The organism is Neobacillus niacini NBRC 15566, from assembly GCF_001591505.1.
Lineage (GTDB): Bacteria > Bacillota > Bacilli > Bacillales > Cytobacillaceae > Neobacillus > Neobacillus niacini.
In genome coordinates this window covers 1-57,671 of the sequence record NZ_BCVA01000018.1, presented here as the reverse complement: position 1 = coordinate 57,671, position 57,671 = coordinate 1, and the positions used below count along the sequence as shown (strand labels likewise).

At 38.8% G+C, this 57,671-nt stretch carries 46 protein-coding genes (1 of these 46 running past the window's edge); 9 read left to right on the top strand and 37 right to left on the bottom strand.

The genetic code is table 11. From position 1 onward, the window contains the following. The 5 genes from mtnK to BANA01_RS14740 all read right to left on the bottom strand — a co-directional run. Positions 1 to 959, bottom strand: the 5' portion of a protein-coding gene (gene mtnK, locus BANA01_RS14760) for an S-methyl-5-thioribose kinase (protein ID WP_063253637.1). Its footprint begins 274 nt before the window's first position; 959 of the gene's 1,233 nt are visible here — the first part of the coding sequence; its start codon is at positions 957 to 959; the stop codon falls past the left edge of the window. 15 nt (positions 960 to 974) lie between these two features. Then, complete coding sequence (locus BANA01_RS14755; RefSeq protein WP_235847153.1) at positions 975 to 1,979, bottom strand: ABC transporter permease; 1,005 nt, start codon at positions 1,977 to 1,979, stop codon at positions 975 to 977. 1 nt (position 1,980) lies between these two features. Continuing rightward, positions 1,981 to 3,483, bottom strand: a complete 1,503-nt coding sequence (locus BANA01_RS14750; RefSeq protein WP_063253635.1) for a sugar ABC transporter ATP-binding protein — start codon at positions 3,481 to 3,483, stop codon at positions 1,981 to 1,983. A gap of 167 nt (positions 3,484 to 3,650) precedes the next feature. After that, positions 3,651 to 4,643 (bottom strand): Gfo/Idh/MocA family protein, encoded by a 993-nt coding sequence (locus tag BANA01_RS14745; protein WP_063253634.1) that lies wholly within the window; start codon positions 4,641 to 4,643, stop codon positions 3,651 to 3,653. Positions 4,644 to 4,664: 21 nt separating this feature from the next. Further along, entirely contained in the window at positions 4,665 to 6,107 is a 1,443-nt protein-coding gene (locus tag BANA01_RS14740; RefSeq protein ID WP_063253633.1) for a PstS family phosphate ABC transporter substrate-binding protein, read from the bottom strand. Between the two features lie 307 nt (positions 6,108 to 6,414). On the opposite strand from BANA01_RS14740, the gene BANA01_RS14735 reads away from it, so the two are divergent. Next, entirely contained in the window at positions 6,415 to 7,422 is a 1,008-nt protein-coding gene (locus BANA01_RS14735; protein ID WP_063253632.1) for a GNAT family N-acetyltransferase, read from the top strand. 37 nt (positions 7,423 to 7,459) lie between these two features. Here the strand turns inward: BANA01_RS14735 and BANA01_RS30615 are convergent, their stop codons facing one another. Both BANA01_RS30615 and BANA01_RS14730 read right to left on the bottom strand, forming a co-directional pair. Continuing rightward, positions 7,460 to 7,594 carry a hypothetical protein gene (locus tag BANA01_RS30615; protein ID WP_268875090.1) on the bottom strand — a complete coding sequence of 45 codons (135 nt, stop codon included), beginning with the start codon at positions 7,592 to 7,594 and terminating at the stop codon, positions 7,460 to 7,462. 311 nt (positions 7,595 to 7,905) lie between these two features. Next, positions 7,906 to 8,085, bottom strand: a complete 180-nt coding sequence (locus BANA01_RS14730) for a hypothetical protein (RefSeq protein ID WP_063253631.1) — start codon at positions 8,083 to 8,085, stop codon at positions 7,906 to 7,908. Positions 8,086 to 8,235: 150 nt separating this feature from the next. On the opposite strand from BANA01_RS14730, the gene BANA01_RS14725 reads away from it, so the two are divergent. Together BANA01_RS14725 and BANA01_RS14720 are read left to right on the top strand one after the other, a co-directional pair. Continuing rightward, complete coding sequence (locus BANA01_RS14725; protein ID WP_063253642.1) at positions 8,236 to 9,120, top strand: SDR family oxidoreductase; 885 nt, start codon at positions 8,236 to 8,238, stop codon at positions 9,118 to 9,120. Positions 9,121 to 9,325: 205 nt separating this feature from the next. Next, positions 9,326 to 10,033 carry a DNA alkylation repair protein gene (locus tag BANA01_RS14720; RefSeq protein WP_063253630.1) on the top strand — a complete coding sequence of 236 codons (708 nt, stop codon included), beginning with the start codon at positions 9,326 to 9,328 and terminating at the stop codon, positions 10,031 to 10,033. Between the two features lie 66 nt (positions 10,034 to 10,099). On the opposite strand, the gene brnQ is transcribed toward BANA01_RS14720, so the two are convergent. After that, the gene (brnQ, locus tag BANA01_RS14715; protein WP_063253629.1) at positions 10,100 to 11,428 is read right to left on the bottom strand and encodes a branched-chain amino acid transport system II carrier protein; all 1,329 of its coding nucleotides are present in this window, start codon (positions 11,426 to 11,428) and stop codon (positions 10,100 to 10,102) included. Between the two features lie 237 nt (positions 11,429 to 11,665). Continuing rightward, entirely contained in the window at positions 11,666 to 12,898 is a 1,233-nt protein-coding gene (locus BANA01_RS14710) for a Zn-dependent hydrolase (RefSeq protein ID WP_063253628.1), read from the bottom strand. A 228-nt stretch (positions 12,899 to 13,126) separates the two neighbouring features. Between BANA01_RS14710 and BANA01_RS14705 the strand changes: the two genes are divergently transcribed. After that, positions 13,127 to 13,369, top strand: a complete 243-nt coding sequence (locus tag BANA01_RS14705; protein ID WP_034674802.1) for a hypothetical protein — start codon at positions 13,127 to 13,129, stop codon at positions 13,367 to 13,369. Positions 13,370 to 13,396: 27 nt separating this feature from the next. Next, positions 13,397 to 13,558, top strand: coding sequence for a DUF3934 domain-containing protein (locus tag BANA01_RS29150; protein ID WP_082799537.1), 162 nt, complete (start codon positions 13,397 to 13,399; stop codon positions 13,556 to 13,558). Between the two features lie 72 nt (positions 13,559 to 13,630). Here the strand turns inward: BANA01_RS29150 and BANA01_RS14700 are convergent, their stop codons facing one another. The 7 genes from BANA01_RS14700 to BANA01_RS14670 form a co-directional block, all read right to left on the bottom strand. Further along, positions 13,631 to 14,389, bottom strand: coding sequence for an NRDE family protein (locus tag BANA01_RS14700; RefSeq protein WP_034674800.1), 759 nt, complete (start codon positions 14,387 to 14,389; stop codon positions 13,631 to 13,633). A gap of 232 nt (positions 14,390 to 14,621) precedes the next feature. Next, complete coding sequence (gene mglC, locus BANA01_RS14695; protein WP_034674797.1) at positions 14,622 to 15,644, bottom strand: galactose/methyl galactoside ABC transporter permease MglC; 1,023 nt, start codon at positions 15,642 to 15,644, stop codon at positions 14,622 to 14,624. 13 nt (positions 15,645 to 15,657) lie between these two features. Continuing rightward, positions 15,658 to 17,160, bottom strand: a complete 1,503-nt coding sequence (gene mglA / locus BANA01_RS14690) for a galactose/methyl galactoside ABC transporter ATP-binding protein MglA (RefSeq protein WP_034674795.1) — start codon at positions 17,158 to 17,160, stop codon at positions 15,658 to 15,660. A gap of 216 nt (positions 17,161 to 17,376) precedes the next feature. Further along, positions 17,377 to 18,441 carry a galactose/glucose ABC transporter substrate-binding protein MglB gene (gene mglB / locus BANA01_RS14685; RefSeq protein WP_034674792.1) on the bottom strand — a complete coding sequence of 355 codons (1,065 nt, stop codon included), beginning with the start codon at positions 18,439 to 18,441 and terminating at the stop codon, positions 17,377 to 17,379. Positions 18,442 to 18,650: 209 nt separating this feature from the next. Beyond that, entirely contained in the window at positions 18,651 to 20,240 is a 1,590-nt protein-coding gene (locus tag BANA01_RS14680; protein WP_052106354.1) for a response regulator, read from the bottom strand. Beyond that, entirely contained in the window at positions 20,215 to 21,699 is a 1,485-nt protein-coding gene (locus tag BANA01_RS14675) for a sensor histidine kinase (protein WP_063253627.1), read from the bottom strand. The genes BANA01_RS14680 and BANA01_RS14675 overlap by 26 nt, the downstream gene beginning before the upstream one ends. Further along, positions 21,699 to 22,697 (bottom strand): sugar-binding protein, encoded by a 999-nt coding sequence (locus tag BANA01_RS14670; protein WP_052106294.1) that lies wholly within the window; start codon positions 22,695 to 22,697, stop codon positions 21,699 to 21,701. Before BANA01_RS14670 ends, BANA01_RS14675 begins: the two co-directional genes overlap by 1 nt. 384 nt (positions 22,698 to 23,081) lie before the next feature. Between BANA01_RS14670 and BANA01_RS14665 the strand changes: the two genes are divergently transcribed. Then, on the top strand, positions 23,082 to 24,149 hold the full coding sequence (locus BANA01_RS14665) for a DmpA family aminopeptidase (RefSeq protein ID WP_034673509.1): 1,068 nt from the start codon (positions 23,082 to 23,084) through the stop codon (positions 24,147 to 24,149). Positions 24,150 to 24,284: 135 nt separating this feature from the next. On the opposite strand, the gene BANA01_RS14660 is transcribed toward BANA01_RS14665, so the two are convergent. The 21 genes from BANA01_RS14660 to BANA01_RS14560 all read right to left on the bottom strand — a co-directional run bounded on the left by BANA01_RS14660 (position 24,285) and on the right by BANA01_RS14560 (position 54,912). Then, positions 24,285 to 25,274, bottom strand: coding sequence for a LacI family DNA-binding transcriptional regulator (locus BANA01_RS14660; protein WP_034673506.1), 990 nt, complete (start codon positions 25,272 to 25,274; stop codon positions 24,285 to 24,287). Between the two features lie 3 nt (positions 25,275 to 25,277). Then, the gene (locus BANA01_RS14655) at positions 25,278 to 26,336 is read right to left on the bottom strand and encodes an aldose epimerase family protein (protein WP_034673504.1); all 1,059 of its coding nucleotides are present in this window, start codon (positions 26,334 to 26,336) and stop codon (positions 25,278 to 25,280) included. Between the two features lie 68 nt (positions 26,337 to 26,404). After that, positions 26,405 to 27,886: a UDP-glucose--hexose-1-phosphate uridylyltransferase gene (gene galT / locus BANA01_RS14650; RefSeq protein ID WP_034673503.1), complete on the bottom strand. Its 1,482-nt coding sequence runs from the start codon at positions 27,884 to 27,886 to the stop codon at positions 26,405 to 26,407. Positions 27,887 to 27,891: 5 nt separating this feature from the next. Next, on the bottom strand, positions 27,892 to 28,881 hold the full coding sequence (galE, locus tag BANA01_RS14645; RefSeq protein WP_034673501.1) for a UDP-glucose 4-epimerase GalE: 990 nt from the start codon (positions 28,879 to 28,881) through the stop codon (positions 27,892 to 27,894). Then, on the bottom strand, positions 28,878 to 30,059 hold the full coding sequence (locus tag BANA01_RS14640) for a galactokinase (protein WP_034673499.1): 1,182 nt from the start codon (positions 30,057 to 30,059) through the stop codon (positions 28,878 to 28,880). The genes galE and BANA01_RS14640 overlap by 4 nt, the downstream gene beginning before the upstream one ends. 158 nt (positions 30,060 to 30,217) lie before the next feature. Further along, positions 30,218 to 33,244 (bottom strand): beta-galactosidase, LacZ type, encoded by a 3,027-nt coding sequence (gene lacZ / locus BANA01_RS14635; protein WP_034673496.1) that lies wholly within the window; start codon positions 33,242 to 33,244, stop codon positions 30,218 to 30,220. Between the two features lie 196 nt (positions 33,245 to 33,440). After that, positions 33,441 to 35,306, bottom strand: coding sequence for a DUF2264 domain-containing protein (locus BANA01_RS14630; RefSeq protein ID WP_034673494.1), 1,866 nt, complete (start codon positions 35,304 to 35,306; stop codon positions 33,441 to 33,443). Positions 35,307 to 35,322: 16 nt separating this feature from the next. After that, positions 35,323 to 36,447 (bottom strand): glycoside hydrolase family 88 protein, encoded by a 1,125-nt coding sequence (locus tag BANA01_RS14625; protein ID WP_034673492.1) that lies wholly within the window; start codon positions 36,445 to 36,447, stop codon positions 35,323 to 35,325. A 14-nt stretch (positions 36,448 to 36,461) separates the two neighbouring features. After that, positions 36,462 to 38,273 (bottom strand): heparinase II/III family protein, encoded by a 1,812-nt coding sequence (locus BANA01_RS14620; protein WP_052106293.1) that lies wholly within the window; start codon positions 38,271 to 38,273, stop codon positions 36,462 to 36,464. 14 nt (positions 38,274 to 38,287) lie between these two features. Then, positions 38,288 to 39,121 carry a carbohydrate ABC transporter permease gene (locus BANA01_RS14615; protein WP_034673489.1) on the bottom strand — a complete coding sequence of 278 codons (834 nt, stop codon included), beginning with the start codon at positions 39,119 to 39,121 and terminating at the stop codon, positions 38,288 to 38,290. A 12-nt stretch (positions 39,122 to 39,133) separates the two neighbouring features. Beyond that, entirely contained in the window at positions 39,134 to 40,072 is a 939-nt protein-coding gene (locus tag BANA01_RS14610) for a carbohydrate ABC transporter permease (RefSeq protein ID WP_034673486.1), read from the bottom strand. Between the two features lie 357 nt (positions 40,073 to 40,429). Continuing rightward, the gene (locus BANA01_RS14605; RefSeq protein ID WP_063253626.1) at positions 40,430 to 42,043 is read right to left on the bottom strand and encodes a response regulator transcription factor; all 1,614 of its coding nucleotides are present in this window, start codon (positions 42,041 to 42,043) and stop codon (positions 40,430 to 40,432) included. Beyond that, positions 42,021 to 43,853, bottom strand: coding sequence for a sensor histidine kinase (locus BANA01_RS14600; protein WP_063253625.1), 1,833 nt, complete (start codon positions 43,851 to 43,853; stop codon positions 42,021 to 42,023). Before BANA01_RS14600 ends, BANA01_RS14605 begins: the two co-directional genes overlap by 23 nt. 92 nt (positions 43,854 to 43,945) lie before the next feature. Next, complete coding sequence (locus tag BANA01_RS14595) at positions 43,946 to 45,298, bottom strand: ABC transporter substrate-binding protein (RefSeq protein ID WP_063253624.1); 1,353 nt, start codon at positions 45,296 to 45,298, stop codon at positions 43,946 to 43,948. Between the two features lie 102 nt (positions 45,299 to 45,400). Then, entirely contained in the window at positions 45,401 to 46,042 is a 642-nt protein-coding gene (locus tag BANA01_RS14590; RefSeq protein WP_063253623.1) for a YesL family protein, read from the bottom strand. A gap of 151 nt (positions 46,043 to 46,193) precedes the next feature. Beyond that, positions 46,194 to 47,606 (bottom strand): sigma-54 interaction domain-containing protein, encoded by a 1,413-nt coding sequence (locus tag BANA01_RS14585; protein WP_063253622.1) that lies wholly within the window; start codon positions 47,604 to 47,606, stop codon positions 46,194 to 46,196. Between the two features lie 105 nt (positions 47,607 to 47,711). After that, the gene (locus BANA01_RS14580; protein WP_063253621.1) at positions 47,712 to 48,488 is read right to left on the bottom strand and encodes a 3-hydroxybutyrate dehydrogenase; all 777 of its coding nucleotides are present in this window, start codon (positions 48,486 to 48,488) and stop codon (positions 47,712 to 47,714) included. Positions 48,489 to 48,539: 51 nt separating this feature from the next. Further along, positions 48,540 to 49,976, bottom strand: a complete 1,437-nt coding sequence (locus BANA01_RS14575; protein ID WP_063253620.1) for a GntP family permease — start codon at positions 49,974 to 49,976, stop codon at positions 48,540 to 48,542. 365 nt (positions 49,977 to 50,341) lie between these two features. Next, positions 50,342 to 51,967, bottom strand: coding sequence for an ATP-binding protein (locus BANA01_RS14570; protein WP_063253619.1), 1,626 nt, complete (start codon positions 51,965 to 51,967; stop codon positions 50,342 to 50,344). A gap of 154 nt (positions 51,968 to 52,121) precedes the next feature. After that, positions 52,122 to 54,230 (bottom strand): MMPL family transporter, encoded by a 2,109-nt coding sequence (locus tag BANA01_RS14565; RefSeq protein WP_063253618.1) that lies wholly within the window; start codon positions 54,228 to 54,230, stop codon positions 52,122 to 52,124. A gap of 109 nt (positions 54,231 to 54,339) precedes the next feature. Next, entirely contained in the window at positions 54,340 to 54,912 is a 573-nt protein-coding gene (locus tag BANA01_RS14560) for a TetR/AcrR family transcriptional regulator (protein ID WP_063253617.1), read from the bottom strand. Between the two features lie 149 nt (positions 54,913 to 55,061). Here BANA01_RS14560 and BANA01_RS14555 point away from each other — a divergent pair, with 149 nt between their 5' ends. From BANA01_RS14555 to BANA01_RS14545, 3 genes are read left to right on the top strand one after another with little or no spacing between them, the layout of a single operon-like run. After that, complete coding sequence (locus BANA01_RS14555; RefSeq protein ID WP_063253616.1) at positions 55,062 to 55,784, top strand: ABC transporter ATP-binding protein; 723 nt, start codon at positions 55,062 to 55,064, stop codon at positions 55,782 to 55,784. After that, a complete protein-coding gene (locus BANA01_RS14550; RefSeq protein WP_063253615.1) occupies positions 55,781 to 56,881 on the top strand; it encodes an ABC transporter permease in 1,101 nt (366 codons plus the stop codon). The genes BANA01_RS14555 and BANA01_RS14550 overlap by 4 nt, the downstream gene beginning before the upstream one ends. Before the next feature lie 22 nt (positions 56,882 to 56,903). Next, the gene (locus tag BANA01_RS14545; protein WP_063253614.1) at positions 56,904 to 57,551 is read left to right on the top strand and encodes a TetR/AcrR family transcriptional regulator; all 648 of its coding nucleotides are present in this window, start codon (positions 56,904 to 56,906) and stop codon (positions 57,549 to 57,551) included. Positions 57,552 to 57,671: the final 120 nt, after the last annotated feature.

Genomic DNA, 57,671 nt, shown 5'->3' with positions numbered 1-57,671 from the left:
GCCCGGTCTTTTGCATTTTCGTCCCAAGCTTTGTTGAATTTATCTGTAAATAAATTTACAACATCCTTAATCGTAGTGACAAGATGATTTAAATAATCATCTCTTGTTTCCTCGTCTTCAATCGTAAACTTCCCGTTTGCATAAGCAAAAATAAGATTGGCAATCACATTCCCAATATCATAGCCGGCAGGTCCATAAAACGCGAATTCAGGGTCAATGACCTTGGTAGAATCTTCTTTTATAAAAATAGATCCAGTATGGAGATCACCATGAAGCAGCGATTGAGCATTTGTCAAAAACTCAAATTTTAATTTCGCGCTTTCCAGTACTAATTTTTTATCATTCCAAATGTTCTCTTTTACAAATTCCATTGAACCCTCAAACACCTCATTACGAGGGCAGTTATAAAAAGGTTCTGTGTAAACCAAATCTTCTGTTATTTCACAAAGCTCTGGGTTAATGAATTGCTTCACGAGTTCCTTCTTTTCCTTATGTTCTACCACCACATCCGATGTGAGTAATAAAGTATTCACTAGAAAAGTAGAAATATGGTCAGCAAAAAGCGGAAACTTCTTATGCTTTAATAAAGCCGTTCTCATAATCTCATGATCGGATAAATCATCCATCACCGTGCAGTTCATAATTGGATCATATTTGTATACCTTTGGTACAAATCCTGGTGCTAGTTTGTATTGGAGTCCAAGTATTTCATATTCAATCCGGTTCCGGTCTGGTGAGAGTTTGAATTCATCCGAGATTCGTGCCACCGGTCCTGCTTGTTTAATAATGATAGATTGATTGTTTTTACCATCTACTATTTTAAAAACATAGTTTAAGTTACCATCGCCAATTTCTTTACAGGTCAATTCTGCTTCTTTTGGAAAAAGATTGATTGCTTTTGCATATTCAATCGCGTCTGCTTCCGTCATCGTGAAATATTCAACTGTAAAATCTTTCATACTGAACCCCTCCAATTATTTCTTTTTATAGTAAGTTAACGCAAGTGCGAGAGCCAGCACCGTTCCCTTCACAATATCCATTGCGTAATAAGGAACAGACATCATGACGAGACCATTTTGAAGAATTCCAATTAACACCGCTCCAACGAAGGTACCAAAGGCATTTGGTTTGCCGGCACCTAATACTGATGACCCAATAAACGCAGCAGCTACTGCGTCCATTAAATAAGGTGCACCGGAATTAATTTCCGCTGTCATAACTCGTGAAGCTAGGACAATTCCACCTATGGCCGCAAATGTTGCCGACATAAGATAGGCAGCTATTTTATATTTATTAACGGGAATACCAGATAATCTTGCTGCTTCTTTGTTTCCGCCAATCACGTACATATAACGTCCATGTTTCGTATAATTCAGGAAAATATGCACGAGCAGAACCGCCGCAATCATGATAATAATAATCCAAGGGACTTGCCCTATTTTTGAAAAGACTTCCGGAATTGTACCTGTAGAGAATGATCCATCCGGCATAATCATATTTTGGGAAACCGTAGCCCCTTTTGTATAAGTTAAAGCAATCCCTTGTATGATAAACATTGTTGCCAAAGTCATTAGCATATCAGGAATTCTAACTTTCACAATCATAAAAGAGTTAAACGCACCTACAACAAGTGCAGCCCCAATCGCTGCTAATAGTGCCACGAAGATGTTTTGCGAAAACCATACAAACATGGAAATGACGACTGCATTGGTTAATGAGACGGTTGAACCAACGGATAAATCAAAGCCGTCCACCGATAAGGATATGGTAATCCCGATTGCAATGATCGTGACGATCGATATGGACCTTAGAATATTAACAATGTTCCCGCCATCCAAAAAAGCAGGACTCGTAATCGAAAAAATGACAATTAGCGCTAAGATTGTTATTATCGTACCGTATTTGTATAAAAAATCAAATAATTCAAATCCCTTTTTTGAGGGCTTTTTTTGCTGAACTTCTGGGTTCGCAGTGCTCACTCTATTTACCCCCTGTTGAATAAAATAATAATTCTTCTTCATTTGTTGATTTGGTATCCAGCTCTTTAGCCACTTGTCCATCATAAACCACATATACACGGTCAGTAATTCCTAAAATTTCTGAGAATTCACACGATGCGTAAATGATCGATTTGCCGCGTTTCGCTAACTGTGAAATGAGTTCAAATATATCTTTTTTCGCACCAACATCAACACCCTTGGTTGGTTCGTCAAAAATATAAACTTCTGCATCGGCAATCAGCCATTTACCAATCGCTACTTTTTGTTGATTGCCGCCAGATAGATTTTGTACCCTCGTTTCTTGAGAAGGTGTTTTGATCCCCAGACTGCCAATCATCTGACTTGAAACTTCCTTTTCTCTCTTGAAGTCTAGGAAGCTCAAAACTTTTGCAAACTTTCCTAAGCTTGCAGCAGTAAGATTGGCCGCGACACTCTCCTGTACCAGAATACCTTCCTTTCTTCTCTCCTCTGGTACCAGTGCCAAACCTTTTTTAACCGCTTGACTGGGATCCTTTATTTTCGCCGTTGTACCTTTTATTTTTATTTCACCTGCAGTAACTTTCGAAGCACCGAATAATGCCTTACAAAGCTCCGATTTTCCTGCACCTACCAATCCGGCAATTCCAACAATTTCCCCTGCATTCACATGCATAGTAAAATCCTTAATCATCCCTGTATCATAAAGTCCGTTTACCTCTAAGATATGATCTCCGATTTCCCCATGGTATTTTGGGAATTGTTCTTCTAGTTTTTCCCCGAGCATATACTCTACAACTCTGTTTTGGGAGGTTTCAGCAATCTTCTCTTTACAAACGAATTCACCATTTTTCATTACCGTGATATCGGCGCAAACCTCAAATAACTCTGGAAGACGATGTGAAATAAAAATAATTCCGACATTTCTGCTTTTTAAATCTCTGACAATCCTGAACAGTTCCTTGGTTTCTGAGTGACTTAATGGTGCTGTCGGCTCATCCAAAATGAGAAATTTACATTGCTTAACCAATGATCGTGCGATAATGACCATTTGCTTTTCAGCTAACGTTAGTTCACTTACTAATGTCTTTGATGAAATCTTTACATGAATGCTTTCTAATATGTCCGTTGCCTTTTCGTGTATATGCTTCCAGCTAACGAATTGTTTTTTTCCCATATCATTTACGGTTTCATTTAGCATGATGTTTTCGCCAACCGACAAATACGGGATTAATGCTGTGTCGACTTCTTGATAAACAATTTGAATACCAAGCTCTTGCGCCTCCTTAGGCGAGCGAATAGTAACCTTTTTTCCATCCAAATATATTTCACCAGTATAATGATGATAGGCACCTGAGAGAACCTTCATTAACGTTGATTTACCAGCCCCATTCGCACCGATAAGAGCATGAGTACTACCTGTCTCTGTCGAAAAGGATACGTCATTTAACGCTTTTACACCCGGAAATTCAATCGAAATATTTTTCATTTCTAATAATGTTGTCATGCTCAGTCCCCCCCTTTCGTTAAATCTTTCGAAAATTCAGCCTCTCCCTATCATACTATTTCTCGCTAAAGTGGTAAAACTCTATGTTTATATTGGAAATTAATACTAGAAACAAAACAAAATCAGCATATTCCCTGGAACTGCTAAGGGATTCTGCTGATTTTTTATTATACTAATTTAATAATTTTTCCTGAATGGATAGATTCATAACATGCCTCAATGACACGCATATTTTGGATGGCATTTTCCCCTGTATAAGAAGGTACACCATCCTCCAAAATCACCTGTGAGATATGCTCAACTTCTTCTCGGTAGATATCAGCAACGATTCTTTCTTCCCTTGTTCCAGTTTCGGTTTGAACGATAATAAGTCCTTCTCCCTCATGATTATCTGGACGGAAAGCTCTCGGAACTTTTATTTGACCGGCAGTTCCAATCACCTCATACTCTGCCCTAAATGCCATATCAAAGCTGCAATCAAAATGAGCATGAACACCATTTTCCATCTGCATATAGCCGAAAGCGGATGTATCTACTCGATAATCTGGATCCATATTGGCATGAACGTGGACTTCTACCGGCTCAGCACCTGTGATATTCCGAATGGCATGAATGGCGTAACAGCCAACATCATAAAGACTTCCTCCACCCTTTTCCGGATCCGTTTTGATATTTCCTTCCCATTGGGCAAGTGAAAAGGAAAAGCTGGCCCGCATGAATTTCACTTCACCAATCTCTCCGCTTTTGATGATTTCTCTCACCCGTTCATGCTGGGGATGAAATTGGTACATAAAAGCTTCCATAAATTTAACATTTTTCTCCCGGCAGTACTCCACCATTTCTTTTGTTTCGTCAGCCGTTAAGGAAGCTGGTTTTTCACATAAAACGTGCTTTCCGTGATTGGCCGCTTCAAGCGTCCACTTTTTATGTAGATGGTTTGGCAGCGGGATATAGACTGCATCTATCTCTGGATCTTGAAGCATATCTTCATAACTGGTGTATGACTTTTCGATATTAAATTGAGCAGCTATTTCTTCCGCTTTACCACTGCCTGAGGCAATTCCTGCAACAACAGCATTTTGCGCTCGTTCAAACGCCGGGATTAATGATTTTTGCGCTATTTTTGCCGTACTTAAAATTCCCCATCTTACCTTTTTCATCGTTTATTCCACCCTCAACCTTCAGTTTTTAATATAACCAATTTTATCGATGATCTCTTGACCTTGCGCACCTTGCATCCACTCCAAAAAGGGGCCAATGGTCGGCTTGGTGTTATTCTTTAATGTTATCGCATAAAGGTTTGCAGTGAAAGGATATTTTCCGCTTGCGATATTCTCAGGTGTTGGCTCGACTCCATCTATTGCAAGTAGTTTAATATTTGCATGGTCTCTCATGCCCGTAGCAAAAAAGCGGAAAGAGAATCCGATTGAATTATCGTAATTCCGGTAATCAGCAACCTGTTCGATAATCCCTCCCATTCCTTCTGGAACATCTTCCTTCAAAGGTTCCATGATTGGCGTATCACTCATAATCTTTTCGAGCAGCGTTTGACTTCCGGAATTTTCAGGTCTTTGAAAAGCAATGATCCGCTCGTTCTTTCCACCAAGTTCTAACCAACTTTTTATTTTTCCGGAATAAATGCTTTGGATCTCGGAGACATCTAAACTATCAACTTTATTTTTCGGATTGACAAAAAAGACAAATGCCTCCTTGCCAATGGGCGTCATGACTAATTCCTTCCCTTGCCTTTTAGCCATTTCCTGCTGCTCTTTTGATGGTTCTGCACCAAAGTATATGTCCACCACACCAGACAATAGCCTCTCATAGGCATAAATGGTATTTGTGAAGGAGACAATCTCTGATACGTTCGTGACATTACTGATGTTTTCGTAGACATTGTTAGCAAATGCGGAATAGACAGGAAATGCTGCTTCTGCACCATCTAATACAGGCATATCGCTAGGCTTTTTAATCTTAAAAGTAGATGGAGATTCTAGTTTAGGCAGGATATTTCCTGGATTTGTCACTTCATAAGGAGTTAAATCGGTAGAAGAATAGCCTCCGCCATACTCAAAACCATAGGACGGCAAAACTGTTTTACTCCTTTGCCACTGAACAGCCGACCCCGTACCCATCGCCACGACGAAAACTGTTAATAGAGTCAATGTCTGCTTCTTATTAAAAGCGGGGCGAGCCCTCTTTACCAAAAATGATGTGAAAATAGAAAATACAAATGCTAATTCATAGGCTAAAGGTGCCCATAGAAATAATCTTCCCTCGCCCATTAGTATTGTCATAAAAAAAATTGGTGCCATAGCTATATGAAAAATACCATAAACTAACCATGAATCTGCTCCATAAAACCCACTGTTTATAAGCATGAAAATGGCCCAGAGTACTGCAGTATAAGCTAGCGGAAACAAGAATAGAAGGCTCCGCCCTTTTTTATCATCTGTTTTGTGCAGTGTTCTACTTGCGATACCGCCAGCAGTAAGTCCACCGATGACCACTGTTAGAATAGTAGTCAACAAGAAGTTATTTGCTTGAATAAAAATGGTGATAAATGAAAGAACGAGTGGAACTACACCAAAATACAAAATCAGTGGAAGTATATTTTTTTTCATGGAATGCCCCCTCCTAAAAATCTCTTGTATGTATTTAGTGTAATTTTACACTTTATTCTATTATTTTACAACACTTCCGTTAAATGGAAACTGCGTAGTCAGATTGAACAGGGACAGAGGGGGTTCCCTTGCGCTTGTCCGAATGAGGACGTACAAAAAAGGGTCCCATTCAACTCTTCGAATGGGTAAAATAAATATTTTATTTTTATCAGAGGGACTGCCATATCCAGCTTTTGTAAAAAAGGAGGATTTATTTAAGAAAGATAGAATACTAAATTTCTAATCCTAAATTTGGAGGAAGAGCTGAGTGGTATCTAATAATCATATATCTACAAAAATTAAGCTTCGTGATCTTCAGTTACCGGAAGACTATAAACATATAGCCCAACTGTTTAACTCCATTCAACCTGGTTCTGCAACTGTTGAAGCTCTTGAGGAAGAGGATCGCCATATTCCTCAAACATCTACACTCACATTAAACGAGAATGGCCTGCTATCAGGTTTTGGGAGAATAAGAGTGTTAGCAGAAAACACAGCTGGTCAGGTCATAGGCTTTGGTTCCTCATGGAGGGCTCCATGGAGTGATCCAGGTGAACTTGCGAGTACTTTTTGCGTTCATCCAGACTATCAAAGACAAGGCGTCGGAGGATTGATTCTTTCTCATCTCGAAGATTGGGCTGCCAGTCATAAAGCTTCCGTCTTACTTTCTGAAGTAAAGGATTGGATTCCAGGCTCCCTTCCCTTTGCACAAAAGCATGGTTTTTTACTGGATGCTCATATTTTTGAGTTAAGGTTAGACGTGAATACACTAGACGTATCCAAACTTTCAGACACTGTACATAAATTACAAAACTCCGGTATTACCTTTATTACCTTAGCTGATATAGCGGGTGAGGTGTCAGAACAGAAATTGTATGACTTATATGTAGAAACATCAAAAGACAACCCAGGGCAATCCGGAAACCTTCCTGCCTTTCCAGAGTGGCGGAAGGATGCACTCCCAGAAAATTATTCGAAAGAAAAATGGGTATTTATTGCTCTCGACGGTGATCGATTTATTGGCGTTTCCACTCTATTTAGTACGGAAGAAACGGGAGTTATGTATACGGATTATACTGGGGTGAGCCAACACTTTCGCGGACGTGGAATTGCCAAAGCGCTTAAACTTCTGTCCATTCAAGAAGCCATAAGTGAAGGAGCTCATACGATGACAACGGAAACGGAAGCGGGAAATGAGGCCATGCAAAAGCTTAATAGAGGTTTAGGCTATGTACCTGGTAAAGGTCATTACCGTATTTGCAAACCATTATTATAGGAGGATATTTATCGCAAAAAAAAAACGATTCTCAACATTATTTTTGAGAGTCGTCTCTAAACAAACTTACCATGTACTCTAAATCATTTTTAGTCCATTGTTTTTGAGCAAATGCTGCCACAGCAATGTATTTTCCATAAGTATCCATGAAACTTTCGATTGCTTTTTTCATATTATTACCACCTTTGTAAGATTTATATCTTCATTATCGTACATAAGGGTCATCTAAAACAAAGCGATAGAAAACGGAAATATTTGCCATAAAAGCGACAACAAATTATATGTAAGCGTGTTTCATGCAGCTTTTTCTTATCTTTTCACTGTTTTTCATTTTTTGCATTTTGGATAATTTCTCCGTACAGCTGACAGTAATTCAGGGAAGAAGAGCTATCTATTTTACAAGAAATAGCACTACTTGATTAAGCAGTGCTATTTCATATGCGTTTGGTGATAATTTACGTTTTATAATTGGTAAAGGGATTTTTAAATGACAGGGTAAAAAGGTTCATACCTAGGATTCGTATAATACGGCGGCCTTGGACCTATTTTCGGCATTCTCCAAGGATTTGGATTGGAGTTATAGAAGATTTCCTCTTTTTCAATCGAGTGATTGATTAACAACAGCTTTACTTCGGTGTTTAACCTATAATAGTACAAGCTCATTTCCTCCTCAGAGTTTTTCCTACACTTTATTCAATTCTCTCAGTATGGTGAAAGACCATGCACAAGTTTCGCCCAATTGTCATACAGTAAAGCCAAAATGGTTTTTCTAGGAGGTTTACCGTGTCACCACAAGATAATCAAAAATATCCTATGTATCCCCATTACGGCAAGATAACCCGGTACGAAGATATTCCTCTTACTGTTCCGGAACAGCGTCAGCTTCGCCAGCCAGGAGTAGAAAAATTAATGGTTCCAAGACCGATTATTGAAAATCCAAATGAGAAAGGCAGCGGAAAACTTGTAGGGAAAGCTGCACTTATAACTGGCGGCGACAGCGGAATCGGTGCAGCCGTAGCAATTGCTTTTGCCAAAGAAGGCGCAGATGTTGCCATTTCTTATTTGGATGAGCATGAAGATGCCAATCGAACAAAGACGCGTGTCGAAGAACTTGGACAACGGTGTCTTTTGCTGCCTGGCGATGTAAGAGAAAAACGGCAATGTATGGATATCGTGGAACAAACGGTCCAAACCTTCGGACACCTTGAAATTCTCTGCAACCATGTCGGGATTCAGTTTCAACAATTAAGCTTACTGGACATTACCGATGAGCAGTTTGATGAAACCTTTAAAGTTAATGTTTACTCCCACTTTTACACAACCAGAGCTGCGCTTCCCCACTTAAAGGCAGGGAGTTCCATTATTAACACAGCCTCAGTAGTCGCATATTACGGGAATGATCAATTGATTGATTACTCTGCAACAAAAGCTGCTAACGTTGGTTTCACCCGGGCATTGGCTAACAACTTAGTTGATAAGGGTATTAGAGTAAATGCTGTGGCACCCGGCAGGGTATGGACTCCGCTCATTCCATCCAGCTTCTCTGCAGACCAAGTTCCGCTTGCGGATAACCCGATGCAGCGTCAAGGTCAGCCCTTTGAACTCGCCCCTGCCTATGTTTATCTAGCGTCAGATGATTCTCGCTTTATGACCGGTCAAACCATTCATGTTAACGGCGGACAAATTATGTCATCATAACGCCAAATGTAATAGTTCATGACTCGTAGAATCACCATTTCATGTAATCTACGCTTTCTTGGTAGAGTGTTTTAGCTGCTATGCAGCTTTTTTTATTATAACCTTTAGGATGCCTGAATCCATTTCGTGAATTTATGAAGTTGGAATTGCTATAACGAGGGTTTACAATGTAATGAGTAGGATTTTTATAAAGGAAGTGAAAATAATGGATTTCACTACGGTTATGCAGGAACTAGAAACACTCGGTAAAGAACGAATCAAAAAAACGTACATAAGTAATGGTGCACATGAGCCGCTTTTTGGTGTCGCTACCGGCGCAATGAAGCCTCTTGCGAAAAAGATTAAGAAAAATCAGCCTTTAGCTGAGGAGCTTTACGCCACTGGGAACTATGACGCCATGTATTTTGCCGGTATTATTGCGGACCCGCTGGCAATGACTGAGCAGGATTTTGAGCGTTGGATAGATGGGGCGTATTTTTATATGCTTTCGGACTATGTAGTTGCCGTAACGTTGTCTGAGACCACTATTGCCCAAGCTGTTGCCGATAAATGGATCACAAGCGGTGAAGAACTTAAAATGTCAGCAGGATGGAGCTGTTACTGCTGGCTTTTGGGTAATCGCCCTGACACCGAATTTAGCTCCAATAAACTAGCTGGTATGCTTGATCAGGTAGAAAAAACGATTCACGATTCTCCTGATCGAACGAAATCCGCTATGAATAATTTTATGTACACCGTTGGAATTTCCTATTTGCCGCTCCATGAAAAGGCGGTTGAAACCGCTAAGGCTGTTGGTCCAGTCGAAATCAGGCGGGACAAGAAAAAAAGCAGCACTCTGCTTGCGTCTGAGAACATTCAAAAGGAATTAGATAGAGGCAGGTTAGGTTTCAAACGCAAGTATGTTAGGTGTTAGGAAACTCTAAACACGAAAAAAGGATAGTAGAGCAGTTTCTTATCATGCTCATCTATCCTTTTTGTCTTATTTGGATGAAGCTGCCCAATTAAACAGCTTTGCATATTGAAAAAACAACCCTAACAGACCGCCCACGATACTTGGGAAAAGCCATCCTAATCCATTTGTGTATAGCGGAATGAAGTTAAGAGCTGTCGTAATGGATGCTACTTCAATACCAGCAGTTGTTAAGCCATCATAGATACTAACAATACCTGCTCCAATGATCGCCCCTATATAAACAGCCCTCCACACCGGTATATAGGAATGTAATAAAGATAATAAAATCAGAACAATCGCAATCGGATAAATACTAATGAGGAGTGGGATGGAAAAAGCAATTAATTGACTTAATCCTAGATTCGCCATTGTAAAACTAAATAAACAAAGAATGGTTACAACCACAGGATAGGAAAGTCTAGGAAATCGTTGACTTAGATACTCACCACATGCTGCAACCAGACCTACAGAAGTAGTTAAACAGGCTCCGGTAATAACCAGTGCAAGAATGATGGACCCGAATGGTCCAAATAAAAGGGAAGTGACAGATGAAAGAATTTCTCCGCCATTTTCCTGCATTCCAATCCCCTCAACGCTTGTCGCACCAATAAAAGATAATGAAATATAGACAAATGATAACCCAATTCCTGCAATAATCCCAGATTTAATCGTATAAGAACGAATAACAGATGCTGTTTTAATTCCCATTTCCTGCACGCGGTTAATGACAACAACGCCAAAAACTAGAGCAGCAATTGCGTCCATCGTTAAATACCCTTCGACAAAGCCGCCAAAAAACGCTCCGTCTCTGTATTTTCCTGCCGCCTCACCCACAGAACCAATAGGAGAAGCAAATCCTCTGATTGAGATTACTACGATTAATAGCAACAGTACTGGAGTAAGAACCTTTCCTACACGATCTACTAACTTTGCAGGATTCAGTGCAAGCCAATAGGTGATAAGGAAAAATACAAATGTTGAAACAAATAACCCCATGCTGCTCTCGTTTGGCAGGAATGGAGCAACACCGATCTCATATGTTACCGTTCCGGTACGCGGTATTCCAAAAAGTGGTCCAATCGTTAAATAAATAATAACCGGAAAGACCTTAGCGAATGTGGGATGTACTCGATTGGATAAGTCATTTAAATCCCCGCCTGATCTTGCGATGGTGAAGACAGCCAATAGCGGCAGGCCAACACCCGTAACTAAAAAGCCAATAATAGCTGATAAAAGGGATTCACCTGCTTGCTGACCTAGTAATGGCGGAAAAATAATATTTCCAGCGCCTAAAAATAAGGCGAACATAAAAAAGCCCAAGGCGATGATTTCTTTTAATGGTAATTTCCTTTCCATGTGAAGCTCCAATCTATCGAATAATTTTGTACAGTTGATGATTTCAGAAAAATAAAGAGTTAATGAGTTAGGGGGTATCGTATTAACTATATTAATATACAAAATATCAGGATAAACTGCAAAGAATTTTTAAAATAGTTGTTCAATTTCTTATTGGAAGTTCTTCCATAAAAAAACCAGTATTCAAATTAAGGTAAATAAGAGCAGACACCTGGCAATTTCACCAGGTGTCTGCTCTTATTTCGATAATAACGCTAATACGGTATCTAAAAGTACATTAACCCCTTTTTCACAATCTTCCCATGAGGTAAGTTCTTCTTCACAATGACTTTTCCCATTAAAACTTGGAACAAAAAGCATGGCAGAGGGTACAAGGCTGGCAATAAATTGTGCATCGTGTCCTGCACCGCTGACCATTCTTATGTGGGTGTATCCCAGAGACTTTGTTGATTTTTCTAATTGAGTAACGACTTCTGTATCAAACCAAACTGTATCGCGCTCCCATAATTTCGTTGTTTTTACCTCGCAGCCTTCATTTAAGCCTCGTTTTGGGAGTTCTTCAACAAATTCTTTAAATGTTGTGACAATCTTAGGATTTTTGTGCCTTGCTTCTAAGGAAAATACAACCTTATTCGGAATGACGGTATGAATACTCGGATATACGTTTACCCTGCCGATGGTAAAAACTAATTCCTCATCTAATGTCCCTAATACGCTGCGAATATCATTAATAAGATTGTTAGCAGCAAACAAAGCATCTTTTCTCATACTCATCGGTGTAGTTCCGGCGTGGTCAGATTCACCTGTTATTTCAATATCATAGCACGCCATTCCAACCACGCATTCGACAACGCCAATGGACTGTGCTTCTTTTTCAAGAATAGGACCTTGTTCAATATGCAATTCTAAGAATGCAGTCCCCTCTTTTAACCGATTCTTTACATCCCCTTCATACCCGATCGATTTAAGTGCTTCGCCAAACGTAATTCCCGTGGAATCCTTCTTTTTTACCATCATATTCTTATCAAATTTGCCGGAAAGCACTCCAGACGCCATCATAGAAGGCTCAAATCTTGCACCCTCTTCATTCGTAAAATTAACAAGTGTAATCGGGATTTGCGGTTTGATATTATTTTCTACCAGTGTTCGGACAACTTCTAAACCAGCTAACACTCCTAGCACTCCGTCAAATCTGCCGCCTTTTTTAACCGAATCCAAGTGGGAGCCTATCAGTATGGGCGGCTTATTCTCTGTACCTTCGAGAGTGGCATACATACAGCCCATGTCATCAACCTTAACGGTTAAACCTAATTCCTCACAGCATGACCGAAAAAAATCTCTGGCCAACCGATCCTCATCTGATAGTGCCAGCCGGGTTACACCATTATTCTCAGTCTGGCCAAAGCGCGCAAATCGTTCAAGCTCATTCTTTAATCTTTCCCCATTAATTAAAAGCTTTTGCCGCTGCATGCATATCTCTCCTTTTAAATGATGGTTGGGTAGTCAGGGAGCCTTGTATTATATTTATGTGAATATTTCGTTAATATTAATTATCTAATGTCTGTTATGATACAAAATATCGACTAATTTCATTTCGTTTGTTACGTAGGAATTTCCTGCAGATAAATGTTTATATTTTTCGCTTTTGGTATAACCTATGTTCGAATATAGACTAGAAGTAAATATGGGGGTATGGTAATGTCAGAGTTAGAACCTTTAGAGTACCAAACAGGAGCACCTATACTGGATTACGATATTATTGATATTAAGAACACGGCCAATGGGTTTTTGGTCCTGCTCGATATTAATTTAGACAGCGGTTATTCATTATCAGGAACAACTCTGGAAATTACTCATGAGGATTTACAAGGTTATGATACAAATGAGATTGAAGAGGGTATTAAATATGCATTGGGTTTTTTTAATAAAGAAATCCAATAATCTTTTCAATTATGATGGAGTGGTAATATGCCAAAGGCAAAGGCAAAAAGTGGAGTAGGCAGAGGGACAGGAAAAAAGGGCTGGAATCGTTGGCAAGCGGGTGCGAAAAAAGCAAAAAGTGCGAAGCCTTATGTCAGCAAAGGAACTAAACGAGCGGCGTCTGAACAGGAATCAGATAAAACCGACTGATGTCGTTCAAGCATTTAATCAAACGTTTGATTAGTTTACCAACCGATTCAATCAAACGTTTGATTCGTTTTTTTATTCCCGTTCTATTGTGTAATGCTGATCAATTATTTCATGATTAGAAAATACACGCTCTACATAATGAATTTCTTTATCAGACATTAATAAGACCGTTGAACTCCTTGTCCCATAATTTTCACTCTTAATAAACATGGCTGATAGCATTCTCTCCCATTCTAATGATACGCCAGTTTGAGGAAGGTTTTCATCCGGAGCTGGGTCGGCCTTTTGGAGCAGCGTTAAAAGGTCTTCAACTAAATCCGTCTTTTGATTGTTGATGATTTCTGTTAAACCAGCTTTGCCCAGTTTCACTTTAGGCCAGTCAGTATTTAATAAATGGTTGCTGACACCGTATATCCCAGGCGATATCTTCTTTAATTCCTGACCGACATTAGAATAATAGTATAAATGATCCCCATTACCAGCCAGCAAATTGTACCCAGGGTACCTGTCGTGATTTCTAGCCAGACTCTTCATATACTCTATCATTTCTCCGTTGTACTTGAGTGCGCCTGATACAAGCTCCCCCCGTGAACGTTTACCCTCCGTCACTTCAGTTGGATTCCGATAATTTGTTAAGGCAGCAAACTGGCCGTTTTTTGTAACACCCATCCAAGTACCCATTTTTTCTAAATCCCGTCCAGCAAGGATTTCAGAGTCATCCTCCCAAAAGTGAGCAGGAACAGTAGGTCTTTGATAAAATTCATCTCGATTGGCAGCAACGATCAGCTTATATTCTGGATGTACTTTAGAAGCAAATAAAATTAAACACAAATGCTATTCACACCCATTCTAAAAGTGGTTCTTCCTGTTTATACCATTCTATAGTATTCCACGAAAGGAATGAAGCTAAAAAACCCTTGACCTGAAACGCGTTTCATAGAATAGGATGTTTTTGCAAGGCTTTGCAACGCTAAGTCGGCGTAACCACAATGGGCGTAACGGCAGCGTTGCATATTACTTAATGCTATAAAAAAGACATCCTTTAAAAGATGTCCTTCAATGATTATTTTTTCTTAGCATGTTTCCGCATATCAAAGGCGACGGCTACGATGATGATAGCTCCTTTTACGATGAATTGAATGTATGGACTAACACCTAGGAAGGCTAATCCGTAGTTTATAACTTGGAAAATTAGAACCCCAGTGATGACTCCAGGAACAGTTCCAATCCCGCCTGATAAGGATACTCCACCTACTACACAGGCTGCAATCGCGTCTAACTCGTACATATTACCAGTATTGTTGGTTGCACTGCCAACACGGCCAGCTTCTAATGTACCTGAGAATCCATATAATAAACCAGCAATCATGTAAATAATGATAATATTTTTTGCAACGTTAACGCCGGAAACCTTTGCAGCTTCAGCATTTCCACCAATTGCATACATATTTTTACCGAGTTGTGTTTTATTCCAAACAACCCAAATAATGATGGAAAATACAATTGCATATAAAATCAGGTATGGAAATTCATATTGACCTAGTTTGATTCCTTTTTGAGCAAATGTTGTAAAACCTTCACTTAATCCGCCGATTGGCTGTGCTCCATATGGAGGACGGTCAAAGTAGATTGAAGTGATTCCATAAACCCCAATCATCATACCTAAGGTTGCAATAAATGGCGGTACGTGAAACTTAGAAACGATAAATCCATTTAATGTTCCGAATAGCCCAGTTACTACCATTGCAATGATAATTGGAACAAATAAAGGTAATTCCGGTAAGTTAGGATACATTTTATAGGCATAATCACCTGCTTGAAGCAAGGAAGCTGAAACTACAGCCGCAAGTCCGACCATTCTTCCAGCAGATAGGTCTGTTCCTCCTAAAATTAAAATACCTGCGATTCCAAGAGCAATAATAATCCTTGAGGATGACTGACTTAAGATATTAATTAAGTTAGTCATAGACAAAAAATCAGGCGACGCAATCACAATCCCAATAACTAGTAAAATCAAAAATACATAGATAACATTATCGAACAGCCATTTTGTAACCGTTGATCTTTTAGTGGCCTGAGTATTCATTTTACATCTCCTCCTAATACAAAGCTGCTAATCGCATGATCTCTTCTTGAGATGTCGTCTTCGTGTCTACGATTCCAGCTGCTCTTCCATTACTCATAACTAAAATTCTGTCTGTTACCCCCAGAAGTTCAGGCATTTCGGATGAAATCATGATAATTCCTTTGCCTTCGGCAGCTAATTCATTAATTAACTGATAAATTTCAAACTTTGCTCCAACGTCTATTCCCCTTGTTGGTTCATCCAGCAATAATACTTCCGGTTTTGTGAGCAGCCAGCGGCCAATGATTACCTTCTGCTGGTTACCGCCCGAAAGACTTCCAATTGGGGTTTTTTGTGACGGTGTCTTGACCTTCATTGAATCAATCACCCATTTTGTATCATCATGAACTTTACTTTCTGATAGAAACAACCCTTTTCGATACTGAGGCAGGTTAGCAATAATGGAGTTGAAGCTAATGCTGAGTTGTGGATAAATGCCTGTTGTCCTTCTTTCTTCCGTCACTAGGGCAAAGCCATTTTTTATGGCATGCTGCGGCGAATGATTTTGAACAACTTTACCATTTAGTTCAATACTTCCTGATTTTAGTCCTCTGATTCCGAAAAGTGCTTCCATAACCTCTGTGCGTTTGGAACCGACCAAACCGGCAATTCCCAATATCTCCCCTTTTCTTAACTCAAAGTTGATAGTAGAAAATGATCCATCTGTTTCGGCAGTTAAATCCTTCACTTTCAGAGTTACTTCTCCTGGTTGATTAATCTTTTCTGGAAAACGCTGTGATAAGTCACGGCCAACCATTAGCTTAATGATTTCATCCGTCGTTAATTCTTTGGCACTTTTCGTTGCAATATACTGACCGTCACGCATGATAGTCACTTCGTCAGAGATTTTTAATATTTCTTCCATCTTGTGTGAAATATAGATAATCGCTACGTTTTCACTTTGCAATTTTTTAATAATCGTAAATAAATGATTCACTTCTTTTTCTGTAAGGGAGGAAGTTGGTTCATCCATTACAATCAGTTTTGAATGATAGGATACGGCTTTCGCAATTTCCACCATCTGCATTTCTGAGACAGATAGACTGCTTACTTTGCTGCGCGGGTCAATATTGATGTCCAAATTCTTAAAAATTGCCGAGGTTTCCTCATACATCTTCTTTTCATCAATAAAGATTCCTTTTTTCGGATACCTTCCCAGCCAAATATTATCCATTACATTTTGCTGGCGAACTTGGTTCAGTTCTTGGTGGACCATTGAAACTCCGTTTTCAAGAGCTTGCTTAGAATTCGCAAACGAAACTTCTTGCCCATCCAACAGGATTTTCCCTTCATCCATTGAATAAATACCGAATAAGCACTTCATTAAGGTTGATTTTCCAGCACCATTCTCACCCATTAAGGCATGTACTGACCCTGCCTTCACTTTCAGGGAAACGTTATTAAGCGCGATTACACCAGGAAATCTTTTTGTTAAGTTAATCATTTCAAGTAAATTGGCCGAACTTGCTGCTGACATACTTTACCTCCTTGCCTAACCATTTAACATGCGGTTTTATATAATGATTATAGTTTTCATTCCGTCCTGCTTCATTTGAGTGCTTAGAAACATTGCCCCGAACGAAGGAAAAGAAAATGGATCCTTTTCCTTCGTTCGAGGAGCGCCATAGAATCTATCCCCTAGGAAAAATTGAACTGCATTTTCCCCTGGACTTGGCGCTTCCCCCTCTTATGCCTATTTATAAGCGTCTTTTCCTACTTGGATATTGTTCTTTGTGATTTCTACATAAGGAACACGAACTGCTTTTTTATCGTCTAACTTCCACTCTGTTCCTTCTAATACATCCTTACCATTGGCTGCATTAGCTGCAAGTTGAACGGTTGCTGCACCCTGATTTTTCGCATCGTTTAGGACTGTTCCAACCATTTTCCCTTTTTCAATCATTTCAAGTGCTTCTGGGATTGCATCTACACCTACAACTGGCATAAACTTATCTCCTGAGAAGTAACCTGCTTTTTCAAGAGAAGCGATGGCACCTAACGCCATTCCGTCGTTATTAGCAATAACAAATTCAATATCTTCGTTGTATTTTGCAATCCAAGCATCCATTTTTTCAGTTGCTTTCATTGCATCCCACATACCTGTATCTAAAGCTAATTCATCTACTTCAATTCCTTTTTCCTTAACCGTATCAATAACAAACTTTGTACGAGCTTCTGCGTCAGGGTGTCCTGGCTCGCCTTTTAGGAGAACATATTGAAGCTTGCCATCACCATTTTTATCCCATTTATCTTTATTTGCTTCCCATGCCTTAGCGATTAACTCACCTTGAATTACACCTGATTCAGATGAAGTAGTTCCGACATAATAAGCTTTTTCATAGCCCGCTAATACACTTGCATCCGGCTCTTTGTTAAAGAAGATAACTGGAATATCCTTCACTTTTGCTTTATCAATGATGGTTTGTGCTGCCTTAGGATCCACAAGGTTAATTGCCAGAGATTTTGCTCCTTTGGCAATAAGCGTATCTACTTGTTCAACCTGCTTCGCTTGATCATTTTGAGAGTCATTCAGCATTAAATTTACTTTTCCATCTGCTGCCGTCTCCATTGCACGACGAACATAGGACATGAAGTTGTCATCGAATTTATAAATCGTTGCACCTACTGCTGGAAGGTCGCCATCCTTGCCTTTTCCAGAATCTGTTGAACTTTTTTCTGTACCGCCGCAGCCAGTTGCTAATAGAATGCTAGACGCAACTGTTAATGATAGAATTAACCCTTTTTTCTTATTAAACATGTCATCCTTCTCCTTTTGCTTTTTTTGTAAAGACTCTGGTAAACTTCGTTTACCTTTACCTTCTTGAAAGCCCTTACATATATGTTAGCACCTGGAGTTTTTGTTCAATAGCTGTAACCTATAGCACTAATTTGTGAATATCTAGACTATTTTGTTGCAAGTAAAAAAGACCGATTCAGTACGAGCCGGTCCTTCAAACGATAAAACTATTAACTTACTGTTTCCCTTCGAAATTCAGTTGGGGATAACCCTGTATGTTTTTTGAATACGCGGCTGAAATAATTCGGATCTTTGTAGCCGACTGAATAGCAAATTTCCTTTAAACTTTTTGAAGCGTCAACCATTTCTATTTTTGCCTGCTTAATCCTTATTTCGGTTAGGTAATCAATAAAAGTCATCCCAAATCGGTCTTTAAATAATTTGCTTAAATAATAGGGACTTAGGTCCACATAGTCTGCAACCTGTTCCAGCGTAATGGAATTCGCATAATGATTTTCAATATATTCCTTTGCCTTATGGAGCATTCCCTTGGCATGATTGGTTCTCCATACTTGAATATGTTGTACGATAGACAATAAATAAGATTTGCCTTTATCAAACATCTCTTTAATTACCTTTGATTCTTGGATTTCTAAAGATCCTTCATACCTTATCCCTAAATCATGAAGCATCCTCGAAATAAGAATAAACAATTCATTAAATGACTTTTTTACTACAGGAGCCTTTATTCCTTCATGATTCATAAGGTTTGCTGCAAACGAGTCAAAAATAAACATGGCTTTATTTAAATCTCCCTGGCGGAGGGCATCGAGGAGTTTTTTCTCAACTTCGAGAAGTTCCGAAGTTGTGGGTAACCCAATGTCCCCTTGTTTACCTCCAAATAAATATTTTCGATTTGGGGTTTTTAAAAGCTGATTTAATGCAGCTGCTGCTTCATGGTAGGATTTATTCAGTTCATGAACATTGCTGTATGGCAGACCGATTCCTATTCTTAACTCTGCAAGAAAGTGACTCTTTTGGAATTGGGCGAGTAAATGGTCAGTCACTGCTTGGGCATTTATTTTAAAATGTGTTTTTTCTGTTGTTTGTTTGCATAAAAACAATACCGGTACTTGGCTTTCCGTCATAGGTCCCAATAATACTTCTTGATTTTTATGATATGATTTTAAAACATCCTTAAGCCATAGATACCAGTTTTGCTTTTCTAGCGGCAGGAGTTCTCCCTTTTCCGACGGCGGCAACAGGGAAAGCAGCATAATATATCCTGAGGTGATCTCTACTCCTAACAGCTGACTCCATTCATCAAACGTAATATCATGAACGGGATTCAAAATGAGTGATGATACCCATTCTTTTTGGGCGATGGACACCGCACGTTCGAGGTTTTGCTTAAGGTACTGCTGTTCTTCCAACTGCTTCCGTTCCCCAATGATTTCAGAAGAAACCCGCTGTAAGCTTTCAAGAATGTCTTGTTTCCTGCTAGGTTTCAGGATATATTCTTTCACACCCTGCTGCATAACTTCCTTTGCATATTCAAACGTATTAAAGGCGGAAACCATGATAAATCGGATGTTTTGCTCGGTACGTTTAATTTCCTTGACAGCTTGCACCCCGTCAATTCCTGGCATTTTAATATCCATAAAGATAATATCAGGTTTATGTTCTCCAGCCATTTCAATTGCTTTTCTCCCGTTAGGGGCTTCGCCGATCACCGTTACGTTCTCAGAAGAGTTGTTTATTATTTTCGTCAATGCCCTCCGCTCTAGTATCTCATCATCCACAATTAGAATTTTCAACAAGCTCTTTTCCCCCTATTACCGTGTCTGGAATAGTCAGTCTAAACGTTGTGCCTTTTTTCAACTCTGATTGTATTTCAATAATGTCTTTCTGACCGTAAAAAAGCTGGAGCCTTCGAATCACATTCTTTACCCCTATACCAGTTGAATGACCTTGTTTTTTATCCGAGTCGTACTCCTCTTCTATTTCATTTCCACTCACATAATTTAGCAATTTATTTTGAGTGTTTTCATCCATACCGTCTCCGTTATCTACAATTTCCACATGAATTCTGTGATTACTTTTGTAGATATGAAGACGGATTTCTCCATTTTCCTCATACGATTCAACACCATGTATAAAAGCGTTTTCAATTATTGGCTGCAGTGTTAAACTTGGAATTTCCCGGTCTAAACAATCCTCTTCAATATCTGTGATGAATTGAATGCGGTCCCCAAACCTTGTTTGCTGTATAAAAAAGTATTCTTTAACAATGGCTACTTCATCTCGAAGGGTGGCAGCTTTATTTAAATCACCGCCTAAGTTGTATCGCAGTAAGGCAGCCACAGATTCAATCAATCTTGAGGTATGCTCCGCTTCCTCGAGGTAAGCCATCTTTGAAATCGTATTCAAAGTATTGAATAGAAAATGTGGATTAATCTGATTTTGAAGACTTCTTAACTCTAATTCTTTTAATAGTTTATCCAGTTCCGATTTCTGCTTAATTTCTTTTACATACTGCCTTAGGTTTGAACGCATTTGATTAAACGTCTCAGTTAATAACTTTAATTCATCCTTGGTGGAAATTTTAATATCCTGACCAGATAAATTACCCTTTGAAATTTGCTTGGCTGCTTGAGATAAAAGTGTAATTGGTTTTGTAATCCCGCCAGATATCCAAAGTGCAATTAAGGTACTGAGAAAAAAGGCGGCAGCAAAAAGGGAAAAGGATAATAGTTTATAATAATGATTTTGTCTTTCCATCTGATCATAAAAATTTTGATAGTCGGTAAGTTTATTATTTAAGAGAGCCAGTGTACTTTCCTGAAGGAAACCTGCTATTTTTAATACTTCATTAAGATGGTTTGAATATTCATTAATATCATCCTTATGGAAGGCTGCCACTGTGGCATCACATTCTTCAAGAAAACTCTCAATCATATGATGATAATTAATAACCGTTACATCATTAGAATTCATCTCTTTTTTAAAGAGTTTCTGGTCTCTAAGTAAACTAGACCTTTCTTTGTTATAGGCTTTTAAATAGGAATTTTCCTTATCTAGAAGATAACCCTGTAGGTTTTCTGTAATTAAATTAGTTCTTTGAGAGATTTCATTTAACAAAAGAAACCGTTCAAAACTATCATCATATTCATTGACAAGGTTTTCACTACTTTTATAAAAAAAGAACCCCACTGAAGTTAACAAAACAACCAGTACAATAAAATAAAGGAGCAGTTTTGATCGAATTCGAAACAACATTAGTATCCAGCCTCCTGCCCGCCTGGATGACTTACAGGCATATCCGCTGCTCTTAAAATACGAGTATTCGTATGGACGACTGGAGGAACACTCTTACCTTCAATGAGATTAATCATCATCTGTATACCTCGATATCCCATTTCATATGGTTCCTGAGCAACTGTTGCTTCAATAATGCCCTTCGATATGTAATCAAGTGTTTCAGGCAGAGTATCAAATCCAATGATATAAATGGTATCGTTTTTTTTATACTTATCAACTACTTGGGCTATTCCGATCCCATCTAGAGCACTTGTCCCATAGAAAGCATTGACCTCGGGATAATCCTTCAAGATTTGGTAGGCCTTTTCAGCAGCACGAACTCTACTAATTTCTGATTCTTCAACTGTAATAATCTTTATTCCCTGTTCGGACTTCACTGCGTCCTGAAAACCCTGTACGCGCAGCTGCTGGTGATTCGCATAAAAACTTCCTGTAATGATGGCAACGTTCGCTTGCCCCTTTGTATCTTCAATCAATGCTTTACCCGCTAGATACCCAGAATAGTAATTATCTGTTCCAATATACGCAATTCGGTTGCTATTGGCAGCGTCCGTATCGATAGTTATCACAGGAACTCTCTCTACAACCTTATTGATGAGCGGGGTAAATTGCTCGTCACTTAGACCTTGAGTCATAATTCCATCTACCTTAGCGGCCATTGACATTTCAATCGTTTTTAAATGTTCGTCGATATTAGCTTGCTTCGGACCGGCATACTCCAATAAAACACCATAATCCTTTGCAGCCTCCTGAGCCCCTTTTTCAACCAGCCGCCAATAATCATTGTCCAGCTCCTCAGGCACCAACACAAAATGATACTTATAATCCTCAATGTTCCTATCTTCTTCAGGCAAATCATGAGACATAACCTTAAAACCATAAAACACAGAAAATGCGCAGCCCACAAGAAAAAACAAAACCCCAAACGTATACGCCACAACCGTTAACCTGCTCATAGACAACCCCATTATCTTCACCAGTCTAGATAACTAAAATTATACGAAACATACCATTATTCGACAATGCCAAATGGTGCCTGTCACCATAAAAAGCATATTTTTACCATTTTTTAGTATTCTATGAAAGGAATAAAGCTAAAAATCCCCTTGATCCGAAACGTTTTCATAGATCCTTTGTTAATTTGTCCCAAAAAATATAGTCTGCAAATCTTCTATTCTCTAATGGTCCACAAGCAGGAAATCATCAACTCTTGGAGAATTCGGATATACCTTTCTAAAAAATAGGAATTTATGATAGTATTCAATTTTAACAGTAAAATAACTTGATTAACGCTTTGCCTTTTGGAAAAATGGTTTTATATTGCATAAGGGTGGTTGTGTATGAATGGTCAAAAGAGATTAAGAGATTACTTTGTTAACATAGGTCGATTAGAAACTGGAAAATATAATTCCATTACGGATGTTGAAGGTGTTACTGTCGGACATGTAACTCTGAGTAATAAAGAAATGCAGACGGGCGTAACGGCCATATTACCACACCAAGGAAATCTCTTTAAAGAAAAACTTATTGCTTCAAGCCATGTAATAAACGGTTTTGGAAAAACCATGGGAACGATACAAATAAATGAGTTAGGAACGCTGGAAACTCCAATCATTTTAACAAATACCTTAAGCATTGGAACAGCTGCAGATGCATTGATTGAATATATGTTAGAGCTGAATCCTGAGATTGGACTCACAACAGGTACGGTAAATCCAATCATATGTGAGTGCAATGATATGCTCTTAAATGATGTTAGGGCTAGGTTTGTAAAAAAGGAACATATTTTTCAAGCAATCTCAAATGCTTCACCCGTTTTTAAAGAAGGAACTGTGGGAGCAGGTACAGGAATGCTGTGCTATTCATTAAAGGGCGGCATTGGAACTTCCTCACGTATGATGCAAATGGAACATGGTACTTACACAATGGGAGTTCTAGTCCTATCCAACTTTGGAATCCTAAGTGATTTAATGATAAATGGTAAACCCATTGGAAAAGAATTAAGAGATGCTATCCTGACGTCTCGTCAAGAAGAGAAAGATAAGGGTTCGATTATTATTATTGCGGCAACAGATCTCCCTGTTTCTGAAAGGCAGCTAAATCGTATTATTAAACGGTCTGTAACAGGTTTATCACGAACTGGGTCCATCATAACAACAGGAAGTGGCGAGGTCGTAATTGGGTTTTCAACAGCAACGAAAATACCTCATGAAAAAACTTCACATTGCCTTTCATTCTCTATGATTCATGAAGAAGATATGGACTTAGCTTTTAGAGCTATCGGAGAAGCAACGGAGGAGGCAGTTTTAAATTCCTTGGTTACAGCAACACATGTAGTTGGAAGAGATGGAAATGAACGACCCGCTTTTAAGGATTTAATAGAAGAGTTTAACATTAGCTTAACCTAACAGGAACATTAGAAAAGCCGGTGACAGCTAACCTGCTCTGTTCACGGAATAACCTTTCCACGTAAAAATGCTAAAAAAGGCAGTGTAATTTCGGGCGAGAAATTCACTGCTTTTTTAGCTGTTTATTATACTGTTTTATAAGCTGCTGTCTCTTATAATGAGTTGCGTGGTGATGGTAATTTTTTTGGCTATTTTTCTGCCTTCGATTCTTTCTGCTAGGGCGTTGACGGCTGTTTCACCCATCAGTTCCGTATAGACTTTTACCGTGCTTAAGGATGGAAAGACATATTTGGATATACTGATATCGTTCACCCCAATTATGTTCACGCGATCAGGAACAGATATCCCTTGCTCCAATAATGCTCTAAGCGCCCCTACTGCAAGAGAATCATTCGCTGCAAAAAAAGCAGTCGGCAAGTTTTCGCCATGTTCTTGAATCGCCTTTTTCATCAGCGCATGACCGTCGGCAACGGTAAATTCCCCTACGTACATATAGGCTTCATTCAACAGCCCTTTTGCTGATAAATAGGATTTGAAGGTCTTCTCTCTCGGGTCTTCAATCGCCGATGTTTTATCTTTGAATACTTCTCTGCCGCCAATAAAACCAATATGCTTATGACCTTGCTCCAAATAATGATCGATGACCTTTTTTGTAGCCTTTTTAAAATCGATCACAATGGAATCAAACTGTTCTTCATCAGGAGAAGTGTCGACAAAAACAATGTGATTGGTTATAGCGACCATGTCTTTTATTTGTTGATCACTAAATTTTCCAATGGCGATAAGACCTTGAATGTCATCCTTTTTTATATCCTCATAATTGTCTTGAAAGTATTTTGATACTGAAAAGCCCATTTGCCTGGATTGATTTTCGACACCCAAACGAATCGACATATAATATAAATCTTCTAGTTCTTCCTTTTCTGTATACCACTGTACAAGTGCAATTTTTCCTGCTTCTAGTTTTTTAGGCGGTTTCTTTTTATAAGAAAGCTGCTCTGCAACCTCAAATATCCTCTTTTTGGTTTCATCACCAACCGATAGGGTACTATCATAATTCAATACTCTGGATACCGTTGCGATTGAAACTCCTGCTAATTCTGCAATATCCTTTATCGTAGCCATAAATCAAACTCCTATTGTATTAGAAAAAAAACGATATTTCGTTACAGCCTGGTATACTTCCTCTGGGTGTAAAACGATGGATGGAAAATCAGGCTTATTTATGGCGTCAGGAAGCCCTTGCGTTTCAAGGCATACACCCAAGTGGTTCCTCGCTCGAACACCAGATATAGAGTAAGGACCTTCTAAATGATTCCCCGTATAAAGAACAACACATGGTTGATCGGTCGTAACGAACAAGGTTCTTCCACTTTCTTTTTCACTTAACACCACTGTATTTTCTCCCTTTTTGGAAAAAACAAGCGGATGGTCGTAACCATTGCCAGCAAGCACATTTTGCGGGTGGGAAGATTTCATTCCTGACTGCAGCAAACGGCCATGCTTAAAATCAAAAGGCGTATTCGCAGAATGAATCATTTTTCCGGTAGGGATTAAATCTGAACCTAGCTCTAAGAAGTGCTCACTTTCCAATTGAAGAATATGCTCCGAAACATCTCTTTTTAGATTACCGCTTAAATTGAAATACGAATGGTTAGTTAAGTTAACAATTGTTTTTTGATCGGTGCGAGCCTCATAGCTGATACTCAACTCATTTTGGTTATTTAAAAGATAGGTAGCAGTCGTATCCAAAGTACCTGGATACCCTTCTTCACCATGTACACTACGATAAGAAAATTTCAAACCGACTGCATGATCAGTTTCAAACGGTTCTGTTTTCCAAATAACTGAATTAAAGCCCTTTTTACCGCCATGCAGGTGGTTAGGTTCCTCATTAGGTGTCAACTTGTATACATTTCCATCCAACTCAAACTCTGCATGATTAATTCTCCCAGCAACTCGACCAACAATAGATCCAAAATATGGAGATAAATCCACATAATCTTCAAATTGCTCGAACCCAAGCACTACGTTTTCAATCTTTCCATGGCGATCTGGAACCATTATTTTCGTTATGATACAACCATAATTCAAGCATGAAACGGACATTCCTGCATCATTAATCAGGGTATACTCCATCACGGACTCATCATTATAATGACCGAATAGACTTTCTATAACTTTCATTTTTACCACTCCATTACTTCATATCAAAAAATATGAGTACTTCCGCTTTTTTTCATGCTGTACGCTTTTTATGATAGTGCCAAGACAAAGCGGTTGAACCCGGCTTTTCCTTCTTCATTTCTTTTAAACACACCAGCATCTTCTAATACCTTTAAAAACTTTTTCCCTGTCTCTTCACTCACGAGTGCTTCTACATTTGACGATGTTACAACAGATTGATACCTCTCTTTTAAGCCTTTTGCCCACTCTAGATGATAATCAGCAACGGATTCCGTTTTTCCAAGAATGAATTTTTCAACTTCCGCAAGTTCAGCCTTTAAGCGTGCAGGTAAAACAGCCAGTCCCATTACTTCAATGAGCCCGATGTTTTCCTTCTTAATATGATGAACGTCTTGATGAGGATGAAAAATTCCAAGTGGATGTTCCTCACTTGTCCGGTTATTTCTAAGAACTAAGTCTAGTTCATAAAGACCTTGGTTTTTACGTGCAATAGGTGTGATCGTATTATGCGGTGTTTCACCAGTTTTTGCATGGATCCCAACTGATTCGTCACTGTAATGTCTCCATGCAGAAAGAATATGGTCTCCTGCTTCCACTAGTGATTCAATTTCAGCAGACCGCAATCGAATAACAGACATTGGCCATTTAACAACGGAACCTTGTACATTTGGGAATCTATCTAATTCGAATGTCCAATCATCCTCTGCCTTCGCCATCGCAAAGTCATAATGTCCGCCTTGATAATGATCATGTGAAAGTATTGAACCGCCAACAATCGGTAAGTCAGCATTGGATCCAACAAAATAATGAGGAAACTGCTGGACAAAGGTTAATAACCGTCTGAAGGCTGCTGAAGTAATTTTCATATCCCTATGTTCTTCTGACAGCACAATACAATGCTCATTATAGTAGACATAGGGAGAATATTGTAAAAGCCAATTCTCTTCTACCAAATTTAACCGAATCATCCGGTGATTCGAGCGTGCCGGGTGTCCGACTCGCCCCGCATATCCTTCATTTTCAACACAAAGTAAACATTTAGGATAATTTGTCTTTACCATTGCGCGTTCAAGCTCTATACTTCTAGGGTCTTTTTCAGGTTTTGATAAATTGATTGTAATATCCAGCTCACCATAATCCGTGTTAACCTTATACTCCATATTATTACGGATCCGCTTCATCTGTATATAATTACTATTTTTACTTAACTCATAGAAAAACTCTGTTGCTGCTTTTGGGCTTTGTTTGTATTTCTCGTAGAACATTTGATTAATCGTTGATGGCCGTGCCATAAAACAGTTCATGATTTTACTAGAAAAAATCTCTTTTTCATCAAAAATATCTTCAATAATACCTTGTTCACAGGCATAGTCTACAATTTGTTCTAGTAAATCTGGAATTTCCAGATTAGACTCACCATCGCATTCAGTAAACTCAACTAATTTCAAGAGTGAAAGGATTTGATTACGGACATAGATTTCATCATCTTGAGAGATTAATTTTACAGCAATAGCCTGATTGATTAATTCTTGAATTCGTTGATTGATCATGTCACTCACCTCTCATATCCATTTGGATGGTGCTGATGCCAGTTCCATGCGTCGCTGATGATTTGGTGGATAGATGTTCTAGTTGGATTCCATCCTAGTACACTTCTTGCTTTTTCCGAAGAGGCGATTAACGTACTTGGATCCCCAGACCGGCGGTCACCGTATTGAACAGGAATATCAATACCCGTAACCTCTTTCGCTGTCTCAATAATTTCTTTTACGGAAAACCCCTGGCTGCTGCCTAGGTTAAAAATATTACTTTCCCCGCCGTTTTGTAAATATTTTAAAGCAAGTAAATGAGCATTAATTAAGTCCTCAACATGAATATAGTCGCGGACGCAGGTCCCATCTGCTGTATCATAATCTTGTCCAAAAACAGTGACAGCCGGTCTCTTTCCTAAAGCCGCCTCTAAGACAACGGGAATCAAATGTGTTTCAGGGTTATGGTCTTCTCCAATCTCACCGCCGCTTCTTGCTGAGGCAACGTTAAAGTAGCGGAGTGATACATACTTAAGGTCGAATGCTTTTTCACACCAAGCAATCAATTTTTCCATCGTGAGTTTCGTCTCGCCATAAGTGTTTGTTGGAGTAGTTGCCGCGTTTTCTGTAATCGGCACAACCTTCTGTTCACCATAAACCGCCGCTGTCGACGAAAAGATGATGTGCTTCACATTAAATTCCTTCATCATTTCGAGAACAATTTGTGTTCCAAATACATTGTTATCAAAGTACTTTAAGGGCTCTGTCATGGATTCGCCAACAAGTGAGTTAGCGGCAAAATGCAAGATTGCTTCAATATCTTCTTTTTCAAATACAGAACGCATAAACTCACGGCTTCGGATATCCCCTTCATAGAAGTGTGCTTTTGGGTGTATGGCATCAAGGTGACCAGTTTGCAAGTTATCGATGACCACCACTTGTGACCCTTGATCCATTAACTGATAAACTGCATGCGAACCTACGTAACCCGCACCGCCTAAAACTAGAATACTCATTGAAATTCCCCCATTTGAATTTCTTTTGCCCCATCGCCAATACTTGCTACATAGAAATCAGCAGAATATCCAATTTTGTCGTGATAAGCTGCACCAACATTTGCAATAAAGCTATCTACCTGTTCATTTTCAACGATGGCAATGGCACAGCCCCCGAATCCAGCTCCTGTCATACGGGCACCAATGACACCTGGCTGTTTCCATGCAGCTTCCACTAAACTATCAAGTTCAATCCCTGTCACTTCATAATCGTCTCGCAGCGAAATATGCGATTGATTCATCAACTGTCCAAACGCCTCAAGGTTCCCTGCCTTTAATTCTTCAAGAGCCTTAAGTGTTCTTACGTTCTCATACACAGCATGTTTTGCACGCTTTCGGACCGTTTCGTCCGGTATTAAGGTTTGATTCTCATCAAATTCTGCTTCCGTCAGCTGCCCAAGTGCTTGGATTGAAAGTTTTGACTGCAGCTGTGATAATGCAAGTTCACATTCTCCTCGGCGCTCATTGTATTTGGAATCTGCCAGCTCTCTGCGCTTATTGGTATTCATAATTAAAATCTTATGTTCTTCAAGCTTAATGGGAGCGTACTGAAAGTCCAATGTCTGGCAATCAAGCAATATTCCAGCGTCCTTTTTTCCCATTCCAATCGCAAATTGGTCCATTATTCCACTGTTGACTCCGATGAACTCATTTTCAACTCTTTTACCAAGCATAATCATATCTAGACGCGGAATCTCTAATTTAAATAATCCGTCTAACAGCACTCCAGTTAGCAGCTCAATAGATGCAGAAGAAGAAAGCCCTGCTCCATTTGGGATATTACCTTCAATTACACAATCAAATCCTTGTGGAATATCATAGCCCGCTTCCTTTATATAGCGAATCATCCCTTTCGGATAATTGGCCCAATAATGCTGCTTATCATACTCTAATTGAGTTAAGTCAAATTCAATAATCCCTTTGTCCGGGAAGTTTACTGAGTAAAGGCGGACAAGATGGTCATCTCTTTTTTTGGCCACGGCATATGTCCCATAAGTAATCGCACAAGGAAAAACATTACCTCCATTGTAATCGGTATGTTCTCCTATCAAATTAATTCTCCCTGGTGCAAAGAATGCTTGCTCAGGCTGAACTTCAAATAATTCTCTGAATGTAGTCGTTAACTTTGTGATGGTCATTGTCGTCCCTCCAACTATTTTTGCTATAGGTTTAGTTTAATCCAAACAGTAAAAGAAATCTATTGTTTTTTACTAAAATTTTTACTAAAAATATTAAAAAGCAGTGCATAGCTATATACACTGCTTTTTTAAGATTACTTTATATTTTCATTTGTATTTCAAACCCGTTGGATTAAAAATTCGAATACAATATTTTGATCTGCCTTGATAAGGTGTTCATCATGAACAGGAGCTCCCCAGCTGTCGTCCCCGCCAACACCCATCTGCCTGCCGGCAACTGTAATGACGGTATAATGAACAGGTGGAAGTTCATAAACATGATGAGCATTCTCAAGTTCAAATGCTGTATATGGACTAATGTTGCATTCCAGTGGTTTTGTTACCAAAGAAATTCTTACTCCCTGTCCGTTACGGTTTGTCACATCGACACGACGGACTCCGGTTCGATTACCCGATTCCTGTGGCATAACATAACCGGTTAGATTATCGTTTACTTGGTTTTTAAAGATACCAAGTTTAGCTCCCATAGTCCGGTCAGAGTAGTTTTCTTCTGGTCCCATTGCATACCATTCTAGTTGATTATAATCAGCTGGAACCTTAAAAGACACTGCAAAAATCGGCATCTGAGGCAGATTTTCTACCCCGTTGTAATCAGACTTCACCTTAACACTTCCATCTGGATAAACACTGTAAATAGTCTGAACTTCGAGATGATCATGAATTGAGAATTTATAAGTAAAGCCTACACTTACATAACTGTCTTTTTCTTCTACCTCAATATTTACACACTTTCTCGCCAAGCTCGCTGCATACCAAAGGCCTGAATGGAAACCTTGAGAATACCCTCGATCATTGTCAGTTGTAGCTCTCCAGAACAATGGTGCGGGCGGTATTGAAATCATTTCTTTGCCTGCATAGTTAAGGGAAACTAAACTGCCTGCACCTTTCGAGAAAATAACCGTGAAGTCACGGCCATGTACGCCAATATTTACATCCCCATAAGCCACCCTTAAATCGCCGCTTACTGGTGTTACTTCCTTTGTACCCACTTGATAGACAAACTGACCGAAGGCAATCTCATAACCCGCTTCTGCCCAAAGTGTGCTTCCCTTCAATACTAGTGATGTTTGAATGCAATATTCACCTGGTTCAGATTTGAAATCTTTAGGAATATCAAACTCAAACCGTCTCTCACTTTGCGGCCCAACCTCTGCAAGCAGAGTATTTCGATACAATTCATTTCCTTCACGGAATAGAACATATTTAAACGTATAGTCATCCGTGCTGGAGAACAAGCTTTCATTTTTGATGGTTACACCTGTTTCATCTGGAACTAGTTTAAAATCTTGATATAAAAATTTCACTTCCTGCATTTTAGGAGAAAGCTCTCGATTCGCGAGGACAATTCCATTTGTACAGAAACCATAATCGGTCGGACGATCGCCAAAATCGCCGCCATATGCAAGGAATTCATTGCCGTAACGGTCCTTCTTATAAATGGATTGATCGATATAATCCCAAATAAATCCGCCTTGATACATTGGATACTTTTGCTCAAGGTCCGTATATTTGTACATGCCGCCAAGTGAATTCCCCATTGCATGCATATACTCGCAGCTAATATAAGGCTTTTCTGGATTCTCTGTTAAATACTTCTCAATATCCACTGGCTTCGCATACATACGACTTTCCATATCACTCGTATCATTATAATCACGGTTGTGGAATACCCCTTCGTAGTGAACAAGTCTGCTTGGATCAACCTTTTTGAAATATTTTGAGACATTCAAAATGACTTCACCAGCGTATGATTCATTACCACAGGACCAAATTAAAATCGATGGGTGATTCTTATCCCGCTCTACCATCGAGATTGCACGATCCATGACAATAGCTTCCCACTCTGACTTATTCCCTGGAATATTCCATGAAGGCTCGACTTCCCCCATTTTTTGCCATGAACCATGGGTTTCAAGATTCATTTCATCGATGACATAAACACCGTATTCATCACATAGTTCGTACCAGTAGGTTTGGTTCGGATAATGAGAAGTACGAACTGCATTGATGTTATGACGTTTCAGTGTTTTAATATCCCAAAGCATATCTTCTTTTGTAATCGCCCGGCCGTGACGTGGATTGAATTCATGGCGGTTCACACCCTTAAATACAATTCGCTTACCATTAAGGTGCATAATTTTATTAACGAGTTCAAATCTTCTAAATCCAATCTTCTGTGGAATAACCTCTACTAAACTTCCATTTTCGTTGTAGATTTGGATAAATAATTTGTATAAATAAGGATTTTCTGCACTCCATAATGCAGGCTCCTCAACAGGCATCGTGATTGACCACTTGCCATCGATGTTTTCAGCTTCAGCAACTTGAACAGGTACTCCTTTTCTATCAACTAGTTCTGCTGTAATTTTCGACGCAGCTGCACCCTGAAGCTTTATATCGACTAATAGTGTCCCTCTTGTAAAAGTCGGGTCCAACTCAGGACGAACATGGAGGTCGGCGGCATGAATCTCCGGAATGGTGTAAAGATAAACATCACGGAATATCCCTGAGAACCGCCAAAAATCCTGATCTTCAAGCCAAGCGCCGGTACTGCGCTGATAAACCTCCACCGCAAGTTTGTTCTCACCCTCAACTAAATAAGGTGTAAGTTCAAATTCAGCTGGAGTAAAGGAATCCTCACTGTAACCGATAAACTCTCCGTTCAGCCAAACATAAAAAGCTGATTCAACACCTTGGAGGGAAATAAAAACCGACTGCCCTTGCATATTTACAGGAACGTCGAAATATTTCACATAACTCCCAACTGGATTATGGTCGGTCGGAATCTCTGGCGGACGAAGCTCATGGTGCCCATCCCATGGATACATCGTGTTAACATATTGCGGCTGCCCGTAGCCTTGGAGTTGGATATGTCCCGGAACCGTAATATCCCCCCAGCCAGCACAAGGATAATCTTTCTTAAAAAAATCCACTGGCCTATGGTCTGGATTCATACTGTAGTAAAACTTCCAGTCTCCGTTTAATTCATGACACATTTTCATTGGAGAGGCACTTTTTGCCTCCGCCTTTGTTTCATAATAAACATGATCTGAATGGGCAGGAACACGATTCACTGCAAAAACATTCACATCTGTTAGCCAATTTAAACTTGGAGTGGTGGTCATCTCTCTTACACTTCCTATCTACATTACTATTAAATTTGCTATTTTACAGAACCCATCATTCCGTAACAAAATAATTTTTCATGATAAAGAATAATTAGTGCTGCCACGGAAAAGCCGTTAATAAACAAAAATAGACACCACAATTTGTCTAACAACTATGGTGTCTATGATTGGAGATCGATTAACATTTGGGTCTTTATGTTGTAACTGCTTCTTTTCGAATAATCACTGTTTCTGTTCCTTGCCTGATCATAATCTCATCCTCTGCCAGTTCAACATGTGGCACCCTAACCCAATGGTTTAACACTTCTTCATTACCAGGTTCCCCAAACACGCCGTTTACAATCCAGTGTGTGCCGGGTTTTAGGCTTCCTTTGACTGTTGGAATCACCGTCCTAGGGGTTAAGAGATTGGTATTCGCATTTGGGTAAACCAAATCCGGCTGGCCACTGCCATATATGCTTTGGACGCCGCTCGCACCCCAAGGGAATTTTGCAAAACCTTCTAGCTTGTTCAGCATAACCTCCGCTGTTTGACCTTTATATTCCTTATTTTCAATACCCAGTGCAAAACCGCCATCTGCATAATCTAAGTTTCTATTAGTCTCAATACAATGAACCCGAATATGCCATGGAGCCCCGGCTACAAGCCATGTTCTAATTTCAACATCACTAAATGGCTTCCATTTCGTATAAACAACATTTTCAGAAACGGTATAATCCACACAGGTCCTCTTACCTCTATAAAGATTGTCACCTTCACTTACAGCTAACATGGAATCATACGCACCTTGCGAAAGACCCCATTCTGCTTTTGATACACTAAATCCAAACAAATTCGAGTAAACAAACTTTTCATATTTTGCGGCTGCGTGAGGATGCTCATTTGTGTGCTTATAACCAGCATTAAAAGCCAGCGTATGACCGTGCTCTTCTTGTCTGCATAATATAAACCGCGGTGATTTTTGAACTGTTTTTTCTTTTAAAGCAGGAAGCGGCTTTTCTGTTTCCTGCCAGAATGGATGCTCTTCAGGAAGGGCTAAAACTAAGAAGGTCTTTAGTGACCAATACGGCGAACCTGGTGCATTATAGTTTTCCGCCATCACCAAATTCGGATAAGAATAGCCGATTGTCAGCAAACCATTTGCATCAAAAATTGGCTGTTTGAACCACCAGCGAAGGTTCCTTAAAATGAGCCCCTTCATCTCCCCCAAAGAAAACGGCTCAACTTCAGCATATACGAGCGCACTCCAAAAAGCTGATTGGGAGAATCGATAAGCTAAACTTCTCCCATAAGGCAGGGCAGATCCATTACTACTAAACCAATAAATAAAATCCTTTGCAAACACGGCAGCCCTCTGTTTATACTTCTTGGCTCTTTCAGGATCTTCCTTTTCCATTAACTTTGCATACAGCAAGCTGTAAAAATGGATAGCAAAGGGAACATAATAGTCACAGTGTGCCTCAAGTCCGTCAGCATACCAGCCTTCCTCTAAATAAAACTCATCAATTCGATCAAGATTATTTTGAACCTTTTCCTGCTCATAAGGTAATCCTACTGCTTTAAAGCCGAGGTTAACGATTACCGGAAAAAACAGCCAATTACAATCATAAACATGTATTTGATTGATTTGATTCAGCCATAAAAATAGGTTTTCTTTTTCCTGCTCATTAAGTGGGTCCCAAATTCTCTCCGGAGTTAACGCCAGGGCATAACCAAATGCCGCCATCTCAACGGCACGCTGATCAAAGTCCGAAATATCTCCCCAATATTCTTCGTGACTAGGATTGGTGCCGTTCTTTATTCCTTCCATACAGGATTCCCAAACTTCTGAGCTTTCATCGCCTGCTAGTAAAGGAACCAGACCCCAAAGTACTCGAGAGAACCCTTCTAGGCCTGCAATCTCATCAGAATAACTAGTTCCTGTACTTCCTATTTCAAGCTTAGCCTTGCCCTTGCTATAATACGGCTGCAAAGGATGAACGATTTGCTTTACTGCTTCTGCCAAATCCGCTCGAGAACGGAGCGGATTTTTCTGAATGGGTAAATCGAGCTTCAGCATACGCGATACCTGCCTTCTACCAAAATAATTCCTGGTAACCTTTTAATCTAGCAAGACCTTCAACAAAATAATAATCCCCATAAACAAGCGGGTTTTTCATAAATTTTTGTTCTGGGAAATGGCTCGTTCCTTGTAGAACCAATCCCTCTTCAGACCCTTCCCAATCACCATAATTCTTGTATAACGATTCGAGGATTTTCTCCCCAGCTCTTTGATAAAGTGGTGACTCTGTTACACTTACTTTTTCTGCTAGAAGCAGGAGTCCGCACGCAGCAATCGCTCCTGCAGAAGAATCTCTAGGGGAATCCACATCAGCAGGAAGAAGAAAATCCCAAACTGGTACGTAATCCTCTGGCAAGTGGGAGATAAAGAAATGTGCGACTCTTTTAGCACTCTCCAAGTATCTACTATCTCCAGTATAGTGATAGCTCAAAGCTAATCCGTAAATAGCCCAAGCATTCCCTCTTGACCATGCCGAATCAGGCGCATATCCCTGGCCACCCAGTGCTTCAATCCTTTCACCGCTTTCCGGATCAAAGCGGACAATATGATGGACGGCACCATCACTCCGAACAAATTGGTTTAAGACCATATTGGCATGTTTTACTGCAACACCCTTAAATCTAGGGTCACCCGTTTCTTCGGAAGCCCAATAAAGAAGAGGCAAGTTCATCATGCAGTCGATAATTGCCACACCGCTGTTGTCCTCCCCTTCTGTCCAAGGATTCCAAGCACGTATGTAGCTGCCATTTACATTAAAACGACCCATTAATAGATTAGCAGCCAATAAAGCCCGCCGTTTTGAATTCTCATTACCTAGAAGCTTATATTGAGCAACGCTTGTTAGTGTCCACATAAAGCCCATATCGTGGTCAAGCCGGTAATAGTCATGTTGAACAGCGTCCAGCTTTGCTTCACACTCTTCTGCAATTTGCTTCAATTCTTCGTTTTTGTTGTCTCGATACAAGAGCCATAGCAAGCCTGGCCAAAAGCCGGCAGTCCACCAATACGGTTCCGCAAGCACATATTGGCCATTTTCACTTGCATGGGGGAAATTAGACCCAATCCTTTTGCTTGTTCTATCTATTTTTTCATTCACTTTCTGCCAGGCTTCACTTACCCATTCCAGTTGTTCCGTCATCTTCCTCACCCTGCCTATTCAAATTGAAATATTAATTGAACATTACACTTTTTAACGGGGTTTAACACGGTAAAGTCGAGCGCATAGTTTTCTTCCATTACCCCGAAATGGTTGATAAAATTTAACCTCTTCACTTCTAAATAAAGCATTCTGCTATCATATAAGATTCGCAGCCTTTGCTTCCCTGCCAGGATCACTTCATCTTCCTCTTCTATGATTGAGAAAGCAGAAGTTATGAGTCTTTCAGTTATGGATATTGGCTGCTCCGTAAATGAATAGACGTCATCCAAAATTAACTTCGGTAACTCCTTTTTAATCCACGTAAACTTGCGATTTAATGAACGAAGGTTTTCCAATTCGTAAGCATTCGAAATATCTAACTCGAAGATATCTACATCCTCACCTAAATCGACATCTAGAATTCTCGCAAATTTGGAAGACCCTTCTTCCTGAAATTGATGATTGATAATCGGAACAGAATGCCCTTGCGACCCATTAGATAAAAACGTATAACGTTTTTCACTAAAATAATCTTTCGTATATAAACCACTGCCTAAATCCTTTAAAAATACTTCACTGTTTCCTTGCAGAATAAAATGGCCAATATCGTTATGATTATGTGGTTCGTTATTATTTCCGCCCTTTGCAGCGAAAGAGAAATGTCCAGATGTTGTTTGGTGTCTTGAAATTAACCATTGTGACTCATTGAAAAAGTTACTTCCGTTCCCCCATGGCTGATTAGGAAGTGTATCATCAAACCAGAGGAGGTTCCGGATAGCTGGCGCCCATCTTCCACAATGATCTGCTGTAAATTTTGCGCGCAGTTTTCTTTCCGGGATTTCAAAGTCATCATAAACCTTGCTTAAATAATGACTTAAACCTAAAAATACAGAAGCCGTTGGATTTGCATCAGAAAAGTTAACAACTTTGTTTTCATTCAAAAAACATCTTTGTTGAAACAATGCAATCTGGTGGATCTTTTCACTATTTAATAAATCCAGTTTTCCATTTGTTTTCTTTTTTACTAAATCTGCAAAATAGACGTAATAACCAAAGCCATACTGCCAATATCCATAGCCCTCTAGACAAACACCATCATCGTTGAAGCCTTTTAAATAACACTCCATCGCTGGCAGGACCTTGGTTACAATTGTGTTCAGTTCTTCTTTATCTTGTATTAAGTGCAGCGCTGCCGCTCCAATGGACCCTGCACATACCGAGGCCCAGTTATGCTCCTGTGTTTCCCATTCATATTTCGTCGTTTTAAAAGGGCGGAATACCCGTTTATACACTTCTTCATAAATCCGCTTACAAATCAATGGATCTAAAACATCCTCCGTAAGCTTCAGAATTTCAGCTAAGGAAAAAGCCGTTTCGGCTGAAAATAGATCAATCGTATAATTCTCTACACTAGGTCTATTCAGAGAGCAGCTGATCGTCGTGGATGTTTCAAAGCTATTTTTTAAATGAGCAGGCAAGCACCAAGAATACTCATTGCAAATGGACCAAATGGTATTTTCTAGTGCGGTTACATACTCCTTATCCTCTGGTTCCAACAAAACCATGATGGCAAATGTAGTAAGTCGATGTCTTTTTTTAAAGTATACTTTTTCGAATTCAAGCCTTGATCCACTTTCTGTAAATATTCTGAACAAGGAATAGGTCAACTCTTGTTCTTTTTCCTGTAATAATTTCGTTCCTTCTTCTCTTATTTCATCAAAAAGCATTTTAAATTCTGAATTATTTTTAGCATTTCTCCACCATTCAACTTTTTCCTCCGTGCTTGAAAACAATAACGGAGTATCAGAAACAAGCATATTCATCAACGAATTCTACCTCCTTACCCTTTCACTCCTCCTAATGCAATCCCTTCAATGACTTGTTTTTGCCCGATAATAAAGACAATAACTAAAGGAAGAATCGCAGATACAGCAGCAGCCATAATTAAGGAGTAGAACTCGCCATTAATCGTCGTGAATTTCTGCATGGCGATTTGAATCGTTAATAAACTATCGGTACGTAAGAAAATAAGTGGGTTTTGATAGTCATTCCACGTCCAGATGAAACGAAGAATCCCATAAGTCGCTATAGCAGGCTTTACAATTGGCAGTGCAATTGACCAGAAGATTCTCCAGTGACCCGCACCATCAATCTTTGCTGCTTCAATATAATCGTTATGGATACTCATAAAAAATTGTCTTAACATAAATGTACCTAAAACGCTAAAGCTTCCAAGCAGGATTAGTCCAAAGTGGCTGTCAAATAAGCCAATTTTACGAAATAAAATAAATTGTGGAACGAGAATTGCTTGTGGTGGAACCATATATGTTGCTAGCACGATCATAAAAAGGAATTTGCCAAATGGAAACTTTACTTTTGAGAACCCATAGGCAGCAAGAGCCGAAACCACAACGGAAACACATGTGGTAATAACCGTTACCTTAATTGTATTCCAGTAATAAACGTAGAACGGATAGTCTCCAAACCACACTTCTTGATAGTTTTTAAAACCATTCCATCTTTCAGGAATCCACTGAATAGGAAATTTAAAAACATCTGCTTCAATTTTAAAAGATGTTGAAAGCATCCATACAAACGGCAGAAGGAACAACACACTGCAGACGAGCATAATAACCGTTATAATACTTTTTCTAATGATTAATGAATTTGCCATTGTTTTCCCTCCTTAATAATTCACCCATTTTTTCTGTCCAATCCATTGGAAAACCGTAATTCCGAAGACAACGATAAATAGGACAACAGCCATGGCAGAAGCATAGCCAATCTTCAAATTCACGAAAGCGGTATCATATAAATTCCAAACTATCATGGAGGTAGAGTTCATTGGTCCACCCTTTGTTAATACAGCAATTAAGTCAAATACTTTAAAGGTAGAAATAATACCAGTGATAAATAGGAAGAAGGACGTCGGTGAAATCATTGGCAGCGTAATATGTCTAAACTTTACCCAAGCATTTGCCCCATCAATATCAGCTGCTTCGTATAAATCTCTTGGAATCGATTGTAGACCTGCTAAATAGATAATCATGTTAAAGCCAATTGAAATCCAAACCTGAATAATCATGATTGAAATCAGTGCGAAGTTAGGATCTGCAATCCAAAGCGGCGGGTTTTCGATTCCTAACGACATTAACACTTGGTTGATTGGACCTTGTGATGGATGAAACAGGACCTGCCAGACAACTGCAATCGCAACGACACTTGAGATATATGGCATGAAAAAAGCTACTTTAAAGAAACCCTTTAAATATACATTTCTGTCAATTGTTACCGCTATCAATAATGAAATGGCCATACATATTGGTACGGTTAGGACGAAAATGGCGTTATTTCTTAGTGACTTTAAGAAAACAGTATCTTCAAATAATCGTGTGAAGTTATCAAAGCCAACCCACTTCAGTTGTGAAAGGGGAGTGATGAAGCTCCAATCTGCGAAACTTAAAGCAAATGTTGCAAAAATGGGGAGTAATACTAGGACTGATACACCTATGAGCATGGGGGATACAAATAAAATACCGGTTAAATTTTCACTTTTTTCTTTGGCGATTTTTTCTTCTTTTTCTACAACCTTTACGGGTGTGGTGAGTTCTGTTTTCACACTCATTTGATTCACCTCAATTTTTAGTATATTTTAATTATAAAATAACGATAGATTTCCCTATTAACGGTATTTTGCTCTATATACCTACAAATTTGACTTTTTAAAAGCGGCTGTGTTAATAAGGTCTGTTGATTGGAGCTCCAGGCACTTCGCTTTCCGCAGGCGTTGCGGTGAGCCTCCTCGGCGTAAACGCCTGCGGGGTCTCACCTGCTCCGTACTCCTGCAGGAGTCTTCGTGCCCTCCGCTCCAATCAACAGAGTGCAAGTATTAAAGTTTGATTTAACACAGCCAATACGTAAAAAGCCCAGTACCGTAATGGACTGGACCTTGTTATAAATCTATACATAATCTTTGCTTTCTCTAAGCCTTGCCGCCTCTATACTCTATAGGTGTCACTCCGACGTAGTTTTTAAAGATCTTGATAAAGTAGCTTTGGTTATCGTAGCCTAGCCGTTCGCAAATTTTCCCTACTGAGTCTGTGGTTTGTTCGAGCAATTCTTTTGCTCTATTAATCTTCATTTTTGTTACGTATTCTACAAACGTCTCCCCCACTTCTTTTTTAAACAAGCGGCTGAAATAGCTTGGATTTAAATATAAATAGCTTGAAACCTCATCAAGGGTTATTTTCTTTTCAATATTCATCGTAACATATTTAAATGCATCCAAAATTTCTTTTCGTTTTGTTTGCTCATATACCTCTTTAACAAAAGATAGAATTGAATGAAAATAATTTAGCAGCCACGATTTGAGTTCATCTAGAAACTGGATCTCAAAAATCTCATTATGCATGTAGTCAATTGTTTGCTGAGAACGAAATAATTGTAAGGCATGAAGCTTTACTCTTAAATCTAGTAATAATTTTAACACCCAATCCTTTACTAACTCTGGGGCGAATTGGTTTTCCTCCAGAAAGTTCACCCATTTCGTAACATACTCAGTGATTCTTGCCTCGTCTCTAAGCATAATGAGTTCTCTCATCTCTGCAGCAGCTTCATCGTATCTTGAAAACAGGTCCTCTGTTGGTGCTTCCCGAGCTTCCTTCTGTTCAACAATGGTGCCAGGCTTCAGATAAAAACGCTGATGACAGCCATTTATTAAGTGTACTAGTTCCTGCTTAAACTCTGACAAATCCCTGCAGCCATCACCTGTTATAAAAGAAAGTGAGATGTTTAATGAACGTTTTAACGCGTGTTGAATCCTTTTCATGCATTCCATTGCTTCAGTGAGAGCATTCCTTTTTAAAATTAAGGAAGAAGGGAAAAAAACAAAGAGTCCCTTTATTCCATGCTGGAAATGGACTGCACCTGGATAGCAGCGTTTGATTTCCTCTGCCACGACATTATTGACGGCAAAATTCAACGTATCCTCAGATACATATAGCTCTTTTACGCTGCTATAATGATGAATCATACCCAGAGAGCCTATGTATGCGCTCTGATCCAGATGGAGACCTAACGATTTGGCCTCAGACAGCCAATGACCTTCATTCATATCTGGTTGTTCTATCGTTTTCTTAATGAATTTTTCTTTAACACTTTCTTTGTTTTGATTAAGGAGATTCTGAATTTGAAGGTGCTTATTCATTTTAGTATTTTGTTCATCCAGTGTTTCCTTAAACTTCTTGATTAATTGACGTAAATCAGCAGGATCAAAGGTATCCTTGATCAAGTAGTCTTGTACTTGCAGTTTTAATGCCTGCTGTGCAAAGGCAAAATCAGCATGGCAGGATAAAATAGCAACCTTTAAATTTGGATTTTGTTCTTTTAACTTTTTAGTAAGTTCAATCCCATTCATTTTAGGCATACCGATATCTGTTATTAAAATATCAGGCATTTCACTTATGGCTTTTTCAAAGGCACTGGCACCATTCTCATGTGTACTTTGAAGTGATACTCCCAGCTGTTCCCACTCTATCGTCTCAGATAACAGCTGTATTACTGGATAATCATCGTCAACTAGCATTACTTTGTACATCAGAAATATTGCCCCCTTTTTGTATCGTCAATATCACCTTTGTGCCTTCACCCGGCAGGCTTTTTATATCCATTCTAAAGGAGCCTCCAAAGGTTATAAACATCCGCTCATACACATTGGATAACCCTAAGGAGGAAAATCCTTTGTTATTTGTAGTCAGACTATCCTGCCTGCCAATGGACTGGCCTAGTTTTCCCTTTAATTGGCTTAATGCAGCGTCATCCATCCCCTGACCATTATCTTCAATCACAATGACCAGTTGATTGTCACTTACATCTGTTCTTAATACAATCGTTCCTGCACTTTGATTGAGACCGTGTATAATCGAATTCTCAATAATAGGCTGCAGAATAAAGCGGGGTATTTTCAACGCATACGCTTCGTCATGAACAGATAGTTCAACGTTTACTTGCTCTTTTTGCCTCATATTCATGATGTTAATATAATCCAAGACAATTTGTACTTCTTCACGAAAGCTAATGATTTCTTTATTCTTATCGATGGTCATTCTCAATAATTTCGACAAGGAACTGATCATGTTTGCGCTTTCCTGGTCACCTTTAACCAATACCTTCATGCGAATAGAATTAAGGACATTAAAGAGGAAATGTGGATTGATTTGTGCTTGCAGCATATCAAGTTCTGCTTTTCTTTTTCGTTCCTGTGTCTGTGTAATTTCCTTAATCATTTCATTAACACGGTCAAGCATCAGGTCGAACGATTCCGATAATCTCCCCACTTCATCCTTGCTGCTAAGGCGGGAACGAATGGCAAGATTTCCGCGTTTAACTGCCTCTGCTATTTTTCCTAAATGGACAAGTGGTTTCGTAATGGTTCTCAATAGTGAAGCCATTAGAATAAGAAAAATGGTGAATGAAACAATCTGGACGGTAAAGACCTTACTAAATATTGAATTAATTTGATTTACAGCCTGTTTATATGGAACAAGGGATACTAACTTCCAGCCTGAAAATGAAATATCGTGTTCAGCAATTAGGTAATCCTTATTCGATATTTCAAAAATATTAGAAGAATTATTCTTTTTTAGCTGCTCACTATATTGGAATGGTTCACCAATTTTTTCATGGTCATGGTGTGAAAGGATTTTGTTGGATGAATTTAAAATCATCATCTCTTCATGACCCTTCATATTCTCAAATATTTGATTAATCTTATTTTCCATAATCGTAACGATTACATATCCGTAGATCCCCTGATTCTGATCTCTTAACGTTCTTGCCACAGAGATTTGATAAGGATTATCTTTTTTATCCGACCTAAACATGGTTGGCTTGCTCTCAATCCAAATCGATTCATAACCTTGTAATGTATTTAACTTCTTAAACCAATCTTCACGAACTAATTGGCTTGGATCAAAATCATAGGTAGAGTAATTTTTATAAGATTTACCATTCTTTAGAAGGATGGTCACATACGATTTTTCTCCTACTAGTGTGATATTTTCAATGGTTTTATTGACTTTACTATCATCCATGTATCCTTCATAATCCGTACTAGTTTCTATTTCACTTTGCGCTTTATCCTTTAAGATGGTGTTCATTTCCGCATCAAGCTGGACGAAGTTGGTAATATAGAGCATGTCTTCTAAGAGTTTTTCGACATATTCATTGGCTATCGTAAGCTCTCTATAGGCATTTGTCAGTGCCTGTTCCTTCAGCGTATCCTTTGTTAAATAGTTATAGATCGATAAGGAAATGATAGCAGGAATGATTAAGCAAATAATAGAAATGAAAATCACTTTAAACCGAAAAGAATGGGGCGTAAGCATACGCTGTTTACCCTCTCTCATATGCAGACCACCCTTCAATAGAAAGATGGGGTTGTAATCTCTTACAACCCCTTTTTTTTACATTATTCTATTATTTTCTGACAATGTCTATACTATTTGTTACTGTCAATAATTTCCTGGAATCTTTTTTGAGAAGCTTTAATGGTTGCATCGATATCCTGCTCACCAAAGATTAGCTTTTCATATTCCTCATTGATTACTTTATAAAGCTCAGACTGATAAGAGACTGGTGAAATGATTTTTGATGATTTAGCATTTGTTAAAACATTTACTAGAGAATCTTTATCAACCTTCTCAGGATTTTTTGTTCCACTTAAAATCTTGTCAATGATACTTGTTAATTCACTATCACTTACTTTATTCCATGAAGGGATATTCTTGCCTTGAACAATTTGGCCTTCTGTTGTGTACCAGCGAATGAAGGTATAAGCTGCTTCTTTATTCTCAGAAGTGTTTGCAACGGACATAAAGTCTGTTGTTACTGGTGTATAACCGCCCTCATCGCCACTTTCATTTTTAGGATATGGAGCAACAGCCACATCAAATTCTAATGGGAACTGGTCCGTACCGCCAAGTTCAGTATTCATCCAGCTTCCGATTAAGATGGAACTTGCATCTTGGCCAAAGAACTGGTTACGGTAATGAAGTTTTTGAGATAAGATGTCTGTGTATGGAACTGAAGACTTGTCTTCTTTTTCCATTTGCACTCTTAATTCAAGCGTTTTCTTGAATAACGGACTATCTAGATTTGATTTACCATCTGCAGTCGTGAATTCAGTATTATCTGCTTCACTAGCAAGTGCAAGCTTCATAAACTCCATCCAGCCGCCGCCTTGTGGTCCGTGGAAGTAAGTTCCATAATGATCTTTCGTTGTCATAGCCTTTGCATATTCTGCGAATTCATCCCATGTCCAATCTTTTGGTACCTCAAGACCTGCTTCTGTCAAATGGTTCTTATTAAGAAGAACGTACCATGGGTTAAACTTACCTGGAAGTGCATAATACTTTCCATCAATTTGTGTATCAACTTTATATTCTTCCGTTACTTTATAGCCCTCTTTTTTAATAAGCTCATCAATCGGTGCAACCATTCCCATGCTTACACGCTGTGCATAACTTGCTGGATCACTGAACATAAGAACGTCTAGTTGTTCTCCAGAAGCTGCTGCTAAATCTAACTTTTTTAGTGCTTCCTGTGTATCTCCCTTTTCACTGAGGATGACTAATTCTACTTTGATGTTAGGGTATTTTTCTTCAAATGCTGCGATAGTGCTTTTCCAGTTGTAGGAAGCCTCGTTTCCATGAGTGTGGAATTTGATTGTAACCTTTTCGTCCTTTTTTGGTTCTGACGATGTCTTTTCCTCGCTTCCGCCGCCGGAACAGCCAGCTAGGACTAAACAAAATAACATAGTAAAGATTAATAACGACCAAATCTTTCTTTTCATTCCTTTTCCCCCTCAATGTTTTTACCTATCAATTATCTGAAAACCCTTACACAGAAAGTTTAACAAATTCAAATTTATAACTAATACCAATAAATTTACTCATTATAATACTTTTTTGACTACTACATTAAAATCCTTGGCTATTTTACCAAATAATAAATTAGAAATATACATTAGAACATAACTTAATCCGCTTCCAAAAAAGAGGATCCCGACACCATTGAAAAAAATACTTATCGCAAAAACACAAATGGCTGCAGAAGCCATTACCATGGTATAGAGTGGGTAGGATATTCCGAGTAAAAAGGCTGTTTTAATATACTGCAGGGTCTTGTATTCATATTGTGCATACACAGGAAAGATAAATAACATAAGAGTTAGAAAAAGAAAGGCAACTCCGATTAAACAACCCATCAAAATTGGATACAACGAGTCTTGCACTGAACTGATTAAACGCCAATCTAAGTATAAAACCATAAAAATCCCTAACAAGATAATCCCTAAACGATTTGCCTTCCAAAACTCTTTTCTATATGTTTGCCAATAGAATGAGAAGACTGGTAAATCCGTTTCACCCTTTAACCATTTTCGTATGATGGTAAACATCGCCACTGTAGAAGGAGCCGCCCCAAAAACAAACAAACCTGCGACCATAAAAAGCAGCCATAAGAGGTTAATATAAGCTAGCCGTGTAATCCATTGGCAAATACCTAATAATCTTCCCATCCATTCATTTGATTCCATAACTGGTTTTCTCCTCCCGTGAACAATGTTTCACTTTTCCTATATTTTAATAGAAAAATTTTTAGCTGTTTAAACACTTTTTTGACCACTTTCGCAAAAATCTTTACCTATTAAATAAAAAAGCAGCTTCCAATTTGGAGGCTGCCTTCAATTAATGAATATCATATAACTTGCATTTTTCATACAATTTTGTTTTGCCTATTTCAAGCAGCTTTGCTGCCTCCTGCTTATTCCCACTGCTAACCGACAGTGCATGTAAAATGGCTTGTTTCTCCACTACTGCAAGTGTTTCTTTCAATGAATGTACAGGTGTTTCAGCAACGTTTACTACCTCTTTCTCCACTGGCTTTCCATGAATATTTACTGTGTCCTGATCCCGCAAATATAATGGCAGGTGCGCTACTTCAATTGTATTTCCATCTATAACATTGATAGATCTTTCTAGAACATTCTCAAGTTCTCGAATATTCCCTTGCCACTTATGCTTATTGAATCTCTCTACTACTTCAGCAGATAGTTTAATCCCTTTTCGGTAGAATTTTCTTTCTAGTTTTTCCAAGAGATTGTTGGCTATTAACTCGATATCACCATTACGTTCTCTAAGCGGGGGGATTTCAATTTTAATCACGTTTAACCGGTAATATAAATCTTGACGAAATGTACCTTCTTCTACCATTTTTTCTAGATTCCGATGGGTTGCTGCAATGATACGAACATCTACAGCAATAGATTTTTGACCACCGACCGGCAGTATTTCACGCTCCTGTAAAACTCTCAAAAGCTTACTTTGTGCAGCGAGCGGCATATCACCGATTTCATCAAGGAAAATCGTTCCATGATTGGCTAATTGAAAATGACCTTTCTTTCCGCCCTTTTTAGCACCAGTAAAAGCACCATCATCGTATCCGAATAATTCCGATTCGAGCAAATGCTCAGGGATAGACGCGCAATTGATAGGCACGAAAGGGAAAGCTGCCCGCGTACTGTTATTGTGAATAGCAGAAGCAAACAATTCTTTACCCGTACCTGATTCTCCAAGAATTAGAACGGCTGACTGACTGCCGGAAATTCTTTCAGCTAATTTTTTAACAGCCGAAAAGGATGAACTATTCCCAATTAGGTCACTAAAATGATATTTGCTTTTACTATGTTTTTCAGCTTTCGTTTTATAATAATTCACCTCTTCAACGAGGTGCTGAATTTTATTTTTGTATACTAACCAATCCTCGGGATTGCGGAACATGACCGTTCCTACAGCTCCGACTAATTCACCATCAATGATAAGAGGATATCGATTTGCTATCATTTCACTGCCATTAATAGGCTGTATGGAGGCCAGTTCTTTTTGTCCGGTTTTGGCAACAATATGCATCCTTGAGTTCTCAATGACATCTTGAACAGGCTTTCCTATCGCGTTCTCAACAGTGGTTCCTAGAAATTCACAATAAGCAGAATTGATATACAAGATAATACCCTCACAATCAACAACAACAATTCGTTCACCTGCAAGGTTAATAATTTCCTCAATCCAATGATGTGGAATTTTTTCCAATCCTCGTTTCATATCTTTTCACCCTGTTACATTTGTTTATGTTCATTATATCAAAGAGGTTTGACTTCAAGTTAGAATAAAAGAATCCTGTCCGGTAAGCCGAGCAGGATCTCTTTTCTATTGGACAGTATAGCCACCATCAAGAATAACAGCTTGACCAGTAACCCCTCTTGCTTTATCACTAGCCAAGAAGGCCGCATAATCAGCAATTTCAGATACCTCTAGCAGCCTCTTTTGAGGTACAAGCGTAAGCAGGACATCATCGATGACACGCTCAAGACTTACATTTCTTGTGATAGACAAATCTTTAAGCTGGTTCCTAACGAGTGGTGTATCAACATAACCCGGGCATAAAGCATTTACAGTGATTCCATGCTGAGCACCCTCTAAAGCAGCAACCTTTGTTAACCCAATCACTCCGTGCTTTGCACTATTGTAGGCAGCTTTACCAGCAAAACCAATCACTCCGTTAATCGATGCCATATTGATGACTCTTCCAAAGCCCTGTTGTTTCATGATTGGGAATACATGTTTAATCCCAATAAAAGGAGCCGTCAACATGACCTTTATTAAAAGCTCAAATTTTTCAGTTGGGAATTCCTCAATCGGTGAAACATATTGAAGTCCAGCATTATTGACTAAAATATCAATTCTTCCAAATCTTCCATGTGCAGATTCTAATGCATTCTTGAACGCTTCCTCATCCGTGACATCACAAGGAGCAGAAAATGCTTCATATCCTTGCTCTCGCAGTTCATTTGCAACACTATCACTTTTTTCTTTATTCAAATCAGAGATAACTACTTTTGCTCCCTCTTGTGCAAAAGTCTTAGCGAGTTCTAAACCTATACCACTTGCAGATCCAGTAATAAACGCTACTTTACCTACTAACATATTAATCCTCCTAAAATACCTATTTACTAATCTAACGTATGTTTCTAAATTTTATACAAGACCTAAGAACGTATAGATTGCAATTACGAAGAATACAGCAACTGTTTTAATAATCGTAATCGCAAAAATGTCACGATAGGATTGTTTATGCGTTAATCCTGTAACGGCTAAAAGGGTTATGACTGCACCATTGTGCGGTAGTGTATCCATACCGCCTGAGGCCATCGCAACCACACGGTGCATAACTTCAGGCGGAATATTGGCAGCCGCAATTGCCTGATTGTATTTATCTGCCATTGCTCCTAGCGCAATCCCCATACCCCCAGAAGCAGACCCTGTAACACCAGCAAGTGTACTTGTTGTCACCGCACCGTTTACCAGCGGGTTTGTGAAGGTAGTTGAGATGCCATCACTAATTTTTGCAAAGCCAGGAAGTGCAGCAATAACACCGCCAAATCCATATTCAGCACCTGTATTCATGGTAGCAAGTAATGAACCGCCGATACTTTGATTGATTCCTTCCTTAAATTTATTAGATACTCGTTTCCAATCGTATAAAAGTGAAGAAAGAATCCCGACTACCAATGCCATCTCAATGGCCCAAATTGCAGCACTTGCCGTAACGTCGATCGTGTATGGTAAACCTATCGCTTTAAAATCAAATCCATTTGGGTACCATTTCGGTATAAAAGTAATAAATAGCTTATTGGTAACACCTACGAGAATAAGTGGAATAAATGCTAAAATTTGTCTTAAAACAGATTGATTTGAAGTTAAATCAGGAACAGGTTCTTCTTTTTCAGAAATAACTTCTTTTTCTAAAGCAGCTGCATTTTCAGCATTGAATCCATAATATCCTTCACCAGCTTTTTCTGCCTTTTTCCTTCTCATTTCCAAGTACAATAAGCCAAGTGTTAAAACAAAAATGGCTCCTATGATACCAAGGATTGGCGCCGCATAAATATCTGTTTTAAAGAAAGCAATCGGAATAACGTTCTGAATTTGCGGCGTACCTGGTAATGCATCCATGGTGAACGTGAAAGCACCAAGTGCAATTGTACCGGGAATAAGTCGTTTAGGGATATTTGCTTCTCTAAACATTTGAGCGGCAAACGGATAAATAGCAAATACGGCAACGAATAAGCTGACACCGCTATATGTTAAGATTGCACCTAGCAAAACAATGGTGAGCATGGCACGTTTTGCACCTAAAATACGAACGATGGTCTTCGCAATAGACTCCGCAATTCCTGACATTTCAACTACCTTCCCGAAAATAGCTCCTAATAAGAAAACTGGGAAGTAGGATTTGATGAACCCCACCATTTTTTCCATAAATATTCCTGAGAAAAATGGCAGAACTTGACTCGGATCAATAAATAAAACAGCTAAAATGGCACATAATGGAGCGAATAAAATAACAGAAAAACCACGGTAGGCGGCGAACATCAACAGTCCGAGCGCCAGAAGAATAACAATTAAATCCATTTAAATCCCCCTATACCTTTTATTTTGCAGGCTTCAAACATCGCACCTCTTTAGTAAGCGTTTTCAATTAAAGCTTACGATTGTATTAATGCAAGTTCTATGCCAATACTTACTCATTTTCTAAATAGTAGTAATATTCTTTCTTATTCCAAGGGTTATTTCTATTTTATAGTTGGTAATGATTATATATCTTCACTTGTTTTTTTCCGAAAATACGGAAAAACGGGAACCGGATATTCCGGAATCCCGGAATATTCCGCGTTTCCGGAATCTTTTTTTATTTCTTGCACAAATATAGCTGCAAAGCCCGGAAGCTAGAACATAAAAAAAGAGGACCACCTTCCCCCTCGGGAAAACACTCCTCTTTAAACGGCCAAAGGTAATTTAATTTCGACTAGAGTTCCCTGCTGCGCTTTACTCTGATAGGTAATACTTCCATGGTGCTGTTTAATAATTTTATTACAGATCATCAATCCAAGTCCGGTCCCTTTTTCTTTTAAGGTATAGAAAGGTTCACCTAGCCGAGGCAAAAGTTCTTCAGGTATTCCACAGCCTTCATCCTTAACGGAAAGAACACATTCACCCTCTTCACCTTTACGCAGGTTAATGTGAATATTACCGCCATCAGGCATTGACTCGATCGCATTCTTGAGAACATTAAGGAAAACCTGCTTTAATTGATTTTTCTCACCGGTTATAAAAAACTCCCCTTCTTCCACACAAGTATAGAATTGGATATTTTCTAAATGCGCTTGCGGTGACAGAAGTTCAAGGGTATTCTCAACTAGTTCTTTTAAATTCGTCCGATGAAGCTGTACAGCCTGTGGCTTTCCTAAAGAAAGCATTTCACTCGTAATCGTTTCTATTCGTCCAAGCTCGCTCAGAAGCAGGTCATTTATTTCGTCAGCACCATTTTCCCATTTATAAAGCTGCATAAAGCCTTTAATTGTCGTAAGAGGATTCCGAATTTCATGGGCAACTCCAGCGGCTAACTCCCCGACGATTGATAGTTTTTCGGACTGTAAAAGAATTTCTTCTGCCTTTTTACGTTCAGAGATATCACGACTGATGATCACAATCTTTTCAACCTCATCCTTCTCGCCCTTTACTGGCACACACCGAGATTCAAATTCAATCCAATAACCGCTGCAGTGGTTCAGACGAAATTCAATTAATCTCGATTCTTTCTTTTCAAACATTTCGTTTATTGTATTTTTGAAGAATTCAATATCATCAGGATGTAAGAACCTGCATAATTTTACATCCTCTAGTTCAGGACATTGATAGCCTAAAACCATTTCATGTGAAGGAGAAAGGTATGTAAGCGTATGCTCTTTATCCATCACCATAATTAGGTCAGATGTATTTTCAGCTATTAGTCTATACTTGGATTCACTTGCTTCTACCATGCTATACATATCTGAAAGTCTTTCATTTAATCTGTAAAGCTTTAGATAGGATTCAATCAGTAAGCAGCCTAGTATAACCCCTAACATCACGAACAGGATATATTGAATATGAAAAAATGGCTGGTCTCTAAATGCATTGAAAATAATTGGTACCATTACAACATAAATGATTATATAAGAAATAAATAAGATAATTGCTCTTATTACTGATGTAAATCTTTTCGCAAAGTAATAAATGATGCTAAATCCAACCATCATAACTACCCAGCCTATAATAGCCGTTTCCCATTGGCCACTCGAATACAATCTTGCAAGTAGACCAATACCTCCAGTAATGATACCTGCAAATGGTCCCAAATAGGCAAAAATAAGAATAACGGGGGCATAGCGGATATCGTAAGTATACCCCTGTTCATGTATGGCGAGTATGACGAGAATACATGCAACCATTCCTCCGTAAATACCAACCCAAAGGCGGAAATGTCTTACCGGCTTATGATTAATGAAAGAACGTATAACTAACGGAGTACTAACAAAAAGAGAAAAAATAGATAAATTTACAATATAATCTATTAAAAACAATGCACTCACACCCAAAAATTCATACTTTTCACTCTATAATAAACTAGAATTTTCTCCATTACCATAAGTTTTCATTTATTTTAATGGGTACGGAAACCAGAAAAAAGAAGTACCAAAGAGCGGAGCCTTCGATACTTCTTCTTTGTAAACTACTTTATAAAACTTCTTTTTCTACAGCAGGTTTTTCTTTTTCAAATAATACAATTAAAGCGGGTAATAAAATCCCTCGAATAAGGAACGTATCTAATAATATCCCCACTGCGACAATGAAGCCAAATACAAACAATAATTGGATTGGCTGGGTCATCAACACAGCAAACGTTGCTGCTAGAATAATTCCCGCAGATGAGATTACACCGCCAGTATTGGCAACAGCAATCTCTACTGCCTTTTTCACAGAATACTTTTTCCTTTCTTCTATAAATCTTGAGATTAGAATAATGTTGTAGTCAATACCCAGTGCGACTAAAAACACAAATGAATAAAGCGGAACACGATTACTGATTGTGTCAATATCAAAGAATAAACTGCTTAGGAACATTCCCAGTCCAACTGCTGCGAGGAAGGAAATGAGAATGGTCCCCATCATATAGATTGGCATTTTAAATGACTTAGTCATAATAATTAACATGACAAATATCAACAGTGATTCAAGCAGAACAATAACAATTAAGTCCCTATCATTCGTTGCACGGTCATCGACTTTTTTTGCCGTTTCTCCAGCAAAATAAAGCTCTCCATCCAGATTGCTAGCTTTCACTAATTTATCTGAACTATCTCTCATCTTTTCCAAAGCGTCCATTGTCTCCACTGCGTATGGACTTTCCTCAAATGTCAGACTATATTGAATTACCTTGTTATCTGATGTGGTGCCATTCGGACGAACATTACTGACTAGCTTTTGGTCTGCAAGCGTTTCGAGTAATGCTGTTTGCTGTTCAGGAGTAATTGCTTCTTTCGCTTCAAACAATACAGTCGTTGTAGCAAGGTCGCCTTTTTCAAACTTCTCTTCCAATATTTCATAGCCCTGTCTTGAAGGCATATCCTTTGGAAAAGACTTCATCGTATCGAATTCATATTTCAGATTCAGCATGTTAAGGGCTGATGCCAGAAGGACGATACCGATAACGGCAGCTGAAACTACTGGTTTGTTCACGACAAATTTGGCAATTCTACTCCATAAAGAATTCGATTTAACTGTTTCCTCTCCCACTCTTGGAATCTTAGGCCAGAAGGCTTTCCGTCCAAACAAAGTAAACAAGGCTGGTACAAGTGTAATAGATGCAAGCATGATAATAAGCATGGCTGCAGCAAACACCGGTGCAAAGTTACGATAGTCTCCAAATTCGGCAAAAAACAGGACCAGCATGGCCGCTAAAACGGTCCCCCCTGAGAAAAAGACTGGCAAACCTGTTTCTCTCATCGCATGGTGCATCGCGTCAAATTTGCTATCAAACCTCTTCAATTCTTCACGGTAACGTGAGAAGACAAATAAGGAATAATCAATGACTGCTGCAAACAAAAGAATCGTCATAATCGAAAATGTTTGATTACTAATCACTAATCCAGCCATTCCCATCAAACCTAGTACCTGGTTCACTACCTCATAAACAAATGCGGCAGCAAATAGAGGGATTAAAGCCAATAGCGGCGAACGGTATATCACGATTAATAAAATCAAGATTAATCCTACAGTTGAAAATAATAAGACAAAATCAGCACGGGAAAAAAGATTAAGGGAATCCACCGCTATTCCTGCCGGACCGGTAATATATAATTTTAGGTCTGTATCATCCTTAACAATTTTTTCAATTTGTTCCTGAGCGGTTCTAATTTCCTTTGACTCCATTGAAGATTCAAAAGTGATAGGCAAAATCATTGTACTTTGATCTTTAGAGAAGAAGTTTGCAGTCGCCTGTGGCGGCATGTTTAATAATGGGACATACTCTTTTATCCCTTCCACCTGATCTAATTTTTCAAATAACGGTTTTAAGTCTGTTACTTCAACCTTATCACCTTTATTTTGAAAAACCAGTATGGCTGGTATTCCTTCATTGTTTTTAAAGTACTCATCGACCTTATTCTCGGCAATGACGGATTTCGCATCTGCAGGAATAGAATCAATACTTGAAACCTCGTATTCCTTAGCGCTTGGGGCAAAAACAGCCAGCAGCATGGTGACTAATAGCCAGATTCCAAGTGTCATCCACATTCCTTTTTTCGATGTAACTCGGTCTGTTATCGATTTTAAAAATGAACTCATGTTTTCATTCTCCTTCACCCGAATATAAGTGACACATCTGTAACTTTAACAAAAAAAATAATTGACACAATAACACTAATATTATCTTTCAAAGTTACACTTGTGTCAATTACTTATTCATGAACATTCCATCGCTAATAATTTCCTTTATGGAATGAATCCACTCTGCCTTTGGAATTCCAAAATGATTGGGAATTGCGACTGTTTGAAGGATAAACCCAATAATTAATCCATCCGGTATGTGTTTTTTTAATTTTTCTTCTTCCTTACCAACCAGGATAAATTTTTGTAAAAATTTGTACATATCTAACGGCAGCTTCTCAAGTTTTTCTTTATTGGGAAAGGCTGCATCCATCCGTGTCATTACCTGTTGGGCTGCTCTAATTAATTCGTGTACTTCTGTCTTTTTAAAAATAAGATCGATTAGAAAGTCGAATTGCCGTTCAAAACCTTCAAGAGTTTCGATTTCTCTTAGTTCATGAAGAAATTCTTCCATTTCGTATATCATAAAGTCTGTAATTAACTCTTCTTTATTGTCGTAGTATTTATATAACGCAGCTCGGGAAACTTCCATCCGGTCCGCCAAAAGACTGAAAGTAAATCCGTCATATCCATGCTGAAGGAGCAGCTGCTTTGCCTCTTGAAATAACTCTACTGTATTAAACTTCCGTTCACGCGCCATCGATTCACCCCCGAGTTACTATGTGAGAATAGTATAACATATTGATTAAAATTTTAGGCGTGGTCCACCCAAGAAGCCTATTGACCTTAGATGTGTGCTTGTTATAATTGAAGTGAGTAATCACTCATTTTTAGAGAGGATTGATTTACATGTCATCTGCAATAGTCATAAATGAAGTGAGTAAACGTTTTGGGAAAAAGTACGTGCTAAATCAAATTAACTTAACAGTGGAATCAGGACAAATTTTTGGGCTGATTGGTCCTTCCGGTTCAGGAAAAACAACTCTGGTAAAGATTATTGTAGGCATGGATTCTGCGAGCCATGGTAATGTTCAGGTACTGAACACATCTGTTCCTAATTTACAACTATTGCAAAGAATCGGCTACATGGCCCAAGCAGATGCCTTATACAATGATTTAACCGGAGAAGAAAATCTCGCTTTCTTTGCTTCCCTATTTAAACTGAAAAAAGTTGTTCAGAAAGAACGCATTGCGTATGCAGCAGAATTAGTCCATTTAACGGCAGATTTGAAAAAGAAGGTTGAAAACTATTCTGGCGGTATGAAGCGGCGGTTGTCTCTGGCAGCAGCATTAATACAAAATCCTGATGTCCTTATTTTAGATGAGCCGACTGTAGGCATTGACCCTGAGCTAAGAAAGTCCATCTGGTCGGAGCTATATCGTTTAAAAAATGAAGGGAAGACGATTTTAGTAACTACCCATGTTATGGATGAAGCAGAAAAATGTGATTGTCTAGCCATGGTACGTAATGGTGAGATCATCACCAGCGGCTCACCTTCGGAATTGAAAAATCAATACGGGATTACAAGCTTAGAAGAAGTATTTTTACAAGCAGGGGGTAAACAGCAATGAGAATATTGGCCATGGTGAAACGGATATTTTTCCAAATGTTACGTGATAAACGTGCATTAGCATTGATGATGGTCGCTCCACTACTCGTTTTAACCCTGCTGAATTATCTGCTAGCTGGAAATACGGTTGACCCCAGGCTTGGTGTGATCAATGCAGATGACAACCTAATAGAGAGATTAGAGGATAGCGAAATTACGGTTATTCAAGTGGACGCGAATACAAAAGACCTTCTACTCGATAAAGATTTAGACGGGATTCTTGATATTAATGGTGAAGACATTTCTTTGACGCTCACAAACGATCAGCCAAATGCAGCAAAGGCTCTACAAATGAAGGTACAGCAGGCAATAGCAGCTGAAAAAGCGAAAGAGCAGGCAGCCAATTTGTCATCATTTATGAAAACTATTCAGAGTAAGCTGCCAGGAATGACAGATAAGATGGAGCAAGTGAAATCCCCTAAAATCAATACCTCTTATATATATGGAAATGAAGATACCATATTTTTTGACCAGTTAAACCCGATACTAGTTGGATTCTTTGTGTTCTTCTTTGTGTTCTTAATTTCTGGGATTGCTTTACTGAGGGAACGTACTACTGGTACTCTTGAACGATTACTGGCCACACCTATCCAAAGAAGAGATATTGTTTTCGGTTATTTGTTGGGATATGGTTTATTTGCAGTAATCCAAACCATTATTGTCGTTACGTATGCCGTAAAAGTATTAGATATAACACTGGCAGGTTCATTCTGGAATGTTGTTTTAATCAATTTAACTTTAGCTCTAGTGGCGCTAACACTGGGACTTCTATTATCCTCATTCGCTAATTCTGAGTTCCAGATGATGCAATTTATTCCAATCGCTATTATCCCACAGGTCTTTTTTGCAGGAATTTTTCCGTTTGAGTCAATGGCTGGTTGGATGCAGGTTCTTGCTAAGTGTATGCCGATGTATTACGGCGGAAACGCCTTAGTCGAGGTCATGTATAAAGGTTCAGGTTTAGGTGAAATCACGAACGACCTTTTGGTGTTAGTAGGCTTTGCACTTGTCTTCATTGTTTTAAATGTAGTTGCATTGAAGAAATATAGGAAGATTTGATAGTGATGATAAGGAGGCAGTAATGACAGAAGAAGAATTAATGCTGCAGCAGTTATTTGATGAAGATAAATTGACTGATAAGCAAAAGAAAATTATTGTAGCGGCTATTGAAACCTTTTCCGAAAAAGGGTATGCTGCTTCGTCAACAAGTGAGATTGCCAAAAAGGCAGGAGTAGCCGAAGGAACAATCTTTCGACATTATAAAACGAAGAAGGAATTGTTGATTTCAATTGTTGCCCCGCTGATGACAAAGTTCATTGCTCCCATAGTGGTAAAGGATTTTAATAAAGTACTGGATCGGGAATTTGAGACAGTAGAGGAGTTCTTGCGGGCAACGATTGAAAATAGAAGAGACCTTCTCATCCGAATGCTGCCAGTCGTAAAAATCATGTTTCAAGAAATTCCTTTTCAACCGGAATTGCGCGAACAATTTTTTGATCTCATCGTAAAAAATATCTTTATTCGCGTTGAAAAGGTCATTAAAGGCTACCAGGACAAAGGGCTATTAATTGATATGCCTCCAGAAAGTATCGCAAGGTTAACAATTACCAATATACTTGGCTTCTTATTTTCCCGTTATATTCTTTTTCCGCATTTAGAATGGGATGATGAACTGGAAATTGAAAGGACCATTCAGTTTATCATGCATGGCGTTGGTAAGAAGGATTGATTCCTAAATTAAAATTGTACTGGGCTTCTAAACCTTTAATCAAACGTTTGATTAGTTTAGCTTCCGTTTTAATCAAACGTTTGATTAGTTTTTATAGAGGGATTCAATTTACTAGTAAAA

Coding starts and splice junctions, on each gene's coding strand:
- BANA01_RS14550 (WP_063253615.1), top strand. CDS start 55,781: ATGAGAATATTGGCCATGGTGAAACGGATATTTTTCCAAATGTTACGT.
- BANA01_RS14720 (WP_063253630.1), top strand. CDS start 9,326: ATGGATTTCACTACGGTTATGCAGGAACTAGAAACACTCGGTAAAGAA.
- BANA01_RS14545 (WP_063253614.1), top strand. CDS start 56,904: ATGACAGAAGAAGAATTAATGCTGCAGCAGTTATTTGATGAAGATAAA.
- BANA01_RS14675 (WP_063253627.1), bottom strand. CDS start 21,699: ATGTTGTTTCGAATTCGATCAAAACTGCTCCTTTATTTTATTGTACTG.
- galE (WP_034673501.1), bottom strand. CDS start 28,881: ATGAGTATTCTAGTTTTAGGCGGTGCGGGTTACGTAGGTTCGCATGCA.
- BANA01_RS14625 (WP_034673492.1), bottom strand. CDS start 36,447: ATGACGGAACAACTGGAATGGGTAAGTGAAGCCTGGCAGAAAGTGAAT.
- galT (WP_034673503.1), bottom strand. CDS start 27,886: ATGATCAATCAACGAATTCAAGAATTAATCAATCAGGCTATTGCTGTA.
- BANA01_RS14725 (WP_063253642.1), top strand. CDS start 8,236: ATGTATCCCCATTACGGCAAGATAACCCGGTACGAAGATATTCCTCTT.
- BANA01_RS14610 (WP_034673486.1), bottom strand. CDS start 40,072: ATGAGTGTGAAAACAGAACTCACCACACCCGTAAAGGTTGTAGAAAAA.
- BANA01_RS14670 (WP_052106294.1), bottom strand. CDS start 22,697: ATGAGCAGGTTAACGGTTGTGGCGTATACGTTTGGGGTTTTGTTTTTT.
- mglA (WP_034674795.1), bottom strand. CDS start 17,160: ATGTCAGCAGCAAGTTCGGCCAATTTACTTGAAATGATTAACTTAACA.
- BANA01_RS14740 (WP_063253633.1), bottom strand. CDS start 6,107: ATGAAAAAAAATATACTTCCACTGATTTTGTATTTTGGTGTAGTTCCA.
- lacZ (WP_034673496.1), bottom strand. CDS start 33,244: ATGACCACCACTCCAAGTTTAAATTGGCTAACAGATGTGAATGTTTTT.
- BANA01_RS14565 (WP_063253618.1), bottom strand. CDS start 54,230: ATGAGTTCATTTTTAAAATCGATAACAGACCGAGTTACATCGAAAAAA.
- BANA01_RS14605 (WP_063253626.1), bottom strand. CDS start 42,043: ATGTACAAAGTAATGCTAGTTGACGATGATTATCCAGTAATACAGCTG.
- BANA01_RS14745 (WP_063253634.1), bottom strand. CDS start 4,643: ATGAAAAAGGTAAGATGGGGAATTTTAAGTACGGCAAAAATAGCGCAA.
- BANA01_RS14630 (WP_034673494.1), bottom strand. CDS start 35,306: ATGCTGAAGCTCGATTTACCCATTCAGAAAAATCCGCTCCGTTCTCGA.
- BANA01_RS14665 (WP_034673509.1), top strand. CDS start 23,082: ATGAATGGTCAAAAGAGATTAAGAGATTACTTTGTTAACATAGGTCGA.
- BANA01_RS14660 (WP_034673506.1), bottom strand. CDS start 25,274: ATGGCTACGATAAAGGATATTGCAGAATTAGCAGGAGTTTCAATCGCA.
- BANA01_RS14590 (WP_063253623.1), bottom strand. CDS start 46,042: ATGGAATCAAATGAATGGATGGGAAGATTATTAGGTATTTGCCAATGG.
- BANA01_RS14560 (WP_063253617.1), bottom strand. CDS start 54,912: ATGGCGCGTGAACGGAAGTTTAATACAGTAGAGTTATTTCAAGAGGCA.
- BANA01_RS14705 (WP_034674802.1), top strand. CDS start 13,127: ATGTCAGAGTTAGAACCTTTAGAGTACCAAACAGGAGCACCTATACTG.
- BANA01_RS14575 (WP_063253620.1), bottom strand. CDS start 49,976: ATGGATTTAATTGTTATTCTTCTGGCGCTCGGACTGTTGATGTTCGCC.
- mglB (WP_034674792.1), bottom strand. CDS start 18,441: ATGTTTAATAAGAAAAAAGGGTTAATTCTATCATTAACAGTTGCGTCT.
- BANA01_RS14595 (WP_063253624.1), bottom strand. CDS start 45,298: ATGAAAAGAAAGATTTGGTCGTTATTAATCTTTACTATGTTATTTTGT.
- BANA01_RS14580 (WP_063253621.1), bottom strand. CDS start 48,488: ATGTTAGTAGGTAAAGTAGCGTTTATTACTGGATCTGCAAGTGGTATA.
- BANA01_RS14615 (WP_034673489.1), bottom strand. CDS start 39,121: ATGGCAAATTCATTAATCATTAGAAAAAGTATTATAACGGTTATTATG.
- BANA01_RS14710 (WP_063253628.1), bottom strand. CDS start 12,898: ATGCAGCGGCAAAAGCTTTTAATTAATGGGGAAAGATTAAAGAATGAG.
- BANA01_RS30615 (WP_268875090.1), bottom strand. CDS start 7,594: ATGAAAAAAGCAATCGAAAGTTTCATGGATACTTATGGAAAATACATT.
- BANA01_RS14655 (WP_034673504.1), bottom strand. CDS start 26,336: ATGAAAGTTATAGAAAGTCTATTCGGTCATTATAATGATGAGTCCGTG.
- BANA01_RS14600 (WP_063253625.1), bottom strand. CDS start 43,853: ATGAGAGAGGGTAAACAGCGTATGCTTACGCCCCATTCTTTTCGGTTT.
- BANA01_RS14640 (WP_034673499.1), bottom strand. CDS start 30,059: ATGACCATCACAAAGTTAACGACTACATTCAGAGAATTATTTGAAGTT.
- brnQ (WP_063253629.1), bottom strand. CDS start 11,428: ATGGAAAGGAAATTACCATTAAAAGAAATCATCGCCTTGGGCTTTTTT.
- mglC (WP_034674797.1), bottom strand. CDS start 15,644: ATGAATACTCAGGCCACTAAAAGATCAACGGTTACAAAATGGCTGTTC.
- BANA01_RS29150 (WP_082799537.1), top strand. CDS start 13,397: ATGCCAAAGGCAAAGGCAAAAAGTGGAGTAGGCAGAGGGACAGGAAAA.
- BANA01_RS14750 (WP_063253635.1), bottom strand. CDS start 3,483: ATGACAACATTATTAGAAATGAAAAATATTTCGATTGAATTTCCGGGT.
- BANA01_RS14585 (WP_063253622.1), bottom strand. CDS start 47,606: ATGAAACGAGGATTGGAAAAAATTCCACATCATTGGATTGAGGAAATT.
- BANA01_RS14555 (WP_063253616.1), top strand. CDS start 55,062: ATGTCATCTGCAATAGTCATAAATGAAGTGAGTAAACGTTTTGGGAAA.
- BANA01_RS14730 (WP_063253631.1), bottom strand. CDS start 8,085: ATGAGCTTGTACTATTATAGGTTAAACACCGAAGTAAAGCTGTTGTTA.